Source organism: Vibrio sp. R10-SG3-ISO10 (genome assembly GCF_059834185.1).
This window is the reverse complement of record NZ_JCBDHG010000001.1, coordinates 57672-115342: the sequence shown is the minus strand read 5'-3', so window position 1 is coordinate 115342 and position 57671 is coordinate 57672. Positions and strand designations below refer to the sequence as shown.

At 43.3% G+C, this 57671-nt stretch carries 54 protein-coding genes and 2 tRNA genes (2 of these 56 cut by a window edge); 28 read left to right on the top strand and 28 right to left on the bottom strand.

Annotated elements, in window-relative coordinates:
* Window positions 1–240, top strand: partial view of a fructosamine kinase family protein gene (locus AC6R16_RS00500; protein ID WP_500642135.1) — the end only. It extends 627 nt beyond the left edge of the window; 240 of the gene's 867 nt are visible here — the last part of the coding sequence; its start codon lies beyond the left edge, outside the window; the stop codon is at window positions 238–240.
* Between the two features lie 245 nt (window positions 241–485).
* A complete protein-coding gene (locus AC6R16_RS00495) occupies window positions 486–689 on the top strand; it encodes a CPXCG motif-containing cysteine-rich protein (protein WP_004748960.1) in 204 nt (67 codons plus the stop codon).
* Between the two features lie 45 nt (window positions 690–734).
* On the opposite strand, the gene AC6R16_RS00490 is transcribed toward AC6R16_RS00495, so the two are convergent.
* Window positions 735–1343, bottom strand: coding sequence for a riboflavin synthase subunit alpha (locus tag AC6R16_RS00490; protein WP_500673199.1), 609 nt, complete (start codon window positions 1341–1343; stop codon window positions 735–737).
* A gap of 153 nt (window positions 1344–1496) precedes the next feature.
* Here AC6R16_RS00490 and AC6R16_RS00485 point away from each other — a divergent pair, with 153 nt between their 5' ends.
* Window positions 1497–2867 carry an MATE family efflux transporter gene (locus tag AC6R16_RS00485; RefSeq protein WP_500673198.1) on the top strand — a complete coding sequence of 457 codons (1371 nt, stop codon included), beginning with the start codon at window positions 1497–1499 and terminating at the stop codon, window positions 2865–2867.
* 64 nt (window positions 2868–2931) lie between these two features.
* Here AC6R16_RS00485 and AC6R16_RS00480 read toward each other — a convergent pair whose 3' ends face one another.
* The gene (locus AC6R16_RS00480; RefSeq protein WP_500673197.1) at window positions 2932–3780 is read right to left on the bottom strand and encodes a DNA ligase; all 849 of its coding nucleotides are present in this window, start codon (window positions 3778–3780) and stop codon (window positions 2932–2934) included.
* A gap of 304 nt (window positions 3781–4084) precedes the next feature.
* On the opposite strand from AC6R16_RS00480, the gene AC6R16_RS00475 reads away from it, so the two are divergent.
* The 20 genes from AC6R16_RS00475 to AC6R16_RS00380 all read left to right on the top strand — a co-directional run bounded on the left by AC6R16_RS00475 (window position 4085) and on the right by AC6R16_RS00380 (window position 25904).
* On the top strand, window positions 4085–4405 hold the full coding sequence (locus AC6R16_RS00475; protein WP_004748956.1) for an STAS domain-containing protein: 321 nt from the start codon (window positions 4085–4087) through the stop codon (window positions 4403–4405).
* Window positions 4406–4438: 33 nt separating this feature from the next.
* Window positions 4439–5278: an OmpA family protein gene (locus AC6R16_RS00470; protein WP_500673196.1), complete on the top strand. Its 840-nt coding sequence runs from the start codon at window positions 4439–4441 to the stop codon at window positions 5276–5278.
* Window positions 5265–7358, top strand: coding sequence for an SLBB domain-containing protein (locus AC6R16_RS00465; RefSeq protein ID WP_500673195.1), 2094 nt, complete (start codon window positions 5265–5267; stop codon window positions 7356–7358). Before AC6R16_RS00470 ends, AC6R16_RS00465 begins: the two co-directional genes overlap by 14 nt.
* On the top strand, window positions 7358–8053 hold the full coding sequence (locus tag AC6R16_RS00460) for a P-loop NTPase family protein (RefSeq protein ID WP_500673194.1): 696 nt from the start codon (window positions 7358–7360) through the stop codon (window positions 8051–8053). The genes AC6R16_RS00465 and AC6R16_RS00460 overlap by 1 nt, the downstream gene beginning before the upstream one ends.
* Before the next feature lie 8 nt (window positions 8054–8061).
* Window positions 8062–8862, top strand: coding sequence for a phosphate/phosphite/phosphonate ABC transporter substrate-binding protein (locus tag AC6R16_RS00455; RefSeq protein WP_500673193.1), 801 nt, complete (start codon window positions 8062–8064; stop codon window positions 8860–8862).
* A 12-nt stretch (window positions 8863–8874) separates the two neighbouring features.
* Complete coding sequence (locus AC6R16_RS00450) at window positions 8875–11187, top strand: ATP-binding protein (protein ID WP_500673192.1); 2313 nt, start codon at window positions 8875–8877, stop codon at window positions 11185–11187.
* Window positions 11188–11209: 22 nt separating this feature from the next.
* Entirely contained in the window at window positions 11210–12685 is a 1476-nt protein-coding gene (locus AC6R16_RS00445; RefSeq protein ID WP_500673191.1) for a sigma-54-dependent transcriptional regulator, read from the top strand.
* Window positions 12666–13685 (top strand): glycosyltransferase family 4 protein, encoded by a 1020-nt coding sequence (locus AC6R16_RS00440; protein ID WP_500673190.1) that lies wholly within the window; start codon window positions 12666–12668, stop codon window positions 13683–13685. The genes AC6R16_RS00445 and AC6R16_RS00440 overlap by 20 nt, the downstream gene beginning before the upstream one ends.
* A gap of 155 nt (window positions 13686–13840) precedes the next feature.
* Window positions 13841–15058 (top strand): glycosyltransferase family 4 protein, encoded by a 1218-nt coding sequence (locus AC6R16_RS00435; protein WP_500673189.1) that lies wholly within the window; start codon window positions 13841–13843, stop codon window positions 15056–15058.
* Entirely contained in the window at window positions 15051–16232 is a 1182-nt protein-coding gene (locus AC6R16_RS00430; protein WP_500673188.1) for a glycosyltransferase family 4 protein, read from the top strand. Before AC6R16_RS00435 ends, AC6R16_RS00430 begins: the two co-directional genes overlap by 8 nt.
* Window positions 16233–16274: 42 nt before the next feature.
* Window positions 16275–17702: a lipopolysaccharide biosynthesis protein gene (locus AC6R16_RS00425; RefSeq protein WP_500673187.1), complete on the top strand. Its 1428-nt coding sequence runs from the start codon at window positions 16275–16277 to the stop codon at window positions 17700–17702.
* A gap of 47 nt (window positions 17703–17749) precedes the next feature.
* Window positions 17750–19096, top strand: coding sequence for an O-antigen ligase family protein (locus AC6R16_RS00420; RefSeq protein ID WP_500673212.1), 1347 nt, complete (start codon window positions 17750–17752; stop codon window positions 19094–19096).
* Window positions 19097–19186: 90 nt separating this feature from the next.
* Window positions 19187–19933: an acyltransferase gene (locus tag AC6R16_RS00415; protein ID WP_500673186.1), complete on the top strand. Its 747-nt coding sequence runs from the start codon at window positions 19187–19189 to the stop codon at window positions 19931–19933.
* Entirely contained in the window at window positions 19926–21041 is a 1116-nt protein-coding gene (locus tag AC6R16_RS00410; protein ID WP_500673185.1) for a glycosyltransferase, read from the top strand. The genes AC6R16_RS00415 and AC6R16_RS00410 overlap by 8 nt, the downstream gene beginning before the upstream one ends.
* Complete coding sequence (locus AC6R16_RS00405) at window positions 21038–22462, top strand: GumC family protein (RefSeq protein ID WP_500673184.1); 1425 nt, start codon at window positions 21038–21040, stop codon at window positions 22460–22462. Before AC6R16_RS00410 ends, AC6R16_RS00405 begins: the two co-directional genes overlap by 4 nt.
* Window positions 22463–22622: 160 nt before the next feature.
* On the top strand, window positions 22623–23714 hold the full coding sequence (locus AC6R16_RS00400; RefSeq protein WP_500673183.1) for a glycosyltransferase: 1092 nt from the start codon (window positions 22623–22625) through the stop codon (window positions 23712–23714).
* Window positions 23711–24898: a glycosyltransferase family 2 protein gene (locus tag AC6R16_RS00395; RefSeq protein ID WP_500673182.1), complete on the top strand. Its 1188-nt coding sequence runs from the start codon at window positions 23711–23713 to the stop codon at window positions 24896–24898. The genes AC6R16_RS00400 and AC6R16_RS00395 overlap by 4 nt, the downstream gene beginning before the upstream one ends.
* 10 nt (window positions 24899–24908) lie before the next feature.
* Window positions 24909–25547 carry a sugar transferase gene (locus AC6R16_RS00390; RefSeq protein ID WP_004745150.1) on the top strand — a complete coding sequence of 213 codons (639 nt, stop codon included), beginning with the start codon at window positions 24909–24911 and terminating at the stop codon, window positions 25545–25547.
* 167 nt (window positions 25548–25714) lie between these two features.
* Window positions 25715–25791: transfer RNA gene (locus AC6R16_RS00385), tRNA-Val, on the top strand.
* 36 nt (window positions 25792–25827) lie between these two features.
* A tRNA-Val gene (locus AC6R16_RS00380) sits at window positions 25828–25904 on the top strand.
* A gap of 76 nt (window positions 25905–25980) precedes the next feature.
* On the opposite strand, the gene AC6R16_RS00375 is transcribed toward AC6R16_RS00380, so the two are convergent.
* The 3 genes from AC6R16_RS00375 to AC6R16_RS00365 are packed head-to-tail and all read right to left on the bottom strand — an operon-like array spanning window position 25981 to window position 28669.
* Window positions 25981–27315 carry a HAMP domain-containing sensor histidine kinase gene (locus AC6R16_RS00375; protein WP_500673181.1) on the bottom strand — a complete coding sequence of 445 codons (1335 nt, stop codon included), beginning with the start codon at window positions 27313–27315 and terminating at the stop codon, window positions 25981–25983.
* The gene (locus tag AC6R16_RS00370) at window positions 27312–27998 is read right to left on the bottom strand and encodes a response regulator transcription factor (RefSeq protein WP_500673180.1); all 687 of its coding nucleotides are present in this window, start codon (window positions 27996–27998) and stop codon (window positions 27312–27314) included. Before AC6R16_RS00370 ends, AC6R16_RS00375 begins: the two co-directional genes overlap by 4 nt.
* Before the next feature lie 38 nt (window positions 27999–28036).
* Entirely contained in the window at window positions 28037–28669 is a 633-nt protein-coding gene (locus AC6R16_RS00365) for a hypothetical protein (protein WP_500673179.1), read from the bottom strand.
* A gap of 732 nt (window positions 28670–29401) precedes the next feature.
* Here AC6R16_RS00365 and AC6R16_RS00360 point away from each other — a divergent pair.
* Window positions 29402–30055: a winged helix-turn-helix domain-containing protein gene (locus AC6R16_RS00360; RefSeq protein WP_367939408.1), complete on the top strand. Its 654-nt coding sequence runs from the start codon at window positions 29402–29404 to the stop codon at window positions 30053–30055.
* Window positions 30048–30515: a hypothetical protein gene (locus AC6R16_RS00355; protein ID WP_500673178.1), complete on the top strand. Its 468-nt coding sequence runs from the start codon at window positions 30048–30050 to the stop codon at window positions 30513–30515. The genes AC6R16_RS00360 and AC6R16_RS00355 overlap by 8 nt, the downstream gene beginning before the upstream one ends.
* Before the next feature lie 61 nt (window positions 30516–30576).
* Here AC6R16_RS00355 and tnaA read toward each other — a convergent pair whose 3' ends face one another.
* The 8 genes from tnaA to AC6R16_RS00315 form a co-directional block, all read right to left on the bottom strand.
* The gene (gene tnaA / locus AC6R16_RS00350; protein WP_500673211.1) at window positions 30577–31986 is read right to left on the bottom strand and encodes a tryptophanase; all 1410 of its coding nucleotides are present in this window, start codon (window positions 31984–31986) and stop codon (window positions 30577–30579) included.
* A 282-nt stretch (window positions 31987–32268) separates the two neighbouring features.
* Entirely contained in the window at window positions 32269–33174 is a 906-nt protein-coding gene (locus AC6R16_RS00345; RefSeq protein WP_239855996.1) for a VirK/YbjX family protein, read from the bottom strand.
* 151 nt (window positions 33175–33325) lie between these two features.
* Entirely contained in the window at window positions 33326–34612 is a 1287-nt protein-coding gene (locus AC6R16_RS00340; RefSeq protein ID WP_500673177.1) for an ATP-binding protein, read from the bottom strand.
* Between the two features lie 30 nt (window positions 34613–34642).
* Window positions 34643–35362 (bottom strand): response regulator, encoded by a 720-nt coding sequence (locus AC6R16_RS00335; RefSeq protein WP_004745169.1) that lies wholly within the window; start codon window positions 35360–35362, stop codon window positions 34643–34645.
* A 154-nt stretch (window positions 35363–35516) separates the two neighbouring features.
* On the bottom strand, window positions 35517–36779 hold the full coding sequence (locus AC6R16_RS00330) for an aromatic amino acid transporter (RefSeq protein WP_500673176.1): 1263 nt from the start codon (window positions 36777–36779) through the stop codon (window positions 35517–35519).
* Between the two features lie 165 nt (window positions 36780–36944).
* The gene (locus tag AC6R16_RS00325) at window positions 36945–37562 is read right to left on the bottom strand and encodes an IbrB-like domain-containing protein (RefSeq protein WP_004745173.1); all 618 of its coding nucleotides are present in this window, start codon (window positions 37560–37562) and stop codon (window positions 36945–36947) included.
* Window positions 37552–38799 (bottom strand): DUF3440 domain-containing protein, encoded by a 1248-nt coding sequence (locus AC6R16_RS00320; protein WP_500673175.1) that lies wholly within the window; start codon window positions 38797–38799, stop codon window positions 37552–37554. Before AC6R16_RS00320 ends, AC6R16_RS00325 begins: the two co-directional genes overlap by 11 nt.
* Window positions 38800–39179: 380 nt before the next feature.
* Complete coding sequence (locus AC6R16_RS00315; RefSeq protein WP_500673174.1) at window positions 39180–40448, bottom strand: Lcl C-terminal domain-containing protein; 1269 nt, start codon at window positions 40446–40448, stop codon at window positions 39180–39182.
* A gap of 257 nt (window positions 40449–40705) precedes the next feature.
* On the opposite strand from AC6R16_RS00315, the gene AC6R16_RS00310 reads away from it, so the two are divergent.
* Window positions 40706–40900 (top strand): DUF2986 domain-containing protein, encoded by a 195-nt coding sequence (locus AC6R16_RS00310; RefSeq protein WP_500673173.1) that lies wholly within the window; start codon window positions 40706–40708, stop codon window positions 40898–40900.
* A 79-nt stretch (window positions 40901–40979) separates the two neighbouring features.
* On the opposite strand, the gene AC6R16_RS00305 is transcribed toward AC6R16_RS00310, so the two are convergent.
* The 4 genes from AC6R16_RS00305 to AC6R16_RS00290 all read right to left on the bottom strand — a co-directional run bounded on the left by AC6R16_RS00305 (window position 40980) and on the right by AC6R16_RS00290 (window position 43331).
* Window positions 40980–41162 carry a hypothetical protein gene (locus tag AC6R16_RS00305; RefSeq protein ID WP_239853654.1) on the bottom strand — a complete coding sequence of 61 codons (183 nt, stop codon included), beginning with the start codon at window positions 41160–41162 and terminating at the stop codon, window positions 40980–40982.
* 293 nt (window positions 41163–41455) lie between these two features.
* Window positions 41456–42355 (bottom strand): hypothetical protein, encoded by a 900-nt coding sequence (locus AC6R16_RS00300; protein ID WP_500673172.1) that lies wholly within the window; start codon window positions 42353–42355, stop codon window positions 41456–41458.
* Window positions 42356–42448: 93 nt separating this feature from the next.
* Window positions 42449–42925, bottom strand: a complete 477-nt coding sequence (locus AC6R16_RS00295) for a LabA-like NYN domain-containing protein (RefSeq protein ID WP_500673171.1) — start codon at window positions 42923–42925, stop codon at window positions 42449–42451.
* A 34-nt stretch (window positions 42926–42959) separates the two neighbouring features.
* A complete protein-coding gene (locus tag AC6R16_RS00290) occupies window positions 42960–43331 on the bottom strand; it encodes a DoxX family protein (RefSeq protein WP_500673170.1) in 372 nt (123 codons plus the stop codon).
* 112 nt (window positions 43332–43443) lie between these two features.
* On the opposite strand from AC6R16_RS00290, the gene AC6R16_RS00285 reads away from it, so the two are divergent.
* Window positions 43444–44328, top strand: a complete 885-nt coding sequence (locus AC6R16_RS00285) for a LysR substrate-binding domain-containing protein (RefSeq protein ID WP_500673169.1) — start codon at window positions 43444–43446, stop codon at window positions 44326–44328.
* Window positions 44329–44362: 34 nt separating this feature from the next.
* Here the strand turns inward: AC6R16_RS00285 and cobA are convergent, their stop codons facing one another.
* The 6 genes from cobA to AC6R16_RS00255 form a co-directional block, all read right to left on the bottom strand.
* Window positions 44363–45121, bottom strand: coding sequence for a uroporphyrinogen-III C-methyltransferase (gene cobA / locus AC6R16_RS00280; protein ID WP_500673168.1), 759 nt, complete (start codon window positions 45119–45121; stop codon window positions 44363–44365).
* 140 nt (window positions 45122–45261) lie between these two features.
* Window positions 45262–46110: a formate/nitrite transporter family protein gene (locus AC6R16_RS00275; protein ID WP_494504952.1), complete on the bottom strand. Its 849-nt coding sequence runs from the start codon at window positions 46108–46110 to the stop codon at window positions 45262–45264.
* Between the two features lie 263 nt (window positions 46111–46373).
* Window positions 46374–46697 carry a nitrite reductase small subunit NirD gene (gene nirD / locus AC6R16_RS00270; protein ID WP_005473845.1) on the bottom strand — a complete coding sequence of 108 codons (324 nt, stop codon included), beginning with the start codon at window positions 46695–46697 and terminating at the stop codon, window positions 46374–46376.
* Window positions 46698–46711: 14 nt separating this feature from the next.
* On the bottom strand, window positions 46712–49270 hold the full coding sequence (gene nirB / locus AC6R16_RS00265) for a nitrite reductase large subunit NirB (RefSeq protein ID WP_494504951.1): 2559 nt from the start codon (window positions 49268–49270) through the stop codon (window positions 46712–46714).
* A 296-nt stretch (window positions 49271–49566) separates the two neighbouring features.
* Window positions 49567–51510, bottom strand: coding sequence for a methyl-accepting chemotaxis protein (locus tag AC6R16_RS00260; protein ID WP_500673167.1), 1944 nt, complete (start codon window positions 51508–51510; stop codon window positions 49567–49569).
* Window positions 51507–51719 carry a hypothetical protein gene (locus tag AC6R16_RS00255; protein ID WP_500673166.1) on the bottom strand — a complete coding sequence of 71 codons (213 nt, stop codon included), beginning with the start codon at window positions 51717–51719 and terminating at the stop codon, window positions 51507–51509. Before AC6R16_RS00255 ends, AC6R16_RS00260 begins: the two co-directional genes overlap by 4 nt.
* 836 nt (window positions 51720–52555) lie before the next feature.
* Between AC6R16_RS00255 and AC6R16_RS00250 the strand changes: the two genes are divergently transcribed.
* On the top strand, window positions 52556–53599 hold the full coding sequence (locus AC6R16_RS00250; protein WP_500673165.1) for a GGDEF domain-containing protein: 1044 nt from the start codon (window positions 52556–52558) through the stop codon (window positions 53597–53599).
* A gap of 1 nt (window position 53600) precedes the next feature.
* On the opposite strand, the gene AC6R16_RS00245 is transcribed toward AC6R16_RS00250, so the two are convergent.
* The 5 genes from AC6R16_RS00245 to AC6R16_RS00225 all read right to left on the bottom strand — a co-directional run.
* The gene (locus AC6R16_RS00245) at window positions 53601–54266 is read right to left on the bottom strand and encodes a DUF2726 domain-containing protein (protein ID WP_069666420.1); all 666 of its coding nucleotides are present in this window, start codon (window positions 54264–54266) and stop codon (window positions 53601–53603) included.
* Between the two features lie 72 nt (window positions 54267–54338).
* Window positions 54339–55145, bottom strand: coding sequence for a transporter substrate-binding domain-containing protein (locus AC6R16_RS00240; RefSeq protein ID WP_500642095.1), 807 nt, complete (start codon window positions 55143–55145; stop codon window positions 54339–54341).
* Between the two features lie 9 nt (window positions 55146–55154).
* Window positions 55155–55916 carry a substrate-binding periplasmic protein gene (locus tag AC6R16_RS00235; RefSeq protein WP_500642094.1) on the bottom strand — a complete coding sequence of 254 codons (762 nt, stop codon included), beginning with the start codon at window positions 55914–55916 and terminating at the stop codon, window positions 55155–55157.
* An 82-nt stretch (window positions 55917–55998) separates the two neighbouring features.
* Window positions 55999–56685: a response regulator gene (locus AC6R16_RS00230; RefSeq protein WP_500642093.1), complete on the bottom strand. Its 687-nt coding sequence runs from the start codon at window positions 56683–56685 to the stop codon at window positions 55999–56001.
* Window positions 56682–57671: the 3' portion of an ATP-binding protein gene (locus AC6R16_RS00225; protein ID WP_500642092.1), read on the bottom strand. Its footprint extends 630 nt past the window's final position; 990 of the gene's 1620 nt are visible here — the last part of the coding sequence; its start codon lies off the right edge, out of view; the stop codon is at window positions 56682–56684. Before AC6R16_RS00225 ends, AC6R16_RS00230 begins: the two co-directional genes overlap by 4 nt.

The window sequence follows — 57671 nt, the reverse complement described above, 5'->3', positions numbered from 1 at the left end:
TGCTATGACCCAGCGTGTTATTGGGGCGATCGTGAATGTGATATTGCAATGACCGAATTATTCGAAGGCTTCCAGCCGGAGTTTTATCAAGGTTATGAAAGTGTTGCTCCTCTAGACTTTAGCTACAGCGAACGAAAAGACATTTATAACCTTTATCATGTACTCAATCATTACAATCAATTTGGTGGTCACTACTTAGATCAATCGGAGAAACTAATAAAACAAATACTTTCATATTAAATAAAAATACTTCAATATTTACAATTAGTTACCTTATCTCAATTCATTCGTTGTCAAATATTTTCACTATCAATAGTGAAGCTTAGGGCAACGAATTTTTGTTTTCCTTACCTAAGTCAAACTTTGTACTTAATTCAGGTCTAACAGAAACTTATCCGCTTAAGATTATAGTGTCTACAGGGGCTCTCCTTTCAAAAAGGAGGCAGTTAGGCACTGGTTTTCGATGGGTTGTAAGGAAAGAAGTTATGCGAAAATATACAGAGAAGATGGTTTCATGCCCTCACTGCGGACATTCAATTGGAATTACATTAGATGCTTCAAATGGTAGCCAAAATTTTTACGATGACTGTCCAGCATGTTGTCACGCGATTCACTTAAGTATGACGGTCGACGAGCAGATGGATAAAATCGAACTCCTCGTGGATGCCGATGACGAACAGATTTTCTAAAAAAGCGCCGTAAGGCGCTTTTTTTATATCGATATGATACGAGCACTATGCTCTAGTCGCTAATACTCGCTCTACAGTATCAACTATCGCTTGAGTTTGAGGATCAAACTCAACATTAATTTTATCCCCTACTTTTCTTTGACCAAACAGTGTTCTTTCAAGAGTTTCTGGAATCAGATGCACTGAAAAACGGTTCTCTTCCACCTCACCAATGGTTAAAGAGCATCCGTCCAAACCAATGTAGCCTTTGGCTAACACATATTTGATCATCTCATCTGGAACACTAAACCAAATAGTTCGGTTATTAGGCGTATCAATGACGTCAACGACCTCTCCCATGAGCGAGATATGCCCAGACATTGAATGTCCACCAATTTCATCGCCGAATTTGGCCGCACGCTCAATGTTCACCGATGCCCCGACTTCTAGTTCGCCAAGGTTAGTCAGTGCTAATGTTGCCTGCATTAGATCAAAGTCGATCAAATCGCCATCAATGTTGGTTACTGTAAGGCAACAACCATTGTGTGCAACCGAAGCGCCAATGGCTAATCCCTCACCCATTTCATTCGATAGCTTAACTGTGTGAGTCTGAAATTTATCTTTTTTCTCTATAGCAATGACTTCCGCCATTCCCTGAACAATTCCTGTGAACATCAATCATTTCCGCGAGTTTTTGATGGTGCTTAGTGTGACATTTCTTTATCATCACGCACAATCATTTTCTCTTTTGTTCGCGCGTTTTCAATCACAAAGGATTTTCATTCGAACAACTTGTCATTGTTTCTATTTAGATTTGGAGTTCCCCTTTTGCATCGCTATAAAACAGAAGCCAATACACTAATAAAACTTGCAACCCCTGTTCTTATCGCTTCAGTAGCGCAAACAGGAATGGGCTTTGTCGATACGGTAATGGCCGGTGGCGTAAGTGCTACCGATATGGCTGCTGTGTCGATTGCTGCAAGCATTTGGCTGCCTTCTATCTTATTTGGTGTAGGGCTGCTAATGGCACTGGTGCCCGTTGTCGCTCAACTCAATGGTTCCGGCAAACAACATAAAGTGCCATTTGAAATTCAACAAGGGATCGCAATGGCTCTGCTTATTTCAGTCCCTATCGGAGTCGTATTGCTACAAACCAAATCCATTTTAGGCTTGATGGATGTTGAGCCATTAATGGGTGAGAAAACCATCGGGTACATGCACGCGGTGATCTTCGCGGTACCTGCCTTTTTGCTGTTTCAAGCCTTGCGCAGCTTAACCGACGGTATGTCGCTAACAAAACCCGCTATGGTGATTGGGTTTATTGGTCTTCTGCTGAACATTCCTCTCAACTGGATCTTCGTTTACGGTAAGTTTGGTGCCCCAGCATTAGGCGGTGTTGGTTGTGGTGTAGCAACCGCTATTGTTTACTGGGTAATGTTCGCAATGTTGCTGTTTTACGTTATGACATCTGAGCGCCTTGCCAAAGTAAACGTATTTGAACAGTTTCATAAACCAAACCTGAAAGCATTGATTCGTTTGTTTAGGCTTGGATTTCCAGTCGCAGCCGCGATGTTTTTCGAAGTAACCCTATTTGCGGTTGTGGCTCTGCTTGTTGCGCCACTAGGGCCATTAGTAGTTGCAGCGCATCAGGTTGCGATTAACTTTTCGTCGTTGGTGTTCATGCTACCAATGAGCGTTGGTGCGGCTACCAGCATTCGTGTTGGGCACCGACTTGGCGAATCTAATGTTGAGGGTGCAACAATCGCTTCAAGAGTCGGCCTGCTGGTTGCAGTCGCATTGGCGCTATTCACCGCCCTACTAACTGTGCTGTTTAGGGAGCAAGTCGCTCTACTATACACAGATAACAAAGCCGTCATTGAGCTAGCACTTCAGCTTCTTCTATTAGCAGCCGTTTATCAGGTGACGGATGCCGTGCAAGTTGTCGCGGCAGGCGCGCTGCGTGGATATAAAGACATGGCTGCGATATTCAATCGTACTTTCATTGCCTACTGGATTCTTGGCTTACCACTTGGCTATATCCTTGCGATGACAGATTGGATTGTTGAACCAATGGGCGCTCACGGATTCTGGATGGGCTTTATAATTGGTCTCTCCGCAGCAGCAATTATGCTTGGTATTCGTTTACGTTGGATGCACAGGCTAAGTGATGAAGTCCAACTTGAGCTAGCGTCAAAATAAAACGAGAAAAGGCCCACATAATGGGCCTTTGATTTATCTGATATTCGCTTTGTTGGCTTCACTACTATGGTCGCTCTCTCATGTATCTCGCAAATCTAGGCAAACCACTACTGGTGTAGCCGTTATAGCGGAAAGTGATTTTTGAACCAATCTCAGGTGGATTCATTCTTTGTACATCACTAAAGCCACTGCCTATGTAGAACTGCTCTCCTGATTCAAGCTGTACAAGTAAAGCCCCCATCTGTCCTTTATACTTGCCATTGCCAACTTTATAACCAATAACGAGCGCTTCCGCATCCTGATGCTTTTTCAGTTTTAATAAATCGCTGCTGCGACCTGCTTGATATCGGCTACAGATCTTTCGTAGCATCAGCCCTTCACCTTTTGAGCTATCGACAGAATCCAGATAGCTAAACAGCTCTTGCTCATCCTCAATCGGTGTGTGTTCGATGTAACGAATATGATCGCGTTCAAGTGAGTTAACTAAATGTACCAGATTGAAGTAACGCTTCTTATAGTCGCCAGCAGAGTGCGGGACATCAAACAGCATAAACTTAATCTTTTTCCAACCGGCGTCGTTGGGAACCTTATCTAAGACTGTTTGCTGAACTAGATGAAATTTCCCACGCCCCGCCCACAACTCTCCTTCAAGTGGGTAATCTGGCAGCGCCTCTGTAAACCAGTGTGGGGCTGATATCGGATTTCCATTTCGTGTAATAAGCGTATTGCCATTCCAAATCGCACGAATCCCGTCTAGCTTTTCACTTTTCCAGTAATCTGAAACATCTATGTTTGCCTCGTATGAGGCGGCAAGCGTTACTGGTAGGAACTCGGTAGCGACTTCTCTAGCTTGTGCCGTTCCTACCATCGCAGACATTACGCTTATGGCGACTATCGATAGCCTAATATTCATACTAATTATCCATAACTTACAATCAATCCATACTGAAACATATGCAGTAAATTGAGCAAGATTGGTACTTAATCAGTTCGACGGACTTCTAACTGTCGATTGAATTATTGAACACGTAATTACATTTATAAACGACCAACTTACCACTGTTTTTTATACAACTCTTTTGCTTGTCATTTTGAGATTAGGAATTTCTCATTTTGAGAAAACAGCATCACCAACCGATAAGTGGCTGATATTTAATAACTTAAAATTTGGCACATTATCTGCTCTGTACATATCAACACACTGAGGAGATAAGATTATGGAACTTCGTAAAATTGAAACTAACGACACAATCGTAACTTGGGTAATTAACGGCAATCTAGATGCAGACGGTAGCCGACATGCCCAACCACACATCGACGAGATTCTTGCAGAGAACTCTTCTCGTGAAATTGAAATCGACTTCAGCCAAGTGCAGTTTCTCGATTCTTCTGGCGTAGGTGCTATCGTTTATCTATACAAACGTCTTGTAGAACGTCAGCGCAACATGCGCATCGAGAACGTCTCTGGTCAACCACTAGAGATTATGAACTTGCTCCGAATTAACCAAGCTATACCAGTTAATTCCCAAACTCATTAATAAAAATAATAAACACTAACAAAGGACGTTGGCATGAACTTTTCTATCAAACACATAGCCCTAGCTGTATCTATAGCATCCGTTTTTGGATGTTCTAGCTACCCAGAAGAAGGGCGTGGCGGAATGGGTGAAGATTACATTCAATCCAATTTCACTCCGGTTATGCCGGATGAGCCACTTGGCCCAGAGCATGGCTTACGCTTCGACTGGCAACTCACCAAACTTCATCTAGATTCGCTCATTCGAGAAGGCGCTCGTTGGTGTTTTCCAGCTGCTGTTGTACAAGCACTTGAAAAACAAAACCGAATTGCCCGAGAGCTGGAAGGCGGTCTTCTGTTAGATGCAGCCAATGATATTGTCATCCAGCGCAAACGACTTAACGAGCTTGAGCTGCAACTCGACTACGTTACCTCGCAAGCCAAATGTGTACCGCCAATGGATGAAAACGCATTCCAACAACGTTTGGCGATGATAGACAAATTGTACAACCTGCTTAATGTCGACAACCAATTCGCATTTAATTCAACGGAAGTGAATCCTAAGTACATGGGACACTTGGCACGCGCAGCGAATATTTTGAATGAAAATAATAGCCTCAATCTTAAAGTCACTGGTCATGCAGATTCTGTTGGCGATGTTCAGTACAACCAAAAACTGGCCATGGGTCGAGCGAAACAAGTGAAACGTTACCTGATTATCTTCGGATTAAACCCATCAAGAGTTGAGACTCAATCCGTTGGTGACTCGCTTCCTCTCTATGATGGCGAGTCAGAAGGTGTACGCCTAACCAACCGCCGAGTAAGTATTGAAGTGATTGATACACAAGAACAAGCTGAGCAGCGTTTGCAAGGAGGTTACAATGAAATGGACTAACTATATCGCCCTATTCCTACTAACCTCACTTTGCTCTTTTGCCCAAGCAAATGAAGAACGTGTGCAGATTGGTGACCTTATCCAAGTCAACCTTCCTGGGGAGTCATCATTAAACAAAGGTTTCCAAGTTGATAAACGTGGCCGAATTACACTACCTGAAATCGGTGCTCTGTATGTCGCAGGTTATAGCGAAATCCAATTAGAGCAAGCGGTGAAAGATGCGTTAGAAAAGGTGTACCGTGATTTGTCTTCTGCGTCTGTTTACATTGCAGAGCAACAAATCCTAGTCTCCGTGCAAGGTTACGTAAACTCACCTGGCGAGTATACCTTGTCTAAGACCTCTGATATCCAAATGGCTATTCACGCCGCAGGTGGTCTTCGTGCTGGAGCCCAGTTGAACAACCTCTTCATTAAACGTGGTAAGAAAAAGATTAAATTTAACTACAAAACCTTTTTAGATACGGGTGATGAAAGCTTACTGCCTGAACTCGAGTCACTCGATACAATCTTTATCCCTGCTTCACCGCTAGTAGGCAATATTGAGCAGGAGTTTGACGCTAACAAACTGGCTAATGCCGGTGACAGCGCGGATGGGCGAACTGCGATTAAAGTTTTTGGTGAAGTTAATGCGCCGGGTTCATTCAGTTTTAAAGCAAACACCGACCTCGTTGATGTCATTATGCGTGCAGGTGGCGTAACTCGCTATGCATCCGTTGAACAAATTCGAGTCATCTCTGACAACACACCTAAGCTATTCAACCTTAAAACCTACCTTGATAGCGGTGATGTATCGCTATTACCAACCCTCACACCAGGCACAACGATCTTCGTTCCTAAGCAAGAAGAAGAGATCAAAGCAGGCGCCAATGTTGTTTACATCATGGGTGAAGTCGCAAGCCCTGGTGCTTATGAAGGCAAACAGAACGCATCGTTCATGGATATCCTCGCTAATGCAGGTGGTCCTACGCGTTATGCAGAATCTCGCCAAATTCGCGTAATCAAAGCTGACGGGAAAGTGTTCAAATTCGACTTAACTGCATTCACCGAAGGTTTAACTCGTAAAAGCCCACCAGCTATCGGCCCTGGTGACGCAATTTTCGTCCCTGAAAAAACCGATATGAATGAGAAATCATGGCTGAAGATTGCACCTAGCCGCGCTGTAAGTGTTATCGGTGAGGTGGTTCGCCCAGGTCGCGTAGAATGGTCAGATGAAATGGATCTCATGGATCTTCTCTCTCATGTAGGTGGCCCTACACTACGCGCTGACACCTCGAAAATCGAGGTCGTAACAGCGGGTAACAAGTTACATATCTTTAATTTGGACGAGTTCATTTTAAACGGTGCACCTAACAGCGAACTTCCGAACATATCTGCTGGTGCTATCGTTCGCGTGCATGATCTTCCACAAGATCCTTCAGACAATAAGTCTCAATGGGTACGTCAGAGCTCAGATGCCTCTATCTATGTATTCGGCCAAGTGAATGCTCCGGGTCGATACCGCTTTACCAAGGATATGCACTTCCTCGATATCTTGTCAGCCGCAGATGGCCCAACCAAAGACGCTGATATTCATAACATCCGTATTACTCATCGCGATAAAACCTATTCAAAGGTAAGCAAACTGAACCTGTCACTCTACTTTGAAACAGGAGATGAAAGCCTGCTGCCAAATGTGACTATGGGTGACACTATTTACATCCCTGAAAAAGACAAAATCTGGCTAGACCGCTCGAAAGAATCAACGGTGCGTGTACTAGGTGCAGTCAATAACCCAGGCCGATATGTCTTTGACGATAATATGACTGTGCTTGACTTACTTGCAGAGGCAGGTGGCCCATCAGAGCGCGCATTTCTAGAGAAAATATCGATTGTGAACATGTCTTGTTGTCAGGGACAAGCGAGAACATTTGACCTGATTGATTTCAGTAAAACGGCAAACATTTACAAGCTTCCCGTGTTGCGTGCTGGCGATACCATCTACGTGCCTGATCGCAACGAAAGCTTCCTTGAAAAAGCGCGTGTTGGTTTAGAAGACATTTTGCGCCTAACGACAACCATCGTTCTAATAGGAGCACTGTAATGATTATTCCAGCGACACATACAGAAATTGAGCAGATATACTTAGCAGCAGAAATGAGCGAATGTCGCTCACTTTGCATCACGGCATGCCAATCAGGTGACGGCGTCACATCCGTAGTTGCAGCGCTTGCAGAAAGATACTTGCTTGCTGGTCACAGAACCTTAGTTGTCGATCTTAATACCTTTCATCCCGCTTTCGAGTGTATAGACATTGCGCCTAGCGATAATGACAACGTAGGCCTGCTAGTTGAACATGCCTCAACACATCAAATGTTTACCGGGTTAACGGTACCTAACAACCAATCTGCCCTACTGGCTTACAAAGACCCTGCGCAGTTGCAAAATGCCGTCACTCAATGGCTAACGCAATATGACCGCGTAATTTGCGATACCTCTCCATTGCTACATATCAACAGAGGAAATATTCCTGCACAAGTTGTCGCGAGTGCCTGTGACCAGACAGCTCTCGTAATCATGGGTGGGAAGACTTCTTCAGGCCAGCTAGAGAAAGCAATGCAACTAATAAACAACCCATCGATATCCCTACTTGGATCAGTGCTAAACCTAAAACAGCAAGCAACGCTCGCACAAGAAATGGTTCGCGAATTGAATCGACTTAAATTTATACCTAAGTCTTGGCGTGACAAGTGGGCAAGTAAAATCTTAACTAACGAGTTTCTGGCCCAGTCAGCATAGGAGTTTCTATGAGAACAACGATACTTGCTCTATCTACCCTCTTGCTATCAACGGCTACCTTAGCTGATACACTCACATTTGGTGTTGTCCCTCAGCAATCAGCAAGTAGGCTTGCCAAGCAATGGGGACCATTAGTAGACACTCTCAAAGAGCAAACTGGTTACGAAATTACTTTCAGTACAGCGCCAAATATTCCAGAGTTTGAGAAGCGTTTGTCTGAAGGTGAATATGATTTGGCTTACATGAATCCTTATCACTACACCGTTTTTAGCCAAGTCAGTGGGTATAGAGCGATAGCAAAAGCCAAAGACAAGCAGATAAAAGGAATCATTGTCGCGAGAAAATCAAATGACTATCAATCGCTTGAAGAATTACAAGGTCAAACTCTGGCTTTTCCCTCTCCTGCAGCTTTTGCGGCTACTGTCCTAACTCAAAGTGACTTAAAAAGTGCCGATGTTGAATTCGAATCGGACTATGTCTCTTCGCACGACTCCGTCTACCTCTCAGTCGCGAAAGGTTTCTATCCTGCAGGTGGCGGCGTGATACGGACATTCAACACATTGCCAGACGTCGTTAAGTCGCAGTTGGAACCAATCTGGATCACTAAGCCTTATACCCCACATGCTATCGCTTACCATCCAAGGCTGACGATTGACCAAGCAAACGCCATTCAGGCCGCGTTAGTTGAACTGCAAAATACCCCCCAAGGTAAACAGCAGCTCAAATCTCTAAACATTAAGGGATTTGAGGTAGCCAGCGATTCAGATTGGGATGATGTAAGAGCACTTAATATTCAAATACTTGAGTAACTGGAGGCAGTTATGACATTGCGTTCGAAGACAATATTGGGTATTGCCGTTATTGAGATCACTGTGCTCGTTATTCTGGTGTTGAGTGCGATGAGCTTTCTCTCTGATTCAAATGAGAAACAGCTCCTACAACGTGCTAACTCAAGCGCTGTTATGTTTACCCATGCGGCTAAAGATGCGGTGTTATCAACGGATATCGCTACACTCGAAGATCTTGTTCAAGAGTTTATGACTTTAGAGGATGTGGCTTATGTTCGGGTGCTACGTAAGGGTCAAGAGATGGCGTGCGCTGGTGATAAGCAGCTTCTTCAACGATCAATGCTTAGTGACAGCTCTTTAAACGATGTGGATGACGGTATTTTCGATCTGCGTACTCCTATTGAAAGCAATGGTACAGTTTTCGGCTACGTAGATATTGGTTTTGAAACGAACGCGATTAAAACCATGCTCGATGAGGCGCAAAAAGCCATCATTAGTATTGCAACCATTGAAGTGGTGTTGGTCGCTATCTTTTCATTTATTCTTGGTACCTATCTTACGCGCAACCTTTCTCGTTTAACCGCAGCCGCAAACACAGTCGGTCAGCATGGCCCCGGATTCCAACTTAATGAGCATTCAAAAGATGAACTTGGTGAAGTGACCAAAGCCTTCGATGAAATGTCAGCCAAACTAGAAAGAGACTATCAAGTCCTTACCGAAGCAAGAGAAGGCGCAGAACAAGCCAATGATTCTAAAAGTCGCTTCTTAGCCTCAATGTCCCACGAGATACGTACACCGATGAATGGTGTACTTGGGATTTTAAATATACTGGAAGAGACAAAACTCACCGATGAGCAGAAAAAACTAGTCAACACCGCAACCGAATCAGGTCATTTCTTGTTATCCGTCATCAATGACATTCTTGATTTTACGCGGATGGAGTCCAATACACTGATTTTGGAAGACAAACCATTCGATTTCCGCCACTGTGTTGAAAGTGTCGTCGATTCTTTCTCTCCCACCGCATCAAACCAAAACTTAATACTCCATTGTTATATTGAAGGGACGGTTCCGAGTAAGGTGAGTGGTGACAAAAATCGAGTGAAGCAAATCCTGCTTAATTTAATTGGCAACGCAATCAAGTTTACCCATGAAGGCAGCGTCACAATTAAAGTCCGCTCTGAGGCTGTTACACAAAACAAAGCGAAAATCGTCTGCCAGATTCAGGACACTGGCATAGGGATCAGCAAAAGTGCTATCGAGTATCTGTTCGATGAATTTACTATGGTTGATCAAACATACTCTCGCAGTAAAGAAGGCTCTGGTCTTGGCCTAGCGATTTGCCGACGTTTGTGTAACCTGATGGATGGCGAAGTCAGCGTAGAAAGTGAGCCGGGTATCGGAAGCACGTTTACTTTTGATATTACGCTAGCGATCGCCGATGACTTAATTACTTCGCCGACTACAACGCCAAAACGTCAAGAGTTACTCCGCCCAGATGCCCGTATTCTTGTCGCTGAAGACAACAAAGCAAACCAACTCGTCATCCGCGAAATGTTTAAACGCGTTGGTCTCTCAATCGATATTGCTGAAAATGGTAAACACGCCGTATCAATGGTGCAAGAGTATCAATATGACCTGATATTTATGGACATTTCTATGCCAGAAATGGACGGTATGGAAGCTTGCCAAGCCATTCGCCATCTTGAAGACAAGCATACCGCTAACTTACCTATTATTGCACTGACGGCTCATTCCCTCGCGGGTGACAAAGAAAAGTTTCTCGCTTCGGGTATGGACGATTACTTGTCAAAACCTCTTAGGTTGTCACAACTAATTGAAAAAATTAATCTATTCTTAAATAACGATAGTGTTGAAGATGAAGCTCAAAAAATAGAACAATCACGATTGAATGAGCAACATAATACATATAAAAAGACACAACAGAGCTTAAGCAATCAACGTAAGGAAACGGCGGGTTTGGAACTGGTAGACGAGCAAATTTTACAGCAAATGATCGAAGATACGAGCGCAGAAGTTATCCCTCTCCTGATCGATCACTACGTTGAAGAATCTGAGCAGCGCCTGACGAAAATTTATCAGGCCATGGATGACAAAGACAAAGAGACGTTAGAGTTTGAAGCGCACACATTGGGCAGTTCTTCACTCGCTCTGGGGAATCGCACATTGTCTAATCTCGCGAGAAAAATCGAACACATGTGTTTGGATGGTCAGCAAGAACAAGCATTCTCCTTTAAGCAAGAGCTGGAACATCTCGCCCAACAGTCATTGCAAGCACTCGAAGAGCGCAAACAACAAGGGTTCAGCGAACCGACACAACTATAATGGCTTAAGATAGGACATCGTAATGAAACCAAAAGTGTTACTTATTGAAGACTCGACTTCGCTGGCGATTTTGTACAAGCAGTATGTAAAAGATGAGCCTTATGACTTGTTTCACGTAGAGACAGGGAGAGAAGCCATCGCCTTTATAGAAAGAAACGTGCCGCAACTGGTGATTCTCGATCTCAAATTGCCGGACATGGATGGCGAACAGATACTTGATTGGATCAATGACAATCAAGTACCAACATCAGTTGTTATCGCAACTGCACATGGCTCTGTCGATCTTGCGGTTAACCTTGTTCAAAAAGGCGCGAAAGACTTTCTTGAAAAGCCGATCAATGCCGACCGTTTGAAAACCTCCATCGCGCTACACCTGCAACAAGCTAAGCTCGAACACCTTGTGGAAGATATTGAGAACAAGTTTGATCGCAATCGCTTCCACGGTTTTATTGGCTCAAGCTTACCTATGCAGGGTGTCTATAAGATCATTGACTCGGTCGCGCCGACAACAGCCAGCGTGTTCATTGTTGGCGAAAGCGGAACCGGTAAAGAAGTCTGTGCTGAAGCGATTCACAATGAAAGTAAACGCAAAGATAAGCCGTTTGTCGCCATCAACTGTGGCGCTATTCCAAAAGATCTGATGGAGAGTGAAATATTTGGTCATGTCAAAGGTGCATTTACTGGCGCGACGGCTGACAGAAAAGGCGCGGCATCGATGGCAAATGGCGGAACGCTGTTCTTAGATGAGCTTTGTGAGATGGAATTAGAGATGCAGAAGAAACTGTTAAGATTCCTCCAAACTGGCACCTTCACTCCACTCGGCGCAAACAAAGAAATGAAGGTCGACGTCCGCATTATCTGTGCGACTAACCGAGATCCTTTGGTTGAAGTTGAAGAAGGACGATTTAGGGAAGATCTCTATTATCGTGTCCACGTCGTTCCACTTGATATGCCACCTCTTAGGGAGCGCGGCAATGACATCCTTACTTTAGCAACCCACTTCCTTAAACTTTATGCCAAAGAAGATGGGAAAAAGTTCAACGCTATTCATCGCGATGCGGAATCAACGCTGAAGCGTTATGCATGGCCGGGTAATGTGCGCCAATTGCAAAACATTGTACGTAACATTGTGGTGCTCAATGACGACAGCCATCTACGTCTAGAGCATTTACCTGAGCAAGTCACGACGAGCCGTAAATCGAAACCTAGTCTTACCCCGCAACAACCTGCGCCAGTAGCAGTCCCGCCTGCTCATTCAGATAACGAACAAGCGCTAGAAACTAAGCATATTGAGCAGCCAATATCATCGAATGCTCAAACAGATAAACCGGTCATGATTAGACCAATGTGGCAGATCGAACGAGAAGCCATTCAGCAAGCCATTGACTATTGTGATGGTAACGTTCTCAACGCCGCAGTGTTATTGGAGTTAAGCCCTTCAACAGTTTATCGCAAGAAACAAGCTTGGGAAGCAGAAGATGAGCAACAACTCGTCTGATGAAGTTTGGCTGGTTATTGATAGCTTAACTTTTGGTGGTATTGAAAGTCATGTGCTTGAGCTTGCTAAAGGGCTCAAGCAGTTTCAAGTTCCAGTGACGGTACTATTTCTTTGCACATACCCTCAAAGGCAACTACTTGAAGAAAAGCTTGAAACCTACCAAATTCCTACTAAGCATCTAGACGGTGATGGCAATAGCTATTTCAAAACACTGCTTCATCTCGTTCGGATGCATAGACCTGCCCTTTTACACGCTCATGGATACAAGGCGAGTATTACAACTAAGCTGATTCGTTTGTTAACGGGTGTAAGACAGATTTCAACCTACCATGCGGGCGAGACTCCTTCGGGCAAGGTATGGTTGTATGACTTTATTGACCGCTTCACTTCGTTTGTTTCAAATCACTCGATTGCTGTTAGTGACAAAATTGCTGAAAAACTTGTTTCTAGAACGGTTTGTTTTAATAACTTCATTGATACAAGGAAAACTCAGCATTCTAAGGGAAAGCAGATCGCCTTCGTCGGTCGACTCAGCCACGAAAAAGGACCAGACAGATTTATCGAGCTAGCTAACTCGAATAACCAACTCAAGTTCGATATCTATGGTTCAGGCGTTCTCGAAGATGAACTCAAACAACTTGCTACCGATAATGTTCGTTTTCACGGCCACCAGAACAACATGAATGCCATTTGGTCCAATGTTGGTGTTTTGGTCATTTGCTCTCGATATGAAGGCTTGCCAATGACGGCTTTGGAGGCCATGGCACGCGGCATACCTGTTTTTTCTCTCAAGGTTGGCAACATGCCTAGCCTGATCCATCATCAAACAAACGGTTATCTAGCCAATGATATGGACGAGCTAAACTTGGCTTTAACCACTTTCCTTTCCCAAGATGAAAAACAAACAGCCCAATTAAAACAACAGGCAGTCAATACTGTAGAGCGGAGCTACTCTCAATCAGCAGTCATTCCTCAGATAATCGAGCTGTATTCAATCTGATTGTCAAATTGAGAAATAATCTTTCCTCTATTCATAAATACCATAAAAACCATATAAAACAAAAAGTTAACAACAATCAATAATTGGCACTCCATTTGCGTTAGCTAACTCAATACAACTATTAATCCGTTTTTTGAGTACGCAAGGGGTCTACCGTGAAAAAGAAGATACTGTTTGTGCATTATGGTGACGATTGGATTCGAGGCAGTGAGAAATGTCTGCTTGATCTAATTAAGTACATGCGTAATCGCAGTTACGACGCATTTGTTTGGACTAATAGCCGAGAGCTTTCTAAGCAACTAGAACTGTTTAATGTTCCTAACGAGCTAAACCGTTTTCCATTGTTGCTCGGTTGGAAAGCGCCTAAGTACAATGTTTCAAGCTGGCTCGGACTGATTGACTATGGACGTGAGTTGATCGAACGAGAGCGAATAGATCTTGTTCATGTCAACAGCGGGGCGCCTTGTCAATGGATGTTGCCCGCTGCTCGCCTACAAAAAGTGCCTTTAGTGACCCAACTCCACTGCCCTTACCCTGCAAGAGATCGGCTTACGCTTGGGCTACACCTTTCTCCGCACATTATTACGGTAAGCCGCTACGTCGCGCAATCCATTGTGCGCGATGGATACCCAACCAATAAGGTATCAGTGATACATAACGGTATTGATACCGCAGCGCTTATCGCGCAAGAAGAAGTCGACGTGCGCCAAGAGCTTAACATTCCAGCGCAAGATTTCATTTTCGCTACGGTCGGCTCCTTAATCCATCGCAAAGGCGTCGATCGAATCATGACGGCAATGCGCCATGTAGTATTCGAATATCCAAACGTAAGCCTTGTTGTCATTGGTGATGGTTCGATGATGGATAAGCTCCAGCATCAAGCAGAGTATCTGCACCTTTCAGATCGGATTCATTTTGTTGGAGAGCAAACTAATGTCGTTGGATGGCTAAAAGGCTGTGATGCATTCATAAGTGGGGCTCGTAGCGAAGCTTTTGGTCTTGCTGTAGCAGAAGCAACCCTAGCTAAAATCCCTGTTATCGCTCCCTTCGAAGGAGGAATCCCTGAATTTATCTCACATGGTAAGACCGGCGTTCTCTACCCAAACCATGGTATTGGCCCTATCGCTAAATCTATGCGTATTCTGGTCAACAATCCGCAGCTTTGCAGCAAGCTTGGGCTAGCGGGCTACGAGCATATCACGGAGCACCATGATCTCTCCGTCAGTTGTCGAAAAATCGTCAATGTTTATCGTGACTTACTTGAACAGCCATTTGTTTCAGAGCGGTCTATCTTCAGTACTTTTTCACCAATTAAGACTTACGTAGCGAATCGATTTTTAGGGTCTGTTGACCTGGGAGGTCAGCATGGCTAACGACAAGAATAAAATTTTGGTTTTTGACCCCATCACGTTTAAAGGTGGTTCTAAGATTGCGACCAGTGACGCGCTTAATGTTTGCCGAATCGCCAGCAATGAATTTATTGTGCTGACCGTCGATCCAGAGTTCTGGAAAGCGACAGAGTTCTATGCCAAACACAATGTCACATTACGCAAGGTTTCCGCGTTTTCTTGGCTAATGAAAAAGCATAACGGTGCCTTCTATTGGTTAAACCAACTCTACCTTTTGCTCATTATGCTCAAAACCTTGGTGATGGAGCGAGGTATCGCCAAAATAGTCGGCGCTTCTGGCCCTGGAGTCGACATGCCAATGTACTTACTTAAAGCCTTCTTAGACGTTGAAGTCACCCAATTTATTCACGGTAATGTTGGGCTTTCACGCTCTATTGGTTACTGCCTAACAAAAGCAGATGCGGTTTTCTATTTGCCATCTACGCGCAAAAGTCTAAAGGTTGCTCTTGAAGCCTATCTTCAACACGCAACCAAGATTGAAGATACCTCGGCCTTGGCGGAAAGCTATTTAAAATCCTCAAGCTATCAGTCATTTGTCAATGGCATTCCTGCGCAGCGTTGGCCCACAGAATGTCAGAAGAGTGTTCCTATCTGCTTCTGGGCCGCTTCGCTATTAAAGTGGAAAGGTCTCGATACGCTTATAGAAGCCTCCAAACATGCTGCACGCTGTAAACCTATCGCGCTCAACGTTTGCTTTATTCGTCCTGTAGACACCTGCCTGCCTGTGTCTACAGCGCCAGTGTTACTAAAACACACAGAATGGTACGAAGACCCTGACAATCTTGATGAAATCAGAAGCCAGTCCAACATCTTTGTCTCTACTAGCTGTAACGAGCCCTTCGGTCTTTCAATCCTCGAAGCATTAGCCGCCGGTATGTGCGTAGTGCTCCCACAAGACGGATCCTTCTGGGATCAGCAATTGACGCACAATGAAAACTGCATCAAGTATCAATCAAACAACGCTGATTCATTGTGTGATGCTTTGCTTTACGCAACGAACGATAGCCAAGCATTTGAACGTTGCTGCACAAACGCACTAGTCGTCGCTGAACAATACAAAGCTGAATACCGCTATCAGAGATTTGCGCAGCATATAAACGGTGACATTGTCACATCAATGATTCGTGCTTGTGACTAGGGTCTTTTGACCGACAAATGGATAACTGATTGGAGATTCGCTATGAACACAGAACATATTAAAAGCATTAGCCTATACGCCGTCAGCTTGTTCTTAATTAAAGGTGTATCCCTGTTCACATTGCCTTTGATGGCACACTATTTATCGCCATCTCAAATCGGTCACTTAGAGCTACTAGGGGTCACGACCGTGTTTTTCAGCCTCATCGTCGGTCTCGCCATGCATGAAAACCTTTATCGCTTTATCGGCACAGTCAGTAGTAAAGTCGTTAGAAAGAGAAAGGCATCTCAACTGTACAGCGCAACACTTCTTCTCTCTATGTCTCTTAGCGCTTTGTTGCTCATAGGTTACTACTTAATGCCTTTCAAAACGGATTCGATCACTCATGAACAAGTCTTATTTATGGTGCTGGTCCTCTGCTATGAAGCTCCTTTAGCGATAAGTCTAGCGTGGTTGAGGCTGCACAATCAGGCAGGGTTGTTTTTTAAGATTTGTGTCAGCACTGTTATTGCCCAAGTGTCATTACTTATCATTGCGTTATTACATAAGCCTGATGTGACGGTGATATTCGCGCTTAACGTCATTTGCACATTCGTACAGTTTCTGTTTCTTCATATCTATATCAACTTCCCGCTTATGCTGCCTAACAAAGAGCGCATGAAACGATACATTCGATACTCGGCACCGTTAATGCTATCTGGGGTTGTTGCTTTCGGATTGAGTGGCGCAGAGAGATGGCTGATTGCAGGAGCAACAAACTTAGAAACTTTGGGTATGTATGCTATCGCAGCTAAGTTTGCGTTGGCTGTCGGTATCCTAATTCAACCTTTCCATATGTGGTGGATGCCAAAAAGATTTGAGGCAATGGACAACAAAGGCGCCGGTTACGTTGCCAATGTCACGACGCAAGGCGTGGTATTGCTGAGCATCATTTCGGTTACTGTCGCTTGGTTAAGCCAGATTTTTATTACAATCGCCCTACCCGAATCCTACCAACCCGCGGTCGCTTTGGTAGGTATGACCATTACTATGATGCTTTTCAAGGAGCTCGTTGAGCTAACGAACTTCGGTATTCTGTACAAGAAAAATACCACTCAACTGTTATATATCAACGTTACATCAACAGTTTTAGCCTTCATCGTTTGCTTTGCTTCCATAGAGTCAGGTATAGAGGCAATACTTTGCGGACTGATTGCTGGGCAGCTTTGCCGTTTCGCTCTCACCATTTGGTTTAGTCAACAAGCGCACTACCTAGCTTATCCGTCGAGCAACATTTTTGCCCTTCTGACGCTGACTGCACTGTTTCTTTTAACCAGCCGTTACCACCAAAATATAGAAGTTTCGGCATTAATGTTGCTTCTTCAACCCTTAGGTGTCGTTGCTTTTGCAATTCGCTTTAAATTGATCTCGGGGGTTTCTTTGAAGAGCTTAACTCATACCGTCAATAACTACCTTGGTAAGTCACTATGAACAGTGTGAACCAAGCTAGTGCTAACAGAGCTGCGCCAATCTTGTTCATGACATTGCTTAGCTTTGGATTAGCAATGCTATGGTACGTGGTGCCTCACCCTGCGATTGTGTTGGTATTATGTTTTGTTCCCTTAGGTGCTCTGTTTGTACTCAATCAAACATTTTGGCTAGTTAGCTTATTCGTTTTGTTTTCTTTCTTTCGCATTCATGAAGCTATTCCAGCTCTCTACTCGCTCAAGATCCCACTATTGCTCTCATTAGGCGCTCTTTCTGCGCTCATGTGGCATACATTGGTAAGCCGACAATTACAAACATTCTGGCACCCAAGTATGACGTGGTTAGCCCTGTTTTGGGGGCTAGTGGTTATTGGCGTTGTACTCTCATCAAATCCCGGTATAGCCATTACCTACTTTAAGAATATCTACTGGAAAATCATTGTCATGACACTGGCAATCGCCTGGTTAGTTAATACGGAAGACGCCGTTCGAAAAATAGCGACGCTGATTATATTGGCTGGCGGGCTCATCGCCGTCGTTGCTTTATATAATTCGTCAGCAGGCATCGGATTGGTGGAAGGCACTCGGGTTACGATAGGTCGCCAACTTGGTTCTGTTCTTGGTGACCCAAATGATTTATCGCTCGTGTTGATGTTCCCTCTCGCGTTCGCCATTAGCTTCGCAACGACTAAAGAAATTGGCTTTTCACGCATTCTAGGAATCGTAGGGCTTGTTCTCGCAATGGCTGCTGTCATCGCGACTCAAAGTCGTGGCGGGCTATTAGGCTCAGTCGCCGTATTTGGTATTTTCGGTCTGCGACTCATCCGCTCAAAATCACTACTCATTTTCATCGGAGTCATGGGTTTAGCGGTTTTATTTGCGGTCGCTGGTATTTCAGATCGACAATCAGGTGGTGCTGCAGAAGAAGGTATCGATGCGTCCGCAATGGGTCGTCTGTATGCGTGGGAAGCAGCATTCAAGATGGCGTTAGATAATCCCTTCAGCGGTGTTGGTCTTAATAACTTCTACTCAAATTATTACTACTACAGCTCTCACTGGGACGGGCTCAACCACGCTGTACACAGTACTTGGTTTGGTGTTCTGGCAGAGATGGGCTTCCTTGGCCTGATCGTCTTTATCGGTATCATCATTTCATTGATTAAAACCAGTAGGCAAACACTTTCAATTCTGGCTGAGTTAAAGAACTCTGTCTCTCCGTATCTGACTGCCACGGCGCTTGCCGTCTATGCTGGCGTAATAGGTACTGTTGTCTCTGGTACCTTCCTTACTCAAGGCTTTACCTGGCCAATTTACATACTTGCTGCGCTATGTATTGCCATCTCTCGAATTACTCAAAAACGTTCTCAATTTGAGAATCTTAACAAGACGAAAGAATAACCAAACTTATCTCATTGTTTTTAATTAATTTATATTTTGGCACGTTACGTGAAATAGTCTCTGCATAATTCAAATGTAAGGGACGCAATCATGTTGGCTCAGCAATTAAACCACTTCAAAGTTTGGCTACAACACAATGAGAATCCTGCATATCGCAAATTGTTTCTCATTTTGAAAGCAATTCGCGCATGCGATATTCCAACGCCCAATCTGTTTAACAAGTTCGTTGGTCTGCTCTACTCTGCATTTAGCTCTGTATGGGGAAACCTTCTGCGCGTTTCAGTACACACTCCCGCCTTTAAAGGGCGACTATCAAAATACGGTAGAGGACTTTACCTGTTTGGTGGTGTGCCTTTTGTTTCAGGTCCTTTAACTATCTCCTTAGGCGATGATTGTCGTATTTCAGGACAAACTACTTTTAGTGCTCGACCTCAATCTGACAATCCTCAGCTCATTGTTGGTAGCAACGTTGATATTGGATGGCAAAGCACATTCGCAATTGGCCATAAAATCGTGATTGGTGACAATGTTCGCATCGCTGGTCGAGCTTTTCTCTTCGGCTATTCGGGTCACTCTTTAGATGCGGCTATGCGGGCAAAAGGTTTTGGAGATCTAGATTGCGATGTCGGCGATATCATCCTCGAAAACGACGTATGGCTTGGTACAAACGTGACGGTTTGCCCAAATGTCACTATTGGTGAAGGCACTATCGTTGGCACCGGAAGCGTCGTTACCAAAGATCTCCCTCCCTATGTGGTAGCAGCGGGCAATCCAGCAAGAGTAATTCGTTCACTTGCTGACTCTTCAACTAGTAATGAGGAAAACCGTCATGCGTGATCTTATTGTTTTCGGGGAAGACTTTGGCGGTTTGCCATCAAGTACTCAACACCTAGTAACTCGTTTGGCTAAGCAGCGTAAAGTACTGTGGGTAAATTCGATTGGCCTGCGTCAGCCTAAGTTAACGATGCACGATTTCAAGCGAGCAGCGAACAAGCTGTTAGGTAGAAGTAAAGGGGGCTTTAGTCGCCATAACGAACAACCGTCGAATATCAGTGTCGTAAACCTAAAAACGATTCCAGCACCTCGTTCTTGGTTTGCGCGTCAAATAGCGAAAACGATGATCTGCTCTCAGTTGAAACCCGTGATTAAAAATCTTGGCTTAAACAAGCCCATCTTATGGAGTTCACTTCCGACGACTGCTGATCTGTGTGGAACACTGGGTGAATCTGCCATTGTTTATTATTGTGGCGATGATTTTTCATCTCTTGCAGGTGTTGACCACGACGTAGTGGCAACACACGAAAGCAAACTTGTCGAACATGCAGATTTAATTCTCGCGGCGAGTGCAAAACTACTGACTAAATTTCCTCAGTCGAAAACACATTATCTACCTCATGGAGTCGATACGCATCTGTTCAGCACTCCAGTGAGTCGTGCCATCGACTTACCTTCAGCAAAAAATAGAATCGCTGGTTTCTATGGCAGTTTGTCTAACTGGTTAGATTATGAACTTATTGAGCAGGTGTGCTTAGCCAATCCAACTTGGCAGTTCGTGTTTATCGGTCCATTGGAACTGCCGTCTAATCCTTTGCCAAAATTGCCGAATGTTCACTACCTTGGCCCTAAACCTCATAGTGAACTGCCAGGTTACAGCCAACATTGGGATGTTAGCCTATTGCCATTTAGATCTAATGGACAAATCGCATCATGTAGCCCGTTAAAACTGCTTGAGTACCTAGCCGCTGGTAGCAAAGTCATTGCGACGCCTTTCCCTGCACTTTCTCCATATAGAGAGCAGGTCAACGTAGTGACTAACGCTCAGCAGTTTACTGACGCCTTAAATGGCCTAGATTTAGATTCAAGCATTGGTGAGCAGTACTCTCTTGAATCGGAAAGCTGGGATGCTCGTACAGTTAAGCTTAATAGTATGTTGGAGTCATTATGAATGAGCTAAAAATCAGGTTCATCGTCATACTCAACTCAGCATGGCGACAACGCTACGTAATTGTAATACCAATACTTATCCTCCCTTTTATTGGCTACTTTATTGGAAAAGTCGCACCAACGAATTACGTGTCGCATACTTCTATGTTGATACAGGAAACAGCGAAAATGAATCCTTTTCTTGAAGACATTGCCGTATCAACGATGTTGAAGGAGAGGCTCAATGCACTCAGTACCTTGCTTAAAAGTCGTCATGTATTAACTGCTGTCGCGAAAGAACATGGTTTGATAGATGATTCGATGGCTCCTGCTGAACGTGATTACATCATAAGTAAACTCTCAAGCAGTCTTACTGTTACTCAACCCGGTAAAGATTTTCTAAAGATTTCGTTAACAGCCCCTAATCCTGCAGGGATGAAAGAACTGCTAGAGTCAATCAGCGAGCACTTTATAGAACAGCTTCTTGCTCCCGAACGCTCTTCGATTCAAGACTCCTCTGAATTCCTTGCTATCCATATTGAAAAGCGTAGAGAAGAGCTAGATGTCGCCGAGAATGAGCTAGCAGACTTCAAAAATCGCTATGCTTCCGTCACGCCAGAAATGCAAAGCCAAGCGCTAGGCAGACTCGCTTCATTGAAACAAAGCTACGCGGAGAAAAAAGCCGAACTCGCCGGTGTTGAACGAAGTTTAGGCTCGCTTGATCAGCAACTGTCTAAAACAAACCCAGTAGTAGGTAAAATTGAAGACCAGATCATCGAGATTCGCAGCGAGCTGACGCTTCTTAAAGCGAAATACACCGAAAGCCATAGTGCCGTTCAAGGTAAAGAACGCGAGTTACGACGCTTAGAGAATGAGCGTTCCATCTTGCTACAAATGGAACAACCGAACATCAGTAGTGATCAGCTATGGGACATCGCTAGTAGCAACAAGCTCAAAGATCTTGGTGAAGTGCAGCCCTTACTGGTAACCCAACTCCAAAGTTTGCAATTAGTCCGTGGCCGCTATGAATCATTGACTGAAGAGACTAAAAGTCTCAAAGAAATGATCGCCCGATTAGAACAGGAAGCCAATAGCTTTGGTGACAACGCGAAAACCATGCACCGCCTAGTGAGAAATGCGGAAATTAAACGTCAGCTCTACGATGAATTGATTCAACGTTACGAGATGGCGCAGTTAACCGGATCGTTAGGTGTATTCGAGCAAAACAAACGAGTCAAAATTATCGACCTTCCTTATACTCCGAGTCGACCTGCTAACCTTCCTGCGATTATTTTTGTCATCGCTGGGTTAGTTGCTGGCATCGGGCTGGGTGCAGGTGTTGCAATCCTTATAGAGTTGTTTGACTCATCGATTAGACGTAAGGAAGAGATTGAGGCGATCACAAATGCGCCTGTGATTACTCATATACCTCGAATCCGTTGACCCTAAGATTAAGCCTTATCAATCATAAAGATTTTCAATTTGATTATCAGGTTGAGAACTTACCCAAAAAAACATATAACACACTGAAATATAAGAACTTAAAATCTGGCACACTCTATGCTCTTACTAACTTAAAGGAATTAATCGTCTAGGAGTTAGTATGAGCACACCTTGCAAAACAATCATCCATGTGGTCCAACACCTCTCTCCTGGTGGTCTAGAGGCGCTAGCTCTCAATATGCTCGCATTTTCTAACCCACAACAGAAAGTGCTCATCATTAGCTTAGAAGGGACTAAACAAGAATCCATTTCAAAATGGTCGAAACTTGAAGCCGTTAAGAACCAACTTATCTTCTTGAACAAACCATCGGGATACAGTGTTAAAACTTTGGTTCAGCTGTTCAGATTATTCCGCACACTCAAACCTAGCGTTGTCCATACTCATCATATTGGACCCATCCTTTATGGATCGATAGCCGCAAGATTGGCAGGTGTTAAGGCGAGAATCCACACAGAACACGACGCATGGCATTTGTCTAACGAGAAACATCGCTCTCTACAAGGCTTTGCTTTAAAAATAGCGAAACCAAGTATTGTTGCCGATGCGGCTTTAGTCAGAGAGCAAATTCACCGTCACTTCGACTATAAAGACGTCACGGTTATCAAAAACGGCATCGATTGTGAACAGTTCACAACTGGCTCTAAACATCTGGCTCGCCAAGTTGTTGGACTTCCTGTTCGCAGCACTATTATTGGTAGCGCTGGACGTCTTGAAAAAGTTAAAGGTCACGATGTGCTGATTGATGCAATGACCTTACTGCCGAATCACATTGAACTGGTAATTGCAGGCGAAGGTAGCCAAAGGAAAAAGCTCGAAGCACAAGTGAAAGAACTTGGCATTAGCCATAGAGTCACCTTTTTAGGTCTTGTCGATGACATGGTTCGATTCTATCAAGCATTGGATCTGTTCTGCCTTCCCTCACGTAGTGAAGGCTTCCCACTTTCAACATTAGAGGCCCAGTCGTGTGACACTGTCACTTTAGCAAGTAACGTGGGAGCTACAGGTGAGACACTCTGCCCAATTACAGGGAGCCTATTTGAGAGTGAAAACCCGCAAGCACTCGCTGCTAGTGTCCTCACTGCTCTTGAGCTACACCACACTGACTCTCCGCGTGACTTTGTACTTCACAACAATGACATCAGAGACATGATGAGAGCTTATGAAATGTTGGCAGAGGAGAAAAGCGCATGATCGACTTACTACTCACGATTCTATTTGTCGTCAGCTGCCTTTTGGTTATCTATCACCATGTTGGTTACCCAGTGCTGCTTTCTTGGTACTCGAAACAGCACCCTTTTAAAACGATAAATCACCGTAGTCGTGGATTCAAAAGTATTAAAGGGGACAGAGCTTGCGCGACCATCACAATTTTGGTTCCCGCATTCAACGAGGAGCAATGGATCGCAGACAAAATTCGTAACCTGTCTTCGCTCGATTATCCAAAAAACAAATACAAGGTAATCATTGCCTGCGATGGTTGTACTGACAACACTGTCTCAATAGCGGAGCAAACCATTCAAGAGGCGATTTGTGCAGATACTCACTTCGAGATCAGAGCATTTGAATCTAATCGCGGCAAAGTTGCGGTCGTCAACGAACAAATGAAGACCATCACGAGTGACATTACTGCGCTGAGCGATGTTTCAGCTCTCATTTCAATTGATGCATTATGGGTTGCCAACAAACATTTTCATAATGAACAGGTTGGCGTGGTCAATGGCCACTACCAGCTGTTCAAACCGGGTAATGAAGGCGAAGCATGTTATTGGCAATATCAGAGTAAACTCAAGATGCGCGAAGCGACCTTAGGTTCTACTCTAGGCGCGCACGGAGCTTTCTACCTGTTTAGAACTCACCTATTCGAATCAATGAGTGCTGACACTATCAATGATGACTTTATTATTCCTATGTCGATCGTACGTCAAGGTTACGTTGCAGAGTATGAGCCTCAGATGGTTGCACTAGAGATGGAGGCAACAAACGAGAAAGACGACTTTAGCAGAAGACTGCGTATTTCCGCAGGTAACATGCAACAAGCTATCGAACTTTGCGAAATGTTTTTACCAAAGTACAAAGGCGTTGCGTTTGCATTCTTTTCTGGAAAAGGGTTAAGACTCATCACCCCTTACCTACTGATATTCTGCTTAATCAGCTCAATTATCATGATGGACAACCCGCTCTTCATGGCAGCATTGATCGCGCAAATCGCGCTCTATTCACTAGCAGTACTTAGTCATCAATTGCCATACATTTTTAGTCATAAAGCCTGCAAACTGCTGCTTTATATCGTTGCAGGTCACTGTGCAAATTTCATCGGTGGTATGCGTTACCTATTCGGTCTTGAATCAGGAAAATGGTCTCGCGTAGGCCAATAAGGAGATTATTATGAGCAACGTATCAACTCACATTTCAATTTGGTTAGCAAAGCGTCTGTTTGACCTATTTGGCGCGCTATTTGGCTTGCTATTACTTTCTCCAGTCATGCCTTTTATCGCACTGGCGATAAAACTCAGCTCTCCTGGTCCTGTTTTTTACAAGCAACTGAGAGTCGGTAAATCAACTCCGGAAAAGATGGTATTTTTTGAAATCATTAAGTTTCGCACCATGTATCAAGATGCCGAGCAACGCACTGGTGCTGTATGGGCGACAGAAAACGATCCAAGAATCACCCCAGTCGGACGCTTCCTGCGTAAAACGCGCCTAGACGAGATTCCTCAGTTGTTTAATGTTGTTATGGGTGAAATGTCATTAATTGGTCCGCGTCCAGAGCGCCCAAGCTTTTACAGCAAACTAGAGAACGCAATTCCTTACTTCGCTGATAGAACTTACGGTGTGATGCCTGGAATCACAGGGCTAGCGCAAGTAAACCAAGGTTACGATACTTGTATTGATGATGTTCGTAGAAAAGTTGGCTATGACCATAGTTACGCTCTTTCATTGTGCTCAATGAAGTCATGGTTAAGCATGGATATGAGCATTATCACGAAAACCATCGTGGTTATGTTTGATGGCCGAGGACAATAGCCATTAACGAACCGAGATATGTACGTGATTTAATGCACATTTTTTAACTGGCAATGCGTAAAACAACAACAATTCGATTAGTTATAAAGCAAACGAGTAAAAATCGAAGAAAATGCGCTTGCACGATTGAATAACTCTCGGTAACATCCCTCTCGTTCTTAAGGAATGGGTCCGTAGCTCAGTTGGTTAGAGTACTACCTTGACATGGTAGGGGTCGGCGATTCGAGTTCGCCCGGACCCACCACTCCTTAAAGCATTCAGTTGTAAAGAACACAAATTTGGGTCCGTAGCTCAGTTGGTTAGAGTACTACCTTGACATGGTAGGGGTCGGCGATTCGAGTTCGCCCGGACCCACCAAATTTAGTCCTTCAGGACGATCGCAAAGCCCGCTTCAAGCGGGCTTTGCTGTATCTGTACTTTGCTAATTGAAAAACTAAACCTTTGGAAACGTCAGTATGACTGAGAGTCCCACCTTATCCTTGAGATACTCATCCTTTAGCTCTAAGGTGCCTCCCATTCTCTTTGTGGCGGCAGCGACTAAACTTAACCCTAGCCCATTGCCTTCTGTATTTCTGCTGCTGTCGCTGCGGTAGAATTTTTGGCATAGGTGGGTTAATTCCTCTTCTCCTACTCCGCCACTTTGATCCGCTACGGTTAGTTCTACACTGTCTGCTTTCTCTGCTGAAGAGATTCGAATCGTATTACCCGCTTGATTGAACTTACAGGCGTTATCAATCAAATTGGACACTACCTGCATCATTAATTCGTGGCTGGCTTTAATTTGGTGTTTCGGGTCAATGTTCAACTCTAGGTTTAACTGATTATCTTCTAAAACGGGCTCGTACAGCTCTGTCGCACACTCAACTAACTGTTGAAGATTGACAGCACTTTGAGTTATCTGTTCTCCATTGAACTCAAGTCGGCTTATTCGCAGCAGCTGATTAAAGGTATTGAGAAGATTTGCCACCATTTGCTCTACTTCTTCAAGTTCTGAGTGATTCTCAGAAAGTTGCTGAATTCGATGATAAATCGACGTAAGCGGAGTTCTTAAGTCATGCGCAATGTTGTTTGCTTGCTGCTTAGTCATCTCTGTCGACTGAGCAAGGCGATCTAACATCATATTCAGCTCTGAAATAGTCTCTGACAGCGGCCCCTCTAGATTTTCTTTGGGGATTCTAAGATGTAAATCGTTATCTTTAGTTATGTTGTTGCTCGCGGCGTTAATATCAGTCAGCCGAGTTTTAATGCTGTTTATCATGAAGTAAGCGATGACAAACCCTACGATCATCAGAGCTCCAACTGCGTAAATGATCCCATTAATCAGCTGGGTTTGTTGAGTAAAGAAGGCATCTTCTACTCGAACTTCTAGCGTCCGCCACCCATCTCCTTCGGGAAGGTAAGTTTCAACGCTGACGTAATCAGACTCTTCATTCTCCTGAACATAAAATTCAATCCCAAATTCCATGTCTCCCATAGATTCATACGCATCTAGCTTTTTCAATTCTAGGTCTGTGACATGCTCTTTGAAAACATAGCTAAAGATGGCCTCGTGATCGGCTCGCAGAACCTTCTTGGTTTCCTCTGGGCCCAACTCTTCCCATAGCTCGTACACGTAGTTAGCTTCAGAAGCCACAATGGGCAAAACACTATTATCAATGAACCAGGCATAGATACTTGTACGCATCACGATCAGCAACACAATCGCTGCCACGACTAGCATGGCATATAAGTTTAGAAATCGGCGGAAAGGATCATTTAGCCAATTCACGAGCGATCCTCCATGACGTAGCCAGCCCCTCTCACGGTGTGCAATAGCGGCTTGTAGCCATCGAGATCAATCTTCTTTCGTAATCGACTAATATGGACATCAATGACATTGGTTTGCGGATCAAAATGATGATTCCAAACTTTCTCTAGCAGCATGGTTCGTGTCACGATGCGGCCTTTATTTTCCATTAAATAGAGTAAAATTTGATATTCACGAGTGTTGAGTGCTATGTCTACCTCTCCCCGCCTTGCCTTTCGGGTATATGTATCTAAAGAGAGGGAATCTAGCTTTAACTCGGTGTTATTGGCTTGAGATTGCGATTCACTTGGTCTTCGTGCCAGCACTTCTATTCTCGCCAGCAACTCGGTATAAGCGTAAGGTTTAACTAAATAGTCGTCTCCCCCACTTCTTAACCCTTTGACACGTTCCTCTACACTATCCAATGCGCTGAGCACCAATACTGGAGTTTGGTTACCACTCGCTCTTAGCGCCTGAATCATCTGAAGACCATCCATTTCAGGCATCATGCGATCGCAAATAATTACGTCGTAGTCATTTTGCAATGCACAAATCAAACCCAACTTTCCGTTCTCGGCTCGATCAGTCTGGTGCCCGGATTGCTCTATGCTATGACTGAGAAAACGCGATTGTTCTACGTTGTCTTCTACTAATAAAATTTTCATAACTCAAACTCCGAGCGACCAGCCTAGCTGCATGACATTTAAGATTGTTGTAGACCAACTTCTAGCAATTCTAAGTCATTGGCAGCGTTAATAGAATGCGCATTGTCGTAGAAGTTTTCTTCATACATACCAAATTCAAACTCGACGTTGCCCTCATCATTGAAAAACATCTCTTGCATATCGACCTTTTCAGTATCAATCACTTTTAATGTTTTAGCGTCGATAACTAGCAAGGTTGATAGAGGCTCATCGTAACTCTCTTTAAGCTCTACCATGTAGATGGTTCCCAATTCTGGCACTAAATCAGAATGAGCTGAGACAATGAGCCCTTGGTGCGTCTTACCAACTTGCGCAAGGACCTCTTGAAGTGAAAAGTTAACTTTTTGAATCGTTTGGGTAACGTCTTTACCGCTTGTTGCATCAAAGAAAATGGTTTCTTGATCTGCTTGTTGCTTTGCAGTGGCAACGTAGAGAAACCGACCATCTTCTTGTTCAATCAATTCAATAGAATCATAGCTAGCAGGCTTGAGCGTTTTAATCTGACTAAGCGCTGTTTCTGCGCTCATAGTAGGCAGAAGATTAGCCTTGTTTGAATCCTCCATGGAGTTCGCCATAGCGCTAAAGCCAATCATGCTGCCAATCAAGATGCTAAGTGTAGTAAGTTTTTTCATAATCTTATTCCTGCTGTTGGTTAAGTTCGAAATTAGATTAATCAATGGAGCTAACGCCTTTCTAAACTCAAGATTAAATATTTGTCATCTAACTGGGGGGATCTTATCAAACATCATGTCAGCTTCCCCCTCACGGATAAATAACGTTAATTAAATACCCTGCTTAACTGTTTCCTTTCAGAATTACCTCGTACATACAAAGAGACGCAGGAGAAACAAGGATGGCTAACACGCTTATATGCCGCTCTTTTCAATCATTCATGGATATTTGTGAAAATGACTTGGTAGAAGGCGCAAATGTTCACTGTACATTTCATCTATCCGAGCCGGAAATGATGCAAGATTTATTAACAAAAAAAGGAGGCTACCTACTTACCGCAACTCCATTCCTTCAACGCAAGGAATCAATCTCAACAATTTGCCTGTGAGGTGAGTTTCTTAGGCGACTCTCACTCTCTGTTCCGGCTTCATTCCTCCCAATTTTGGAGCCGGCTTTTTTACTCATTTTCACATCAACTCCTCTACTTACTTTCCCCCCTTACAAGCCAATACAAACCCTTACAAAGCGATTACTCTAAACACGCTATCATCGTGCTTCAGATCACACAACTGCACCTAAAAATCACTAAATTACTTATTATTTACTGAACAATTAACATATTAATAACTAAAAATAGTCCGACAAATTAACAAGTCAGCTCCAACTATTTACACTTACAAAGGAGGCGCTCTATGGCTACAAATGGGACGGAATGCTTCGATTTAAGAATCGGCAACTGTTTACTAAAAAGAAATGAATCTGGTGCTCAGATTCTACTGGACAACGAAAAGTCGTTTTCTATCACTATTCCTGAAAGTAGTGTATTGAGAAGATTAGTTGAGGAAGATGGAGAAGTGGTCAGCAGAGATGACTTAATCGTCGATGCTTGGGGACGCCCAGATATAATAGGTCCAAACTCTTTACCCGTTGCGATTACAAACCTTAGGAAAATCCTCGATCTCAATAATATTAAAATCACCAATGTTCCTAGAAAGGGTTATAGAATCGATCTTTCCGAAATTCAATGGGCCCAACCACAAGAACCTTCCTTACAAGAGACTGCGCTCCCTCCCCCAGACAATAAAGATACAAGCTTTCCACCCCTTTACGAAACTTGGTGGGAAAGGGCTAAGCTAGCCATTGCTATTGGTGCCTTGTTGTTTTGCCTCTACGCCGCCTTTTACATCGTATTCTCTTGGGTGCGTGTCGACTGCCAAAAATCAGGTAAAGCTACCCTATGTTCAATACAAGGGGACAGTGTCGACCCATCAATCGTCAATGGTAAAGAAGGGAGATTCTTTTATTCAAGTCAGAGTGGTTTAATGGAGGTCAAAGGTAATGGTTAAACGCATTATTTTAATAGCGGTGATCGTCTTAGGATTGTTTGCATCTATTACGACTTACGCTTTCTTAAACGGCTCATCTTGCCAATATTCGATGACACTACATGTGCCTGATGATGACAGAGATGTTTTCTTAACGTGTTATCGAGGAAAGGTAGTTGCACTACAAACCAAACAAGATGATGACGGTAACTATCTTTCTAAGTATAAAGTAGAGGCAAGACAACTTCGATTAGGTGAGCAAACCATCTATTTTGTCTACTCGCGCAAGATTTTAGTCGATGACAACAAGCAAGATGAAAATGATCATTTCAACCAGATCTCATCAGGCTATAAGTTCTTGTTCTATCGCTTAATCCGTGATGGCGACGATATCTATGTCTTCCAGTCGTTCCCTAGGTACTATGTCCATAAAGGAACAATATCGGGTACATTAGATATTTGGGAAAAGTTTTTTAGCTAACACTACTAAAAATACAAAAGCGCCACCCATCGATGGCGCTTTGTCATTTTAATACCCGAAACTAATCTAGGATTCGAAACTCAGCATTAAAGTGTCTCAAAGCGGGTGGCTCATAGGTAAAGGTCAGTCCCTTAATCTTGTGAGCATTTTCCTTAATTTCGGTAAAGGCTTGAATCACATAATCAAGATGAGCTTGAGTGTATGTCGCTCGGGGAACCGCTAATCGCAAAAGTTCTGCTGGACACGGTAGCTGCTGTCCTGTTTTTGGATCTCGCCCTAGCAATAAAGAGCCAATTTCGGCCCCTCGGATCCCCGCCACACGGTACAATTCACATGCCATTGCATGACCGGGAAACTGGTCGGCTGGAATATGAGGCAATAAGTCACCCGCGTTAATAAATGCTGCATGCCCACCAGCCTGCTGACACTTGATACCGACTCTTTCAAGTCCATCGACTAAATACTGAATCTGCTCGATACGTGAAGATAACCACTCTTCTCGCATAGCGTCGTAGAGACCTACGGCTAAACGCTCCATAGCACCTCCCTCTAACCCGCCATAGGTTGGAAAGCCCTCTTGCAACACGCATAAGGTGCGGCACTCTTGGAACACATCGGAAAGCGTATAGTCTTTAAATGCTAATAACCCGCCTATAGGCACCATCGCATCTTTTTTCGCTGACATGGACAGAATATCTGCATACTTGAAGCTCTCTTTGGTGATTTCTTCAATAGACCAGCATTCGTAACCAGGCTCTCGTTGCTTGATAAAGTACGCGTTCTCTGCAAATCGTGCACAGTCCATCACCACGGGAATATCGTATGAGCTGGCTATCTCATACACTTCTTTGAGGTTTGCTAGTGAAACTGGTTGTCCGCCTGCAGAGTTACATGTAATTGTGCTAACAACATAAGGCACGTTTTTAGGGCCAATTTCCTCGATGGCAACGATCAATTTTTCAATATCAAAGTTACCTTTGAATGCGGACTTGACCGATGTATCGAAAGCCTCTTCGGTAGGCACATTAACCACTCGGCAACCATTTCGCTGGGTATGTCCTTGAGTTGTATCGAAAAAATAGTTTGAAACTGCGGCCATTTGTTCACGACATAGACCTTTTTCACGTTCTCGCTTAGCAATCAATGCGGGAACATAGAGCTGTTCGGCTCCGCGTCCTTGGTGAGTTGGAATAGTATGTTCGTAGTCGAAGATGTCTTTGACCGCATCTTTTAAAACGTAGTAGCTTCGGCTACCACTGTATGATTCATCCCCTTTCAGCATGGCTGCTTGCATACCTTGGGTAACAGAGCCCGTGCCACTGTCGGTCAGCAAATCAATAAACACCTCGCTACTAGGAATTAAGAACGGATTATATCCATACTTTTCCAAAGCAGCTTCTCGTTCTTCACGCGTCGTATGTTTAACTGGCTCGACAACTCGAATTCGATATGGCTCTGGCAAATAGCTCATACGAGTGTCGGCTTTTTGGGTACAGTGCGAAGCACAGGAATTTGGATTAGTAGTCATAGTTTTCACCTTCAATTTTATCTATGATTTGTAAAACGGACTAAGTTGCATATATGTGTCCGCTACGACAAAACATAGAGTCGGGTGAAAGATCCAATGAGTAAGTTATGGATAAATAATCGTCAAAACCCCCTTCCTTAAGACAATGACTGAAACCAATCTCAGTAAAAAGCCTGACATGAGTCAGGCTTTATCTTTGTTCACATGTCACTTCGCTAAATGTCTTTAAAGCTCACTCAAACGCGTTTTGACCACATCTTGTGTTTCCTCTATCCAAGCGTAGCGTTTGGTGTACAAACGACGTTTCGTTTTCTTAAGTGTACTCGGATCTTTGCGCGGTGGCTGAAGTGGGATCTTGTACATAAACTTAGAGACTTGTTCACCACCATATTCGGTCCACAATTCAGCGTAATTGTAGGTCACACTTGAACGCTTCGAACCTGTGTATCTCAATGCTTGATAGATATGCCCTTTGTTTGTGATACCGAAAACATTGTCTACTTGCCACTCGCGAGCGAGCATCAGCAAAACTTCAAGCATTAACGCTTTTGGACGTAAACCATGAATACCGCGAGTCAGTGACTTAATGATCTCTCCTCGATCACTAATGTGATCCCCTGGTCCTTGCAGCGCACCAATGTGGATTTCTCTGCGTGGCGTGGTCGATAGATTAAACGCCAACGTAAACAGATCGCGGTTTTTCTCATCTGTCAGCTTTAGTGCCAATGAGCCTTCTCTTTCAGGCCCCGCACACAACAGCAGCTTACAATCCATAATTTCAGCAAGAAGCCAACCTTCATTGGAATAAAAGTCTAAAAACCCTCGGCCATACATTTCATGGAGGGTTTTAAAATGCTCATAGATTTTCTTCGCGCGCTGTTCTGGGCGCCAGTTCAAGCAAACATAAGGTTTAAGAGGCTTTTCGAGCAATCGCGGGTTAACGTCCGTGATGGTTTTTAGATCGGGCTGAGCAAAGAGTTCTTGCATCTGTTTTAAAACGCCTGGTTTAAGCAACGACCATAAGCAAAAACGCGCGTTATAGCGTAGCTTTTTAAGCCCATGAATATCCGGATATACGGCTTCAGCGACTTTAGGAAGCGATAAAACAAAATTAAGGTAGTTGGCTGACATAGAGAACTCTCGATTTTCTGTATGGGACTTTGCTCTTAAAGTCGTTGCCTTTTAATTGGTTAGGCAAGCGATAGTGCACAGTGTACAAAACCATAAAAATGAGATGTAGATCTACTTTGTCGCGACTTTGTCACGCCTTTGTCAGCCTCGATTACAATTTAGGGAATGTCAGGATGAATTGAGCGCCACCCAAGGTGCTTTGACCGACTTCAACAGTGCCTTGGTGCCGTTTAACGATTAGGTCAACAATCGCAAGCCCTAAGCCAAATCCACTGTTTTCTTTGTTTCTTGACGCGTCAACACTGTAAAATGGCTGGAAAATTGATGACCAATGCTCAGATGGAATGCCGTTACCATCATCTTCTACCATGAGCACTAGGTGTCCATCAGACTCTTTTACGCTTAGCTGCACTTGATTTTTCGCATACTTAACGGCATTCGAAAGCAAATTCACTACTCCGCGCTTTAACAATGAACGATCCGCGCACAGTTCTACATTGCTTTCGATATCAAGTGCAATATTAATATCACGGCTGTTTGGTAAGCGCTGAACGACTTCAGGTAGAAAATGATTCAAATTAAGCTGCTCGAGGCTCAGCTCAGTTTCAGGACGTTCCATCTTAGCGAAATACAGTAGCTCATCGACCATTCGCTCCATTTCTTCGGTATCTTCGATGATGCTCGCTATTTTGTCATGCTGCTCTTTAGACAAGTTCTGGTCTTGCAACATTTCAGCTTGCCATTGAATTCTGAAAATTGGCGTTCGCAGATCATGGGCAACCGCATTGGTTAGGAAACGGTTACTTGCAATAAGGTTAGAAATCTTATCTGCCATGTAGTTAAAGCTGGTATTCAACCTACCAACAGCATCTCGTCCTTTAGTCGGTGCCCTAACGTTAAAATCGCCCTGAGCAAACTTAACCGTCGCATTTTCCAGTAACCGCACTCTGCGGCTTAAGAACAAAATCAAACATAGTGAGTAGACAAAGAAGCCCCCGAGAATGAAGCCCCAAACAATATCATCATCAAACTCAATTGCTTGGCGTAGCTCAGTTTGAAAGTCTGGCGAGATGTAGTAAATCTCGTTGGGCTCTAACAGCTTAAACCAGAAATGTCTTTCTTCATCAAAATAGATATTGAGATTCGATGGGTCTTGGGCGAAAAAGTTAGCGACGTCTATTGGTACATCAGACAAGTTAACAACGAACAGAGTTTTGGCCGTTTTTTCTACCACGCGTTCCATAGTATCAATAGCCGCTTCTTTACCTTGGTTTTGGTAAATAGTCAGCACCATATCCCTGAACGCTTCGCCTTCTCTTTCCTGCAGTACATAGTCATAATCTGGATTGAGTTCATAGATAATGTACTCATACGCAAAAATACTTAATGTAAATAAGATCAATAAACCGATAAACGATTCCAAGTAAATTCTGCGCATATACCCTCTTAAGATTAAGTTCGTCGACTATTACCAAGTATCTGGGACAAACAAATACCCTTTTCCTCTGACAGTAATGATGCGTTTTGGCGTTGCAGATGTGTCACCGAGTTTCTTACGCAAACTCACAATCTTGTTGTCGACGGTTCTATCTAGACCATCATACTCAATGCCTCTCAACGTCTTGGTCAGTTGATCCCGAGACAACACTTCGTCAGGAGAACAGGCCAAAGCCCATAGTAAATCAAATTCACTATCAGACATTGAAACCACCTCGCCTGCCAGTTCGCAAACTTTACGTGCATCATTAAGCTTCAACTGACCAAACTCTAGCACTTTCGAATTAGCTGCTTGCGGTATCGATTGAGTACTCGCCTCAACTCTTCTTAACAACATTCTCATCCGAGCGAGCAAAACTCGCGGTTTAATCGGCTTTGTTACAAAGTCATCTGCGCCAATTTCTAGTGCTGCGACATGATCAAAATCGTCATCACTGGCTGTCAGCATAAGCACTTTACCTGAGTAGCTTGGACGAATCTGTCTACAAATTGTCAGCCCATCAACACCGGGGAGCATAAGATCGAGGAGAACAATATCAGGCTGATTTTCAACAATGGCATCAATGGCACTTTCACCTTCTTCAAAAGTCGTAACACTGAACTCTTGAGAGACAAAATATTCACACAGCATTTGTCGAAGCTTAGGGTCATCTTCAACGATAAAGAGCGTCTGATTAGCGGAATTTGGCATATAAACTAAAGCATTGCATGACTAACATGAGAGTAATTCTAGCGTATTCGCCATCCCATTTCTGCAACAGAAACTGAATCAAAATCGCGACGAAGACAAAAAGGTCGAAGTAATACCGGTTTTATGATCACTTCGACTTCACCTTAGAGTCCCATTAGCCTAAAAACTTGGGCAATGAATCCGTTAAGGTCATGATATGAATGGTGATGACACTGACACCAAACACTCCAACGACAACAAGCGACCACTTTCCTCCAATGGCTCTGTAGTCGTTGTGGCTAGAAAGCAAATTGTCTGCCTTATTCAGATTGCTTTGCCTAGATTTTCGGACTAACAATGCTGGGATGATGCATGCCCAAATCGCCGCTGCTGATGCCGCAAAACCAATTGCGACGAGAAAGCCAAAGGGGAGTAACAATGAAAATATGAGTGGTGGTAAAAAGGTCACTGACCAAGTTTTTAATCGACCTCTCTTGTTATCTTTAAAATTGAAAACGTCCGCTAAAAAATCGAATACCCCAAGCCCGACACCAACGAAACTCGATAGAATTGCAGCTGCAGAGAAAGCACTAATGACATTAGAAACAAAGTCTGTCGGTATTACACCACTTAAGCTGCTGAGTAAGACATTGATATCACCGTCCTTTTCAATTATTTCGCCAAAGTGCATTCTTGGTAGATTGCCATAGATACTTACCAGCCAAACTGCATAAATAAAAAAGGCAATTGTCGTACCTCCAACAATTGCCTTTTGCGCTTTCCGTTCATCCATGTAGTAATCCCGCATGGTCGATACGGTATGATGATAACCAAACGAGGCTAATGCCACAGGAACCAAAGCAAACATAAACTTACTTTGCTCCAAATTGACATCTCTCCACATTTCACTCAGGTCGATGTTAAGCACTAGACCCGTAATACCAAACACGAAGCTAGCGACCATAAACAACATTAAAACAATTGAAAACTTGTCAACAACCCGAGTTGAATGCCAGACAAAAAAAGAAAATACAGCGACAAACAAAATAGAAGCAAGCTTAGGGTTTAATCCCATGTACTGATTTATTATTAGGCCCGATGAAGTTATATAGGCATAAAGCAAAATGCCCCCAACAAAATAGATCATTATGTTGTTGAAGCAGCTGATTGGTTTACCTAACAGATCCGTTGTTATCGAATCAAAAGATGATTTATAGGGATAGTATTTTAACACTTCCAATAGAAAGCATCCACTTAGTGTCATTATTAGCATGGTCATCGCCAATATAAGCAAGGTCCATGCTATCCACGCACCTGCACCTGCACTTGGTAAACCAAGCATTCCTGCTCCAACACACACGCATGCAATGATGCACGACCCACCAAGAGTCGAAGGCGATTTTGTCGTTAGAGAATGATTCTGTTTCACATTATCCATATGTAATAGACCTTTATATTTATAGGGTTTACCAATCGCTCTTTTTGCTAAATATAATCTTTTAACGTATAAAAAAGCGCCAGAGTCGTAACCCTAGCGCCAATTATTACAATAATTTAATAATTAGTTTTAAATTAACATTCTACGAATTATAAAATATTATCTTTACTCCCAAGCCTCTGAAAAGTCTTGATCTTTAAATGCAGCTGCTAAGCCTGTCACTTGCTGCATTCGTAATACCTCATCGCGATCCATGCCAAGTTCACGACATATTTTCTCGTTACTCCACTCTAATTCTCTTAATTGCATAACAAGGTTCGCGGTTAACTCGACCTGATGTGTTCCACGAGCGACATTGTGTCGTACTGAAGTTGACATACTCTTTTCTTCAGATTTATTCATCACAATCGCAGGGACGTATCCTGATATAGGTTGTAACTCTGAGTTTGATTTGATCAATTCGAATCGATGGAATCCATCAATTAACACGTATTGGTCACAACCCGAGATTTGATTTACGATAACCGGCATTGTTAGGCCATCTTGTTGAATAGAATGTTTAAGTAACCGATTTTCTGGTGAGGCCATCTTGTTTGGATTGTAGTGGTTTGCCGATATCATCTCTAATTTCAGCATCTGTACATTGCAAACTGGGGGGAGATTTGGGTTCAATTTACACAATAAGTGGGTAACTTGATTATATAAAGCGACAGAAGCATCCAGATGCCCAACGTCTTTTAACCCATCTGAACTAAGCAGTGACATAACAAACTTACTTTCCATAAAAGCCTCCATGTCCGACATAATCGTTGTACAAAGAATGGTATTGCTGAGCAACCGCTTTGTTGTAGCCAAATGAAAGTCCTCTGCACCAATAGTCATTCTTTATCAGAACTTTGCATATCCTCCTCCAACTCGGGACTTGTTTTTTTGCCTCTAACTTAGAATCGGCGAAATCAGGAATACGTCGAATCCCTTTATGGTGTCCGTTGCGGCGCCACCATTGAAGAAATTTATAGATCCGCTCACGGTAATGCTTCTCGACATGCGGAGGCATAGTACTGAGTAAATGTTTACTATATTGACGATAGGTAAACCCGGGAGGCAGTTTAAAACGATAGTAACCAACAATACGTCCCTGCTCTTTCGAATACCTCGCGCCGAAGTTACACCCTTCAACGCGATCAACCAGCTTTTGCCAAGTGTCGGGCTCTAGAATCTGATAGAGCCAGAGCCCTTTGCGCTGTTCATCGCCAAACGGTTGGCAAAGGCGCTGCTGAGAAATAGAGACACCAGCTTTGTGCATCAGATCGTAGACTTTGTTGTAATCCCATTGCCTACGACCATTCGCAATCCAGATATCTCGCGTTTTCCAATCGTATATAGGGTAAGCCATGTAGACGTCTTGCTGCATTTTCGTCGTCCACGGTAAATGATGGAATTTGTCTTTATATTGATTTTTAATTGTGTTGTAGCGATTCAAGGATTCATCAGCTCTTAAGCCAATTAGCACTGCAATCTTTGTTTGTTTTTGTTGTTGATACCAGTGCGCGAAATCAAACACAAAATCCTCAAACTCCATTCCAGGGTAGAAAAAAGGGAGCTCGTTTGGGTCGTTAAATACCCCAAACACATCAGGCAGTTTACGCACCCAATTCACCTTTTTCCTTTCGTCCCAACACACCCACTTGGGCTCGAACTGAGATACCGAATTGCGCAAACCAATAGGTAGGCAGATCCAGTATGGGCGAATCTTATTGGTCGCGACCATACGCTCTATAAATCCTTCGGTTTCCTTATATTGAGCTTCAAAATCAACAATTAATGTGTCAACTGGCAGTCGGTCTCTGCGCTCCGCTTCTTCAATGGCAAGATTAAGTAACACTCCTGAATCCTTTCCACCCGAGAAGGAGACATAGAGGTGTTCAAAATGGTCATAGATATATGAAATCCGCTCTTGCGCTGCGAGCATGACATCTTTACCGAGCAGAGACTTTTTACGACTTCGTTGCCGAACCATATTCCTTTCCTCATTTAGTTAATGAAACTAGGTTTATGCTTTCGAAAATAGGCAATCTAAATTTAGTGGGCTGTGATATTCAGGATTGAATCAACGATAAGCCTTCTAAAGGCTAAAAGACTTAATATTATGTTTTTATTCATTAATTATTATTTAACATAGAACAAAAGCAATGAGATATAAGTAATGATTAATTTACTACCCTTTCACTCGAATGGCATTGTATGTTAAACGGGTGAAGTGAATTCTTTGCTCACTCCGACGTCTCAAACATTGGCTAGGTTTTTACTTCACAACTTCACTTTCCAACATACTAGCTACTTATAGCTATACTTCACTTCGCTGTGTTTTGGGGTGGCAAGGGCCACCCCACCTTTTTTCTAGGGTACTGGTACAGATAGGCAAGTCGGATACGTTTCTTTCTCAGGTAACAAACTTATGTTTTGGCCTGTTGACATGACGACACTTACGTAGTGAAGGCCCCCTTTTGCATCACCCCTCATATGTGGCATACCTGACGAGTAAGAACCATATATAGGCCAGTCGTAAGTTGGTCCTATGGACATCGTTGAAAGCTCAGTTAACTCATCTAGCGTTGGTTTACGCCAGTTATCTCTACCATTAAACTTAATAGCCGATAAGTCCGCACAGTAGCGTTCATGTTGACCATACTGACCTTCATCAACTGTCCCACCAGCATCCTTGATACTCTGGTCGTAGCCATCGTTTCTCATCTGAGCGAACTGGTTGGTACCACTACCTCCGTCGGTGGTAAAGCCTGAATGCGTATATCCAGAGTTATACATTTTATCGTCAAATGAATACCACATGTACGACATGACCTGCGATCTTGGTGGTTCAGTAAACCATTTACCATCAGCATCACCAGAGTTACCGACGATAATATGCAAACACTGTTCTGTACGGTGCGCTTTGTCGGCATTACCTTCAACACCACAAGTTTCTAATTTTCTTGGCGTTTCAAGATTAACTACTGAAGATAGCAAACCATTGTACTCAGCTTGAACACTAAACTTGCCTTTCGCACCAGCGACCAGTTTCCCGTCAGAATTTAATGTGTAACATGGATCGCCATTACACTCTTCTGAAATCGTATTCCAAGTGACTTCTGTCGTGACATCTTGCAAGTTGAGCTCATCATCAATGGTATATACCTCTAGCTGAAACAATCGACCGGATAACTCCTGATATTGTCGTTGTATATGTGGTGCTGAGTTTGCGACTGGGGCTGGTCGAGTAAACTTTACATGCAATTTAGATGTATCCGTAGGCGTACTGTCTTCGCTCGAATCACCGCTACTAGAGCCACCATCTGAACCAGCACTTCCGCTATCGCCATTATCTGGACTTTCAGACTCTCCCTGGTCAACGCTTCCTCCTGCTTCATTAGATGGAGAGTTCCCTTCTGTTGCAGGACTATCTCCTGTTTCTTGGTTTGTATTATCTTGATTATCGGTCGTCCCTGTAGACGTATCTTGTGTACCTCCGGTATCTGCCTGAGTAAGCTCCCCACTATCACTACAACCGGAAAGACCTATCATCAAGCTTAAACCGCACGCCAACAGTATTGATCGACGAACTTGTATAGCTTTGTTTTTATTGTCTATTTGAGGGTTAGTAATGCTCATATTTAATTCCCACCTGTGACTTTACATATATGTGCTTGTTCAGAAATCTGAGCAAGTGAGGCGAGAATATTTAAGCGGTGTGCAACAAACGACTAATTGGTTTTAATTTATTAATTTTAAATCATATAAATCATGCACTTAAAAAATAATTTATCATTAATAATTTTATAAGCTCTAGAGAGTTCTGCAGAGTGCAAGTATTAAGATTATTTGATAGGATGCGCTTCCTAAGAGTTCCAACTGTTACTGAGCAACCCATGAACCGTAAAAAGAAGATCAACCAGATCCTGAAAGCCAAGCAAAAAAAGATGAATTCTAAGTTGCACAAGAGCAACAAGCCTCGCTACATCTCTAAAGCAGAGCGAGCGAAAATGGAGGAAGAAGAGCAGAACCAGCAGCAGGTTGAAGCTACTGAAGTAGCAGAAGAGCAACCTGAGAGCAATGATAAGTAACTAGCTTTACTCCATAAACAAACGCAAAAAGCGCCAGCCGAGTTAACCTCAACTGGCGCTTTTTATATTCGGCGGTTATTTAATCGTAACTACCTTCAAACGAAACCAACTTAATTTCTAACTTTGCACCAAAGTAACTCAGATCTAATTTGGGATCTTGGTTTTCTGAGACCTGCTTACCCAGAGTCTCTAGTAACTCTGCCATGAAATCTTTAACTGGCTGGTCTGCGTCTGCCAGATGTTGCTGTATTCTATTATCCATTATCTTCCTAGCCATAGCACTGTGCCACCCTCTTTTACTCAGCCGTATCTATTTATTGACTGATACTTAGAGTGAGTCTTTATATAATTATTTGCTTGATACTTGTTTAAAGGCTTTTGCCAAGTAGCAAATCGATTCCAAGCCTTAAACAGCAATTAGCAGATGTTAAAATATGATGCTTCGTAACGTATTGACGCAACAAAACTATATTCGTTAAGCCTAACAAAGGATATTAATAGGAAAATTAAAGATCAATAGAGTGTGTAAATTGATTTTAAATTATTCAGTCAACGTTATAATGTCACGTTTTTTGAGTATATTTTTGATAATGGAGACAGTATTTCTACCGCTCGGATTTTCCGTTCTCCATCTAGGTTTCTTAGAGCCTCAATCATCAAAGTATCGCGCACATGCTGCACTTGTCGCAGTTGATGGAACTCGGGAAACTGTCTCATTTCGCTCGTGAAGTTGACATGTGAACTCAAATTAAAACCAAGTTTTACTCTAAAGCCTATCGCAATCGAGTAATCTCTTACTTTATAAACATCCTCCAACTGTAGATACTGTTTCTCTGACAGCCCCAGCACACGGGACATTATTTGCAACGAAATATTATGCTCTTGCCTAAAACGCTTAACGGTAATTGCAATTGATCGATAGTAATCAATGGCAAAAGCATTCAAATCTAACACTCTGGGAGCAAAGAGATCATCGTAGTGTATATTTGGGTCGACTAAAGCCGCTGTTTGACACCTTAAGAGCGAAAAATCTTCTCTTTTTTGGGGTTCCATTAGCGATGTAATGAGATCTAAGTAAAGTTCAAACTGCTTTTCGGGCAAGCGACCTATACAAAATAGAGCTTCAATACCTTTGTCATCCATGCCACGGTACGATTCTCGAATTTTGACGGCATGGTAAAAACTAGTCATCGGAACCATCATTATCCATGACAGCGCCGCTACAACATGAATTGGTCTAATTGAACGGTAGCTCTGTTGCATATAACGTTTTAGCGTTGAAGCGTTGAGCCCCTCTATACGCTGCTGTAGTTCACTAAAAGGCATACCCTGAGCACGTCGAGCACTAGACATAGACAATGCCATTTCTGCGTCAATATCACTTAGAAGCTCATCCAGAAGCTGGATTTTATCTTCTGATACCTCAATATCGACATCTTCAACTGTATTAAACATCTAAGACTAGGCTCCATACGAAAAAAGCGGAACTACCTTATCATATGCAACTGAGAAATTGAGCGGCTGATTTACTCATGTGCCGTCTACTGCTTATTTTAGCAGCAGTGACTCTTCTACTGGGATGTACCTATCGCACACATCAATTAAGGATTGCGCAGTCAGACGAGGGACACCGTAGACATCTACTTTCGTCCCGAAGCGTTTTTGAATTCGGTCGACTAGCAGTTCAAAATCTCCATCACCAGAGAGGAGTATGACACGATCAACCTTTGATGCCGCTTCATAGACGTCTAAGGCAATCCCTACGTCCCAGTCTCCTTTTGAGCTACCATCATGTCGCTGAATATAAGGCTTAAGCTTAACGTTGAAGCCGATACCACGCAGGATATGGTGAAATTGACGCTGCTTAGGATCATGAGAGGCAATCGCGTAAGCATTGGCCTCTACGACTTGCTGGCCTTCTGTCGCGACGTACCAAAACTGGTTGTAATCAAAATTCGCTCGATACTTATCTCTAGTGGTGTAATAGATGTTCTGAACATCGACAAAAATCGCGATTTTTTCCATGATTGATTACCTTAGTTTCGACGCCGAGACTGTATCAGAACCACGGTAGGATTTCAGCTTTCCTCCCAATGATTAACGCAGAGGATAGCAGTAACGTTAAAATTGCGGGAATGGCATCCTTAAATGTATCAAATCTAGCATGGAAAAAGATGGCCCCGATAGATGTTAGAGCAATACCTATTGCTCCTAAAATGCTTAAAACGGAGCTCATTAGATAAATCGAGGTAATCAGAGCAATTGCAGAAGAGAACTCTACTATCCCTACTGCGAACATTGCGTTCCTATTTAGTCCATATTTTTGAAAAAACCTTAGTTGGGTTTCATAAATAAACTTGTGCCAACCAAACAGTTTGATTGAGCTTGCGAAAGTAAAAAACACAGCGAGTAGCAAAGAAATAACTGTCATATCATTGAACCTTGTTTGAATAAGCTTTCTGTGACCACCAGTATATTCATTCCCAATACAACTAATAAATACTAGAATCAGCATGGTATGTATTCAAAATAAGAATAGATAAATGAACAAATTTGACTGCCTAAACGTGTTTTGCCAAGTTGCACGAGATGAGAGCTTCACCATTGCTGCCATGAACCTAAACACAACACAAAGCTCTGTAAGCAAAAAGGTCGCGTGGCTAGAACATAGCTTAAAGTTAACGCTATTTCATCGAACATCACGGAACGTCAAGCTCACAGAGCAAGGTAAGCAATACTTTGACTATTCATCCCGCTTGCTTGAAGAGATGTCGGTCACTGAATCACGGCTTAGAAACGAGTTAACTGCAGTAAGTGGTAGGTTGTTGCTTTCGTCACCTTCAGCATTTGCAACAATGCAATTAGCTGAACCAATAGCAAAATTTATGGAGTCTCACCCAGCCGTTACTGTAAACGTATCAGTAAATGATAGATTTGTAGATCTTTATCAAACAGAAACAGATATTGCGATTCGAGCAAAGCACCTTGAGGATTCAAATCTAAAAGCACGTAAACTGTTAGACCATCAGGCGGGTATTTTCGCGACACCTGACTATGTTTCGATATACGGTTCACCGAAGCTACCTGAAGATTTGCAACTTCATCGATGCCTTACTTATTCATTAATTTCCCCCTCCAACCATTGGCTGTTAGAAGGAGAAAAATATGAAGTGAATGAGGTATTCTCCAGTGACTCACCAGATATGCTATTGAAAATCGCACTTCTTGGTAATGGTATCACCTATTTACCAAAATGGATGGTGCAAGACTACGTCGATTCAGGTCAGCTTATAGAGCTTTTTAGTCAACTTCCGAAGGCTATTTTGCCTATGTACGCGGTTTACAAATCAACAGAGCATACCCCCTATCGAATTCGTGCATTCATCGACTTTCTAGCCGACTATTTTCAACAAAGAGAAGCCAAGTAAGTGAGTCATATTCAAGTAAACCTGCTTTCGATGATTAACTAAACCACTTCAACTTATCGTGCAAAGACGTCACGCTACCGACAACAATTAACGCAGGGCTCACTGCCTCTTTCGCCATGTTTGGCAACTCTTTCAGCGCCCCTGTAAATACCCTTTGTTCACGTCGGGTTCCATTTTCAATAATGGCGCACGACATATTCGAATCTAGCCCAGTTTCCAACAATTTTTCGGTGATGTAACCGCTTTGCTTTAAGCCCATGTAGAACACGAGTGTGTTATTAGACTGAGCTAAAGAGTGCCATTCAATTTCACGGCCATCTTTCTGCACATGACCCGTAATGAATTGAACACTTTGCGCGTGATCGCGATGCGTTAATGGGATCCCCGCATAAGCCGTCGCACCCGCAGCGGCGGTGATACCCGGAACAACTTCAAAGCGAATGCCATGTTCGGCAAGCTCTTCTAGCTCTTCTCCGCCACGACCAAAAATGAACGAATCTCCGCCTTTTAGACGGACAACCTTTTTGCCTTGCTGCGCTTTCTCAACCAGAATCTGATTAATTTGCCCTTGAGGAACACAGTGGAAATCTAACTTTTTCCCCACGTAAATCATTTCGGCATCGCTATTGGCTAACGCCAGAATCTCTGGAGAGACCAAGCGGTCATAGACCACAACTTCTGCTTGTTGAATCACTCGATAGCCTTTGACTGTTAGTAGGTCTGGATCGCCTGGCCCAGCACCAACTAATGAAACAAAACCAAGGTTTGATGGAGAGATTGGAGTCATGCTCATAGCTATGCCTATCAACGTAAATTTGGATATAAAGAGTAGTACTCAACGGCTACGTAAAGTGAATGACTACTTTTTATATTCAAATCAAGACTGTATTTGATGGTTAGGAGCCCCACGTGACAACGTGGGGCTGTAAATCATTATTTCGCTAGTGCTGGTTTCGCATTAACTTCTTCTTCATCGCTTAGAGAAGGCGCTGTTTTTGCGTGAGTCAGGTATAGCGGAATACATGTCATGATCAAACCACCAACGATGTTACCAAGGATGGTTGGGATAAGGTTGAAGTTCAACCAAGTCGCAATCCCAAAATCAGCGCCTAGAATCATGCCTAGTGGGAATAGGAACATGTTTACTACTGTGTGCTCAAAGACCAGTGCAAAGAAGATGAAGATTGGGAACCACATCATTGCTACGCGACCAGCAACCGTACGTGCCGTCATGTTACCAATCACACCTAGACAAACCATTAGGTTACAGAAGATACCGCGCACGAAACAGGTAATCCATCCGTCCATACCCATGTTTTCGAAGCCTAGGCTACGTGCAGTAGAAACCGCGATGAACTTCTTCGCAACTGCGTTAAGTTCTAGAGAAAAGTTACCTGTTAGTGAGATTGCTACTAGGTAAGCAACAATCAAAGAACCGATAAGGTTACCTAGGCCAACAAGACCCCAACAACGGAAAATGCGGTTCCAAGTAATGCCAGGACGACCTTCAAATTTTGCCAGTGGCGCTAGACCAAATACACCGGTTACCAAGTCATAGCCCATCACAGATAGAATAACGAAGCCAACTGGGAAGACTAACGCACCGACAACACCGACACCCGTTTGTACGATTGTTGTAATTGCAACAACCACTGCAAGCGATAAGATGATACCAGCCATTGTGCCACGAAGAAGCAGATCACGAGCGCTTGTTTTCGTCTTTGCTTCGCCAACGTTAATCATAGTTTGCACGAACTCAGCAGGTTTAAAGTCTGTAGACATGAATGTGTCCTTATCCAAAATTGAAAGTTAAAAGTTAAAATCGAATAGTGAAAGACTCGCTGTTCCTCCGTTCCCCAATTGAGAAACAGCGAACCTTTAAGCTATTAAATCTCCATAGCCTTCATATTTGTTGCCGCAGCGTTGTTGCCTGCGCCTCTTCACCCTAATCACATAAAACACCTATGCTCATAGGGATGAATCGGCTTGTCGCCTAGCTGCAGCAACAACTATTTTGGCTATAAAACTACATTTTAAACGGGAATTTAAGCCGCTATCTCCACTTTGCCCTTTGCAACACGTGCTTTGTACGACTTCACGCTCATGCGCTCATCTTCCATACATGCACCTGTTGCTAGGTTAAAGCGTTGCTTCTTAAGTGGGCTTGCTACCCATAATTGCTCATCGTGCTCAACAATCAGGCCACGTGACAGTACATTTGACTGAAAAAATGGGTCCATATTGTTGATTGCAAAGACTTCTTCAGTTGCTCGTGGGCGGAAGATAGCCACTTGCTCACCCTCAAATAGTGCGACTACGCCAGTGCCTGGGATGATGTCTTCGATGTTGCAAACTTTTGTAAATGCCATGATTTCTTCTCCCCTTAAACCACTTCTACGTGAAGGATGTCGCCTTTAGCTTCAGGATGTTTTTCAGTGAATGTTGCCGGGCGATGTTGCTCACGGCCATCTGTCACGAACATAACGTTGTCGTCACGCTCATCAGAGTTCACGAAGTGTGCAAAACGCTTAAGCTGAGTTTCATCGTTAATTGTGTCAGTCCACTCACAGCGATACTCTTCAACCAATTTCGCTACGTCTGTTTCAAGTTGGTCATTAATGCCTAACTTGTCTTCAATGATCACTTCACGTAGGTAATCAATACCGCCTTCTAGGTTTTCAAACCATACTGATGTGCGCTGTAGTGGCGCAGCCGTACGGATGTAGAACATCATGAAACGGTCGATGTATTTGATCAGTGTTTCTTGGTCTAGGTCGCCAGCCAGTAATGTTGCATGGCGAGGCTTCATACCACCGTTACCACACACGTACATGTTCCAACCCGCGTCTGTTGCGATAATACCCAAGTCTTTACCTTGCGCTTCTGCACACTCACGAGTACAACCAGACACACCAAACTTCATCTTATGAGGAGTACGAATGCCTTTGTAACGGTTCTCGATCATCACGCCAAGGCCAACTGAATCTTGAACGCCGTAACGACACCAAGTAGAGCCGACACACGTCTTAGCCATACGCAGTGCTTTCGCATAAGCCTGACCCGTTTCATAACCCGCTTCGATTAACTTCTTCCAGATTGCAGGAAGGTCATCTTTCTGTGCCCCAAATAGACCGATACGTTGTGCACCTGTAATCTTGGTGTACAGGTTGTATTCCGCAGCAACATCTGCAAGTGCTGCAAGTGCTTGTGGCGTTACTTCACCACCAGCCATACGTGGAATAACAGAGTACGTACCATCTTTTTGCATGTTACCTAGGAAGTTATCGTTGGTATCGTGCAGTTTAACCAGAGATGGCTTCAGGATATGGTCACCCCAGCATGACGCAAGGATAGAACCTGCTAGTGGTTTACACACTTCACAGCCATAACCTTTACCGTGTTTCTCAAGCAATTCTTCATACGATTTGATCTCGCCAATACGTACTAGATGGAAAAGCTCTTGGCGGGAGTAAGCAAAGTGCTCACAAACGTCTGCTTTTACTTCAACGCCTGCTTTTTCAAGTTCAGCGTTTAGTACTGACGTGACAAGTGGGATACACCCTCCACAACCAGTACCAGCTCCAGTCACTGCTTTGATGTCACCAATCGTGTGGTGACCTTGCGCTACCGCTTCAGCGATTTTGCCTTTTGTTACGTCAAAACAAGAACAAATAACCGCAGAATCAGGCAGAGCATCTGCGCCCAATGTTGGTTTTTCTGCACCCGCATGAGCTGGCAGTATAAGTGCATCTGGGTGCTCTGGTAGATCAATTTCATTGAGCATAAGCTGAAGCAGATCACCGTAGTCAGAGGTATCACCGACCATTACCGCACCAAGAAGCTTCTTATTATCTTCAGATACGATTAAGCGTTTGTATACTTCCTGCTCTTCGTTCTGGTAAACGTAGCTCTTACAACCAGGAGTACGACCGTTAGCATCACCGATAGAGCCAACTTTCACACCTAGCAGCTTAAGCTTGGCAGACATGTCAGCACCTTCGAATTTGCTGTCGTTACCAACAATATGGTCAACAGCGACGGTTGCCATCTTGTAACCAGGAGCAACTAGTCCGTAGAAGGTTTCGTTCCAAGAAGCACACTCACCAATCGCATAGATGTTCTCATCAGAAGTCTGACAGAAATCGTTAATAGCGATACCACCGCGTGGAGCAACGTCTAATTGCATGTCACGAGCAAGCTTGTCTTGAGGACGAATACCCGCAGAGAACACGATGAAGTCTGTTTCTAGTTCAGTACCGTCTGCAAAACGCATAACGTTACGTGCTTCTTTACCCTCAGGAGCGATTTCAAGTGTATTTTTGCTGGTGTGAACCTTAACACCCATGCTCTCGATTTTTTGGCGTAATTGATTACCACCCGCTTGGTCTAGCTGTTCAGCCATCAGTTTTGGTGCAAATTCAACTACGTGAGTTTCTACGCCGAGCGCTTTCAGTGCACCTGCCGCTTCGAGACCAAGTAGACCGCCGCCGATAACCACGCCGACTTTACTCTTCTTCGCACACGCTTCGATCGCTTTTAGATCTTCGATAGTACGGTAAACAAAGCAGTCTTTACTTTCACGGCCCTTGATAGGTGGGACAAATGGGAATGAGCCAGTCGCCATAATCAGCTTGTCGTATTGAATTTCACGACCAGTACTAGAATGGACAATGCGTTTCTCACGGTTAACGTTAATTGCACGTTCACCAATCAACATGTTCACACCGTGCTTGTCGTAGAAACCTTCTTTAACCAAAGATAACTCGTCCGCTGTGTGGTGAGAAAAGTAAGAAGAAAGGTGGACACGGTCATAAGCGACACGCGGTTCTTCACAGAAAACAGTAATGTCATACTGGGATGCATCTGCCTTCTCTACTAGGTCTTCAATGTAACGGTGTCCTACCATACCGTTACCGATAACAACCAGCTTCAACTTGCTCATAATACTTCCTAAGGGTTAGGTTCTTTATCTGAGCCAATTGTTAATTGTGAAAGAAAATTAATACATGATGTAAATCAATTACAGTTTCAAACTACCCTAAAGGGGTAGGAACACAATTTAACCGATTGCAAAACGTAATTATTTTACACTCTTGATGAGGAGTGCTCATTTAAGTGCAATATTTGCACTCATCCTTTTATAGTTCTAAAAATCTTCAAATATGTGTCTCAACTTCGGCCTAAATTTTAGCTTCAAATTGAGACATAGAGCCTCTATTTATACGAGGCTCTGATAATTTAATTAGACTTAAAAAAACTCAGCTTGCTCTGCTGCCTCTCAGACAATTCTGAAAGAAACGAGGCTGCTTCAGCACTTTGCTTAATACCCTGTGCATTTTGGCTAAGACTCTCATCGACCTGATGGATACTATCGTTCATAGACGCGATAGCCTGATTCTGCTCGTTGGCAGCCAAGGACATTTCATTGTTTTGTTCGATGATCTTGGTTATTCCTTCAAGCAAGGAACGCATATCTTCTTTGCTTTGTTTCGCTAGCGTTGCGTTCTCAGTAACTTTTTCCAAACATACGCTCACTGAAGTCACCATATCTTGTGAGCCTTTTTGCAAAGAACGAACGAGTTCTTGAATAGATTCGGTATTGTTCGATGTTTTCTGAGCAAGCACTCGAACCTCATCGGCAACGACGGCAAAGCCACGACCACTTTCACCTGCCCTTGCAGCCTCTATTGCAGCATTGAGTGCCAACAAATTGGTTTGTTCAGCCACATTCTCAATCAAGCTAACAAACTCTGTCACTCTGGTAGATAGTTGCTCTAAACTTCTAGCAACTTCAGAGGTTTGATTCAGCTCTACGATTAGTTCATCTGACAGGCTCGCTCTAGTTTGAGCCGCCGCCGCTCCTTCTTTCGCAATTTCTATTCCCTGCATAGCGTAAGCTTCCGCATCGTTTGCAGTACTTGCCACTTGTTCCGAACTCGCTGCAAGCTCGGTGCTAGTTGAGGCGATTCTCTCTATTTGCGCCTTTTGCTCCAGAGCATTACCTTCAAGTTCAACCATAGTCGAAGAAAGTTCTGTTGCTGAAGAGGCAACATCTGAACCGACTCCCCTAAGTTCACTCACGGTTTGATCTAAGATTTCGAGAGTTTTATCGGTACTGGCGCCCAAACGACCAATTTCGTTGTTACCACTTAAGTTTGCCTTTTGGCTAAGCACGCCAGAAGACATACCATCAATGGTTTTACTCAGTGAGCGTATGCTAAGGTTAAGGCGTTTGGCAATCCACACTGCTAATGTAAGCGCTATAAGTGCCGCTAATACTGAAGAGGATATGAGAGCCCTCTCCGTGGTATTGGTAAGAGAAATCCCCCGCTCAAGAGATTCTTTGTTCTGCTCTTCTAACTCGGAAGACAACGTTGCTAACATTTCTCGTAACAAAGTGCCCTGTTCACTAATTAACTTAATGTCCTTGGTCAGTGTTAGATAACCCTCTTCTAACATCAAAATTTGTTTCTCGTAGTCAATAAGCACTTTTTTGAGGGCTAAACTAGCCCTATTCGAGTTGGAGGACTCTAAGGATTGTTCAAACCTCTCTAAGTTAAGGAGGACTTCATTGAGATATTCCGTATTTGCACTGCGCTCTAGGCGAATAAGGTGTTGCTGGATTTGACTTGAAAATAAGTAAAGCTCTGACAACAAGTTTCGCCACTCTTGGCGCTGCTCAAAACTGACCACTTTGTTTGACGTATAAAACTCGTTGTTCGCCAGTGTTAACGCTGAATTCAAATCAGGCAACGAGGTTGACAATATGTGAAGGGAGCTCAAACGTTCAGCCAAAGCCGTTTGTGTCAAACCATACTCACTAAGCTCATTGATTATGTTATCTTTCAGAGCTGTGTTGATCGTCAACTCGCCATCGCCACTATCTAGTTCTGCGAGTCTTTGATTAACTGTCTCGCTGCGTTGCTCAAATTGTTTTCGAGCATCATCCCATGTAATTTCGCCATAAAAAGCGCTAGCAGAAGCCATACGTATTCGATAAACGTTGCGCTGTGCCGACATTAACTTAGACACATTGTCCGAACTCACCAGTGACACTTGACCGCTCAACTTTGCTTCTCTAAGGAGAACGTCTGACAAAATAGTAGATGCGGCAAATAGAAAGACCGCGATTAGCACAGGTGCTACGATTTGAGCCATTATGGGTAGATTGTTGAACTTCATGACATCCACCACTGAGCTTTTTTACATTTTAGCATCAAATCTGTCTCTCTCGCGATAACGGCGAGAAGCAAGTAGAGTTGGTTTTCTTGTTTTATCTTATCTAGGCTAGTGATTAGAGTCGTCAATCGGCACTGGAGCTTACTCATCGTAACAATTACATCATCCGGTGGCTGTTGCGGAAACATTAAGAATGCATTTCTAATCTGCATCTTTGCGCACTGCAGATTCCAAATAGCTTCCACGAGTTCACTGCACTCTAAATCCGACTGTGTTTTAGAGTACCTATCAAGCATTGCTTGAACAGTCAAACATGACTCGCATAAAGAAAAGCTTTCAGCTGAAGTGGGGTAAGCACAACGTACACATTTACATCCTACCTTTTCCTTAACCCTAAGCGGGATAATGTTGTTTTGGGCTTTACTATTTGTTGTTGGTTTAGAGTCTCTGCACATGCTCATTTCCAATTGCCTCCATAGCTATGTTTGCGTACTTAGTAATTGGTAGCTGTTAGCAGTCATTCGTCGTTAATTATTAATAGTTAAATTAGCGCTGGAAAATCGCATAGTCCCGCATTTTGAATGACATTTAGTTATAGAGAACATAGATAAGGTAAATTGAGACACCGGAGTTTTGACACTGCTAGCTTTGAAGCTCTTTACCAGATCACTTAAGCAAAGCATTACTTGCACGCGATTGGTCGTAATATTAAAACTTGATCCGATGACATATATGCTTGCATCTCTCGCTACCATTCAAAGGTTGAAAGACCCCACCGAAAACGAGACGGTTTATAGCGATAAAGGTGGTAGTTCCAAGTTAATTGTTAGCACCAACAACATCCAAAACCCAACTCTCGTTATTTTTAAAAATCAATCCATTCATTAACTTAGTTGAAACATTCCGCAATATTGTCGTTCACAATGTAAGCTATCATTTGAATAGCGTGATCTCTATTCAGATTTTGCCTTGATTCCACCTATAAAAAGCATATGATGAAAGCCATATTCAAGCTTTGGCATATTTAAATTTCACAAAGGCGACAAGGATGGAGCTAGACATTTTTAATCCTTCTCGGCAATTACGCCGAGCAGTGTTATTTTGGCTTAGTACGCTACTAGCATTCATCTCGGTTTCTATTACCGCATACCACCTTGTAGTCCAACACTACAGTCCACATCACTATATAGAAACGGCATTTGGACTATTTTCGCTTTACATCGCTTATCACACTTACCAAGAAAGCATCTCAAAAGCCTTCATTGTCGCTTATGTTTTCAGCTTAACGGGTGTCACAAGCTTAGCCACCTACGAATATCCGATAGAGTTTGGCGTCTTTATCTGGGCTTGCCTATTTCCGATGATGTTCTATTTAATCCTAGGTCGTCGTGCTGGAGTACTGGCTACAAGCATCGGCTTTGTCACTCAAATTGGGATTATTTCTTACAAGCTTTGGACAGATGGCATAGATGGAAACTATCAGCTAGCGATCAATTTTTCACTCGCGTTTATTACCATTTGGCTAACCTCCCATGTACTTGAGGTAAAAAGACGAGTCGCTGAAGCTTCGCTTGGACAACTTGCCTCCCGTGATGCGTTAACAGGTGTCTATAACCGCCACGCCCTGACTCATAACTTTGAGCGTTACCGCAATGAGAGCATCAAGCTGCCCCTTTCCCTTTTGATCTTAGATTTAGATTTCTTTAAAGCGGTTAATGATAAGCACGGCCACGATGTTGGCGATAAGGTATTGGTGCAAACTGCTGCTCTGATTGATGGGCTAAGTGATGAACACCTTGTCTATCGAATTGGTGGTGAAGAGTTTTGCATCGCTCTACACAACACCAATGTACATAAAGCAAAAGAGAAAGCAGAACAAATTCGCAATGCGATCGAAAGCTACGCATTCAACGATAGCAGCACCCCAATTTCTCTAACGGCAAGCATTGGTGTTTATCAATGCGACCATTACGCCAATTTAGAATGTGTACTAAAAGAAGCAGATAAAGAACTTTATCGCGCTAAACAAAACGGCCGCAACCAAGTTATGGTATGCAGCCGCCCTTCTAACCCCGAATTAAGTTTTACCTAATTTAGTTCTCGTTATCTTCCTCTTCGAACACTACATTGTAGTTTTCGGTATACGTACATTGTGGCTGACGGCTACAAGTAAAGAAACGTCGGCCTTTATGTTCACCCTGACTCGCCGTCTTGATCGTCATAGGGCTACCGCAACGCTTACAAAAACGAATTTCTTTATCAGGTTCAATCAAATCGATATGTGCAGCAAGAAGGCGACGCAATCGCCCAACTTGATAACTGTGTTTGATGTTAGCGCCAATCAGAGGAATACCGGCAGACTTACTCACATGAATCAGTAACTTTTGTCGATCGACTTTGCCTTTATTGAGCTCTTTCCCATCATCTAACTCAATCGCGACACGAACTTCCAATGTGCGGGGGTCACACACTACATAGTCATAGTAGCTTTTAGAAATACGATTGTTGGCGATAAACCACTGCTTTTTATCCGTTGCGAGTGGCGTGATCACGTTAGACAGGTTCACTTTGCTCATAACTACGCCATGCTGACCTACTGCTGTAATCAGTGCATTGTAGAAAGCTGACTCTTGCGCATTAAGCAACGGCCCTTTCTTCTTGTAGGTACTATCTTTCAACTCATCTTGCTTGAGATAACGTTTTTGAATCACAACAAAGAAAATGACCAGTATGGCGACGACGATAAAAACACTTTCCATTTACGTTTGACTAACCTTAAATGAGTTCAATTATTTGATTATTCGATATTATACGCTGAGGGCAATAGGACATTAACGTTTTTGAGATGTGTGATTCGGTAACTCTAATCTGATGACGACTCTTTGGTCTGGTTTTATCTTCTGGAAGCTTTCACCCCAGTGCTTTCTGACAAGTTGATCGAGCAAACCCGATGTTTTGGCTTTGTCTAACGCATTTTGTATCGCGGGCTGATATTTTGCCATTTTTGGTGACAAGTAGAATTTGAAATCGCGGTCGTAAACAAGCAAGAGCCTTTGCTCGATAGCCAAGTGTTTATTTTGCGCTGCTTCAGCGCTAATTTCATTCATTCCCCGAGGAAAATAATTAACGTTTCCATCCGTTGTGAGTTTATTGTAGAGCGTTCGCCACTCACCATCTTCTTCATAAACTTTCAGTCCATTTGCTTTCCAAACATCGACATCAAACCAGTTTATCCCTAACCCCGCTATGAGATTAGCCTCTTTAAGATCTTGAAGTGTATTAATGTTTTTTAATTTAGATTGCAGTTCGGGGGGGATAAGCATAACCCGCTTACCAATTAAGCCGTTGGTCAGGGGCATATCTATAGCCAGATATTTGCTGTCTCTTTCTGGTGTTGCAAGTAGCCAAGTTAAGCTTAACTGTCCGCTTTCAACCATTCTTATCACGCGTTTTTGAGGTATATGTTCACTTGGTACCATGATTTTGACGTCATAGCCGCTTCTCGATAGCGCTTCAAACAGCAGCTCGTGGTAAAAGCGATGTCCGCCATCCATCTGTGAAGCTAGAGTTAACGTAATTGATTGCTGAGCAAAACTTTGACATGTAATAACAAGTAGCAAAAGACCGCTAAATCTCATCAAATCTCCTTATTTGTACTTATGGAGTATTTCTTGATAAACGCTAGCTTCACCCTCATTTGTGGTTTGCTTGATGGCGTCTATACCTTGCTGAAGTTGTTGAACCAGTCTGCTATCTGTTTCCAAGTTAAAGGCAAAATATAGATCCCCTTCACTAAGTACATAGACCGCTTCAAACTCTTCCGTATTATAGCCGCCTCGTTTCAACCACCATTTGGCAACATTCTCTTCATATGCCCATAAGTCTATACGATCTTTGACAAACTGATTGGCGAGTGTTTCTGGTACTGAACTTTCAACCATAGAATCTCTTGGAACACCTAGCTCTAATAAAAGCTGTTCTCCCACGTCATCGCGAATCACACCTATGCGGTACTCCGCCAAGGCCATTGGTTGACTCACGCTGATGTTCTTGCTTTTTTTTGCCAGTACTACGATTCTAGTTTTACTAATTGGCCCCGCCCATTGAAAAATGTGCTCTCTCAATTGCGTACGAGTGGTTGAAAAAAGGACGGTGTTGGGCTTAATTAACGCGCTACGATAGGCACGTGGCCAAGGTTGAACCTGTATTGACTCAAGCGAAACTTGACTGCGAGCTTGTTCACTGGCCGATCTAAGGACATCAATGGCGATGCCTTCAACCCCGTTACCCTGATCGTAGTTATAAGGCGGGTATTGCTCTGTGAGATAACTCAGCTCACTTAGCTCTTCGCTATATGCTACGTGAACAAACGAGCTAGAGATGAAGAGTAGTAATATAAAAAGTCGCATGGGACGACCTCTAATAAATTCGTTTATAGCCTATAAACAAATGTAGAGGTCAATCACAATTACGTCTAGAACAGCTGACAGTTTAGTTACTAGATTTTCGATAGGTCCTTTCCGGGCGACCCACAGTTCCATAATTTAAGTCGGCTTCAAGCTCACCCGTGCTGATAAGATATTCCAAGTAACGTCGGGCGGTAGTGCGACTTGCACCAATTTGTTCCCCGGCCTCATCCGCCGTCATATGCTGATTATCAACAAATAGCGCTTTAATTTTCTCTAATGTCACACCATCTATGCCTTTAGGTAATCGATTTTTCGGTGAGTCATTGGTGTTCGCCGCTTGAAGCATTTTATCTACAATACTCTGATCGAGATCGTTTGCATGGTTTAGTTGATGCTTTTGTAGTACATATTTTTTTAATGCTGCTTCTAGTCTCGGAAAGACAACTGGCTTGAGTAAGTAGTCAACCACCCCACCACGCATTGCTTGTTGTAAGGTATCGACATCCCTCGCGGCGGTGATCAAAATGACGTCACAACTGAGATTCTTGGTTCGTAAATCTTGGAGTATTTCTAGACCGGTACCATCAGGCAGGTAAACATCTAATAACAGTAAATCAGGCTGAAGAATGTCTAACTGCAGGTTTGCCTCAAGTTTCGTCGTCGCGATACCTATCACTTCGTAACCACCGATTTGTTCAAGGTAGCGTTGATGTAATTGGGCGATAGCGAGATCATCTTCAATGATCATCACTCGAGTTACTGTCGTCATATCTGCTCATCCTTAGGTAGATATACTGTCATCCTTGCTCCATAGTTTTTGTTATTCATCATCTCAAGCTCGCCGTGATAACGGGAGGCGAGTTGATTGGTTAAATACAGGCCGACGCCACGAGTTGACGAGTCTTTACTCGATACGCCGCGCTCTACTAACGAGTCTACACTGACGTTGCCAGGTAAGCCGCAACCTTGATCAACCACTTCCAATATCACTTCGTTGCCATAATCACTGATTGAAACTTCAATCAGTCTCCGATCAGCAGGAAACAGAGGATCTCGTGTAATCGCATCTCGTGTCGCATCAAAAGCGTTATCTATCAAGTTACCTAAAATTGTGACTAAATCTTCAGGGTTAATGCGTTGTGGCAAGGGCTCAAGGCGCGATCCCTCTTCAACTACAAGCTGTAAGCCAAGCTCGCGCGCTCGTTCAGTCTTACCTAATAGCATGCCTGCAATCAGCGGCTCTTTGATTGTTTCTCTTAAGAACTCAATTAAAGCTTGGTAATGTGCGGTTTCTTGGCCAATTAAATACTGTACGGCTTCCAGTTCGCCCATTTGCACCATACCACTGATGGTATTGAGTTTATTGCGATGTTCATGGGTCTGCGAACGCAGCATTTCGGCATATTCTTTGGTTTTCGCTAGCTGTTCAGTCAGCTCGGTTAAATCATCGCGGCGGCGGAAACTTGAAACAGCGCCCACGACTTTGCCATCGACAATAATTGGGCTTCGGTTGGCAATTAATCGCTGCTTATTTAAATAGAGGTTGATATCGTGATCAGTACGCGCAGTTTGAATCACAGTGTGTAAGTCACTGTCAGGCAAAATCTCACTCAATGGTCGGTTGATACTTTGCTCTTTGTTTAGATTAAGTATTTGGCATGCACTTCGGTTAATTGAACGTAACTTCCCTTGATCATCAATAGTGATAATTCCTTCCTTAAGGGTTTCTAATGTTACATCCAGTTCAACGTATAA

Excerpts from the sequence above, each read along its gene's own strand:
- AC6R16_RS00495 (WP_004748960.1), top strand. The coding sequence starts at position 486 with ATGCGAAAATATACAGAGAAGATGGTTTCATGCCCTCACTGCGGACAT.
- AC6R16_RS00490 (WP_500673199.1), bottom strand. The coding sequence starts at position 1,343 with ATGTTCACAGGAATTGTTCAGGGAATGGCGGAAGTCATTGCTATAGAG.
- AC6R16_RS00480 (WP_500673197.1), bottom strand. The coding sequence starts at position 3,780 with ATGAATATTAGGCTATCGATAGTCGCCATAAGCGTAATGTCTGCGATG.
- AC6R16_RS00475 (WP_004748956.1), top strand. The coding sequence starts at position 4,085 with ATGGAACTTCGTAAAATTGAAACTAACGACACAATCGTAACTTGGGTA.
- AC6R16_RS00470 (WP_500673196.1), top strand. The coding sequence starts at position 4,439 with ATGAACTTTTCTATCAAACACATAGCCCTAGCTGTATCTATAGCATCC.
- AC6R16_RS00465 (WP_500673195.1), top strand. The coding sequence starts at position 5,265 with ATGAAATGGACTAACTATATCGCCCTATTCCTACTAACCTCACTTTGC.
- AC6R16_RS00460 (WP_500673194.1), top strand. The coding sequence starts at position 7,358 with ATGATTATTCCAGCGACACATACAGAAATTGAGCAGATATACTTAGCA.
- AC6R16_RS00455 (WP_500673193.1), top strand. The coding sequence starts at position 8,062 with ATGAGAACAACGATACTTGCTCTATCTACCCTCTTGCTATCAACGGCT.
- AC6R16_RS00450 (WP_500673192.1), top strand. The coding sequence starts at position 8,875 with ATGACATTGCGTTCGAAGACAATATTGGGTATTGCCGTTATTGAGATC.
- AC6R16_RS00445 (WP_500673191.1), top strand. The coding sequence starts at position 11,210 with ATGAAACCAAAAGTGTTACTTATTGAAGACTCGACTTCGCTGGCGATT.
- AC6R16_RS00440 (WP_500673190.1), top strand. The coding sequence starts at position 12,666 with ATGAGCAACAACTCGTCTGATGAAGTTTGGCTGGTTATTGATAGCTTA.
- AC6R16_RS00430 (WP_500673188.1), top strand. The coding sequence starts at position 15,051 with ATGGCTAACGACAAGAATAAAATTTTGGTTTTTGACCCCATCACGTTT.
- AC6R16_RS00425 (WP_500673187.1), top strand. The coding sequence starts at position 16,275 with ATGAACACAGAACATATTAAAAGCATTAGCCTATACGCCGTCAGCTTG.
- AC6R16_RS00420 (WP_500673212.1), top strand. The coding sequence starts at position 17,750 with ATGACATTGCTTAGCTTTGGATTAGCAATGCTATGGTACGTGGTGCCT.
- AC6R16_RS00415 (WP_500673186.1), top strand. The coding sequence starts at position 19,187 with ATGTTGGCTCAGCAATTAAACCACTTCAAAGTTTGGCTACAACACAAT.
- AC6R16_RS00410 (WP_500673185.1), top strand. The coding sequence starts at position 19,926 with ATGCGTGATCTTATTGTTTTCGGGGAAGACTTTGGCGGTTTGCCATCA.
- AC6R16_RS00405 (WP_500673184.1), top strand. The coding sequence starts at position 21,038 with ATGAATGAGCTAAAAATCAGGTTCATCGTCATACTCAACTCAGCATGG.
- AC6R16_RS00400 (WP_500673183.1), top strand. The coding sequence starts at position 22,623 with ATGAGCACACCTTGCAAAACAATCATCCATGTGGTCCAACACCTCTCT.
- AC6R16_RS00395 (WP_500673182.1), top strand. The coding sequence starts at position 23,711 with ATGATCGACTTACTACTCACGATTCTATTTGTCGTCAGCTGCCTTTTG.
- AC6R16_RS00390 (WP_004745150.1), top strand. The coding sequence starts at position 24,909 with ATGAGCAACGTATCAACTCACATTTCAATTTGGTTAGCAAAGCGTCTG.
- AC6R16_RS00370 (WP_500673180.1), bottom strand. The coding sequence starts at position 27,998 with ATGAAAATTTTATTAGTAGAAGACAACGTAGAACAATCGCGTTTTCTC.
- AC6R16_RS00365 (WP_500673179.1), bottom strand. The coding sequence starts at position 28,669 with ATGAAAAAACTTACTACACTTAGCATCTTGATTGGCAGCATGATTGGC.
- AC6R16_RS00360 (WP_367939408.1), top strand. The coding sequence starts at position 29,402 with ATGGCTACAAATGGGACGGAATGCTTCGATTTAAGAATCGGCAACTGT.
- AC6R16_RS00355 (WP_500673178.1), top strand. The coding sequence starts at position 30,048 with ATGGTTAAACGCATTATTTTAATAGCGGTGATCGTCTTAGGATTGTTT.
- tnaA (WP_500673211.1), bottom strand. The coding sequence starts at position 31,986 with ATGAGCTATTTGCCAGAGCCATATCGAATTCGAGTTGTCGAGCCAGTT.
- AC6R16_RS00345 (WP_239855996.1), bottom strand. The coding sequence starts at position 33,174 with ATGTCAGCCAACTACCTTAATTTTGTTTTATCGCTTCCTAAAGTCGCT.
- AC6R16_RS00340 (WP_500673177.1), bottom strand. The coding sequence starts at position 34,612 with ATGCGCAGAATTTACTTGGAATCGTTTATCGGTTTATTGATCTTATTT.
- AC6R16_RS00335 (WP_004745169.1), bottom strand. The coding sequence starts at position 35,362 with ATGCCAAATTCCGCTAATCAGACGCTCTTTATCGTTGAAGATGACCCT.
- AC6R16_RS00330 (WP_500673176.1), bottom strand. The coding sequence starts at position 36,779 with ATGGATAATGTGAAACAGAATCATTCTCTAACGACAAAATCGCCTTCG.
- AC6R16_RS00325 (WP_004745173.1), bottom strand. The coding sequence starts at position 37,562 with ATGGAAAGTAAGTTTGTTATGTCACTGCTTAGTTCAGATGGGTTAAAA.
- AC6R16_RS00320 (WP_500673175.1), bottom strand. The coding sequence starts at position 38,799 with ATGGTTCGGCAACGAAGTCGTAAAAAGTCTCTGCTCGGTAAAGATGTC.
- AC6R16_RS00315 (WP_500673174.1), bottom strand. The coding sequence starts at position 40,448 with ATGAGCATTACTAACCCTCAAATAGACAATAAAAACAAAGCTATACAA.
- AC6R16_RS00310 (WP_500673173.1), top strand. The coding sequence starts at position 40,706 with ATGAACCGTAAAAAGAAGATCAACCAGATCCTGAAAGCCAAGCAAAAA.
- AC6R16_RS00305 (WP_239853654.1), bottom strand. The coding sequence starts at position 41,162 with ATGGATAATAGAATACAGCAACATCTGGCAGACGCAGACCAGCCAGTT.
- AC6R16_RS00300 (WP_500673172.1), bottom strand. The coding sequence starts at position 42,355 with ATGTTTAATACAGTTGAAGATGTCGATATTGAGGTATCAGAAGATAAA.
- AC6R16_RS00295 (WP_500673171.1), bottom strand. The coding sequence starts at position 42,925 with ATGGAAAAAATCGCGATTTTTGTCGATGTTCAGAACATCTATTACACC.
- AC6R16_RS00290 (WP_500673170.1), bottom strand. The coding sequence starts at position 43,331 with ATGACAGTTATTTCTTTGCTACTCGCTGTGTTTTTTACTTTCGCAAGC.
- AC6R16_RS00285 (WP_500673169.1), top strand. The coding sequence starts at position 43,444 with ATGAACAAATTTGACTGCCTAAACGTGTTTTGCCAAGTTGCACGAGAT.
- cobA (WP_500673168.1), bottom strand. The coding sequence starts at position 45,121 with ATGAGCATGACTCCAATCTCTCCATCAAACCTTGGTTTTGTTTCATTA.
- AC6R16_RS00275 (WP_494504952.1), bottom strand. The coding sequence starts at position 46,110 with ATGTCTACAGACTTTAAACCTGCTGAGTTCGTGCAAACTATGATTAAC.
- nirD (WP_005473845.1), bottom strand. The coding sequence starts at position 46,697 with ATGGCATTTACAAAAGTTTGCAACATCGAAGACATCATCCCAGGCACT.
- nirB (WP_494504951.1), bottom strand. The coding sequence starts at position 49,270 with ATGAGCAAGTTGAAGCTGGTTGTTATCGGTAACGGTATGGTAGGACAC.
- AC6R16_RS00260 (WP_500673167.1), bottom strand. The coding sequence starts at position 51,510 with ATGAAGTTCAACAATCTACCCATAATGGCTCAAATCGTAGCACCTGTG.
- AC6R16_RS00255 (WP_500673166.1), bottom strand. The coding sequence starts at position 51,719 with ATGCAGATTAGAAATGCATTCTTAATGTTTCCGCAACAGCCACCGGAT.
- AC6R16_RS00250 (WP_500673165.1), top strand. The coding sequence starts at position 52,556 with ATGGAGCTAGACATTTTTAATCCTTCTCGGCAATTACGCCGAGCAGTG.
- AC6R16_RS00245 (WP_069666420.1), bottom strand. The coding sequence starts at position 54,266 with ATGGAAAGTGTTTTTATCGTCGTCGCCATACTGGTCATTTTCTTTGTT.
- AC6R16_RS00240 (WP_500642095.1), bottom strand. The coding sequence starts at position 55,145 with ATGAGATTTAGCGGTCTTTTGCTACTTGTTATTACATGTCAAAGTTTT.
- AC6R16_RS00235 (WP_500642094.1), bottom strand. The coding sequence starts at position 55,916 with ATGCGACTTTTTATATTACTACTCTTCATCTCTAGCTCGTTTGTTCAC.
- AC6R16_RS00230 (WP_500642093.1), bottom strand. The coding sequence starts at position 56,685 with ATGACGACAGTAACTCGAGTGATGATCATTGAAGATGATCTCGCTATC.